The sequence below is a fragment of the Brotaphodocola sp. genome, from assembly GCF_050873065.1.
Taxonomy (GTDB): Bacteria; Bacillota; Clostridia; order Lachnospirales; family Lachnospiraceae; genus Brotaphodocola.
Genome location: NZ_JBNMIC010000001.1, coordinates 115,344 through 173,014, shown reverse-complemented (window position 1 = coordinate 173,014; position 57,671 = coordinate 115,344). Strand labels below are relative to the sequence as shown.

Below are 57,671 nucleotides of genomic sequence, written 5' to 3'. Positions count from 1 at the left end.
CTCTGCAAACCGGATATCCAGTACCGGGCCGGTTACCTGCACTACCTTGCCAATATGTTTCTCACTCATATAAGAATCTCCTTGTTATCCTCACGATTCCTCCGCGCCCGCAACAATCTCCGTAATCTCCTGCGTGATGCTGGCCTGACGCGCCCGGTTGTAATAAAGGTTCAGCTGTTCGATCATCTCTCCCGCATTCTTCGTCGCTGCATCCATTGCCGTTCTGCGGGCTGCAAGCTCACTTGCCACCGACTCGCACATTGCACCATAGATCAGCGCCGCAAGGTACTCCGGAACAATCGCGTCAAACACGGTCTCACTGTCCGGCTCATAGAGAATCAGAGAGCGGACATTCTTCGGATCCGCCTCCTTCTCGCTGAAATCCTTCAACGGCAGAAGTGCCGTTGTCTGCGGTTTCTGGGAAAGCATCGACACAAAACTCGTATAACACAGAGCTACATGTCCGTACTTTCCGGCACGGTATCCCTCACAGATCCGCTTTGCCATCTCAAAACAGTCCCCGATCGAAATATCTGCGGCCTCGGCAAATTCCTCTGTCATCAGACCTGCATTACGGCGGCGGAAGTACTCCACCGTCTTCTTTCCGATCGGCATCACCTCATACTCTTTTCCGGCTACCTGCTCTTCCACGAGCTTGAACAGATTGGAATTGTAGCCTCCTGCGAGACCGCGGTCACCCGCGATCACGACGTAACACCATTTGTCGCTTTTGCTTTCTCTGGTGTAAGGAGACATGAAATCTGTATTTCCAGATGCAATCTGTCCAAGGGTATCCCGAAGCATCTCAAAACAGGGCTTGCTGACCTGGGCACGTTCCTTTGCTTTGCGCAGTTTGGAGGATGCCACCAGTTCCATCGCTTTGGTAATCTGCATGGTGCTTTGTATGCTCTTCATACGCAGCTTTACCGCTTTCATATTTGCAGCCATGAGTTTCCTCCTTCATTCAGCCCTATCTTGCTTTCAAAAACTTCTCCGTGTAATCCTTCAGTGCCGTCTTGAGTTTCTCCTCGGTCTCTGCATCCAGAGTTCCCTTTGCACGGATGTTGTCCATTGCAGCCGCACCGTTCGCATCGGTGTCGAGGAAGTCATACAGACCCATCTCGTACTCGTGAACGTCCTCAACTGCAACTGCGGAGAGCACTCCGTTTACAACAGCGTACAGGATTGCAACCTGCTTCTCAACCGGAACCGGCATGCTGCGGCCCTGTTTGAGCACTTCCACGATTCTCTCACCCTGTGCCAGACGAGCCTTCGTATCCGCATCCAGATCAGAACCGAACTGTGCGAAACTCTGAAGCTCACGGTACTGGGAATAAACCAGTTTCAGGGTACCGGCAACCTTCTTCATCGCCTTGATCTGAGCGTTACCACCTACTCGGGAAACAGAAATACCCGGGTTTACTGCCGGCATGATTCCGGAGTGGAACAGCTCAGTCTCAAGGAAGATCTGACCATCGGTAATAGAAATTACGTTTGTCGGAATGTATGCTGATACATCACCTGCCTGGGTCTCAATGATCGGCAGAGCCGTCATCGAACCGCCGCCCTTCTCAGCGGACAGCTTTGCTGCACGCTCAAGCAGACGGGAGTGCAGATAGAAAACGTCTCCCGGATATGCCTCACGGCCCGGCGGACGACGAATCAGCAGAGAAAGTGCACGGTAAGCGACCGCGTGCTTGCTCAGATCATCGTAGACGATCAGCACATGTTTTCCCTTGTTCATAAAATACTCACCCATCGCACATCCAGAGTACGGTGCGATGTACTGAAGCGGGCTGGACTCAGAAGCGGTAGCGGCAACGACAATCGTGTAGTCCATTGCTCCGCTCTCCTGAAGCTGAGATACCAGTCCTGCTACGGTAGAACGCTTCTGTCCAATTGCAACATAGATACAGATTACGTCCTTGCCCTTCTGGTTGATGATCGTATCCACTGCGATCGTCGTCTTACCAGTCTGACGGTCTCCAATGATCAGCTCTCGCTGTCCACGACCGATCGGAATCATGGAGTCGATTGCCTTGATTCCAGTCTGCAGCGGCTCCTTAACCGGCTGTCTGTCACAGATTCCCGGTGCCGGAGATTCTACTGCACGATACTCCGATGTCTCGATTGGGCCAGCTCCGTCGATCGGCTGTCCGATTGCATTTACGACACGTCCAATCATTGCCTCTCCGACCGGAACAGAAACCACTTTGCCAGTACGCTTTACCGTCTGACCCTCGCTGATTCCCTGATCCGAACCGAAAAGTACGACGGAAACACTTGTCTCCTCCAGGTTCTGTGCCATTCCAAATGTGCCGTCCTCAAACTCCAGAAGCTCACCGGACATACAGCCCGCCAGTCCGCTGACTCTGGAGATTCCATCTCCGACTGTCAGTACGGTGCCGGTCTCGCTCTGCTCGATCGCGTTCTGATAGTGTTTGATCTGGCTACGGATGACCCTGGAAATTTCTTCCGGTTTTAATTGCATGTTTACACCCGTCCTTTATACGTTTAGTTTATTCGGTAATTTGCTTGCGCAGGTTGTCCAGACGATTCTCAAGCGTTCCGTCCAGAGCAATTCCCTCCAGTTCCACGCGAATACCGCCCAGAACCTGCGGTTCCTGCTTTTCTTTCATGATGACCGTCTTGCCACTGATCTTTTCAAGGCGCGCCTTCAGAGCTTCTCTCTGCTCCTCCTTCAGCGCAACTGCCGTGACAACGAGTGCCTCGGCAATGTTGTGGTCCTCATTGTAGCGGCGTCTGAATTCCCGGCTGCATCCGGAAAAACTGCGGACAATGCCCTCCCCGCACAGAATTTTGAAAAAATTCAGCAGATAAGGATGCACCTGCTCGCCAAACGCCTCATCAATCAGAGAAAGTCGTTCTGCCTTTGCGACAGACGGCTCAGAAAGCAGTGTCAGATACTCCGGATTCTCCTTGAGGACTTCCGAAACCATCTCCACCTGTTCCATCAAAGTCTCTGTCAGCTTTTCTTCGGCAGCCAGATCGTACAGGCTGTCTCCGTAAAGCCTGCCTGTATCCATCATGATGCCTCTCCTACATTCTTAATAAACTCGTTAATCAGTTTCTCGTGGTCATCTTCGCTGACCTCGCGCTCAATTACCTTTCCTGCAATATCCATGGCAATTGAACCAATCTCATTTTTCAGATCTCCAACTGCCTTCTTGCGCTCCTGAGCAATGTCTGCCTCAGCCTTCGCCTTGATGCCGGCTGCCTGAGCCTGTGCATCCTGAAGGATTGCGTCCGCCTTTGTCTGAGCAGATTTCTGAGCGTCCTTGAGAATCTCGCTTGCTTCCGCCTTCGCCTGAGCCATATTCTGCTCATACTCGGCTTTCATCGCTTCCGCCTCTTCCTTGGACTTTCTCGCATCCGTCAGCTGAGCATCCGCCATCTCTTTTCTCTTCTCGAGCATGGCATTGATCGGCTTAAACAGAAAACGCTTGATCAGGTACATCTGAATAAAGAGGTTGCAGATCTGTGCAATAAAGGTCCATGGTGCAATTCCCACCAAATCCTGTACTTCGCGCATGTTCTCCCTCCTGTTTTGTTGCTGCTTGCGCATTGTCCGGATCTCTCATCCGGACACATTGATCCGGATCCTTAAATCCGCATCGTCCATGAATCAATCATTCATGAATTAGCCAAGGTAGTTCATGAACATACCCGGAGCTACGAAGATCAGAAGCAGACCGGTAACGAAACCGTAAATACCGGTGGTCTCTGCGATTGCACAACCAAGAAGCATCGTGCTGGTTACATCACCCTTGCACTCCGGCTGACGGCCGATTGCCTCGAGCGCCTTAGAAACTGCATTACCTTCACCAATACCAGGTCCGATACCGGCAATCAGAGCACTTCCGGCGCCGATTGCACAACCTGCCAGTGCGATACCACGTGCGAGTAACTGAAAATCTGTCATAGTAATTTCCTCCTGAAAATAAAATTTATCTGCCTCATCCCTCCGCCGCATTGGCGATGTACATGATCGTCAGCATACTGAAAATGAATGCCTGCATGGCTCCGGAGAACCAGTCAAAGTATACAGACAAAATTGCGGGAATACCGACATCGAGAATCGGAATGCTTCCCAGAATCTGTCCCAGGGCACCCGGAAGCCATCCGAGAAGTGCGCTGGATGCAAGTGCCAGAGCTGCATAGATCAGACCGTTGATTACCACACCCGACAAGATATTGCCGAAGTGACGGCATGCCATGCTGACCGGTGTTGCGAGCTCTGAAAGAATGTTGAACGGAGTCATGACCGCAATCGGGGTCGTGAATCCCTTCAGGTATCCCAAGAATCCGCCAGCTTTGATCTTATTGGCCGTAATCATAATGAATACGACTATCGCCCACGCTGCCTCTGTGGACAGATCTGCGGTCGGGCTTCTCAGTCCCGTCAAACTGATCAGGTTCGATACCACACTCGTCGTAAAGAGCGCAGCTACAAACGGAATCAGCTTGTCAAACTTTCTACTTCCGGTATTGTTGCGGACAAAGTTATTTGCCTGCTCAACCAGAAACTCCGCGAGTGCCTGTCGTTTGGAGATATTCTCCACCTTCAGGTCGCGGGTCAGCCAGATGCACAGTCCCGTAATCAGGGCCATCACGATCCAGCTGACTACAAGAGTCTCTGTGATCTGAATGTCTCCGAGAATCGGAATCCCTGTCGGAATTGTGAAATAGACGGCTGCACCTGTCACATCAAAATTCATCCTTTTTTCCTCCTTTCCTTTTCATGTACGCTCTCGCTCCCCGCTCCCCCTGATTGAAAACGAAGTTTTTGAACTTACATTTTATTTATTGTTTTTCATGGTTCCAAAAATCCCACGGGCCTTAATAACTGCACCCGGGACAAAGAGCGGAATAATTCCCGCTACTCCGTTAATGAAAGGTACTGTCACTGCGAGAATGATCCAGACAAACTGAATCATCGTGCGATAATGGTAACTGGTTTTCATCCTGCGATACGCCAGATCCTGATCTTCCGTATCTGCAATCTTCTGTACCGTGAGCCCCATGAAAAAGAAATTTCCCACAGCCACCGCACTTCCGATCACAGCACCCACAATCACCTTGTAGTCAAACGGAACTGAATCCGGAATCACCAGATGTAAGCCAAAAAACACAAGAATCATCACGACAGCTGCCACTGCCGTTCCCGTCCCAATCCGGGCGGTTTCCTTTTTTACTGCGTCTTGAACTTGAACCACCGGAATCCTCCTTCTACTCACATTTTCTGTCTGATTTCTTGTTTGATTTCCAGTTCATTTTCATTTCTATCTTACTTAGTCTATTTCTATTCCATTATTCCCTGCTGTTTCTTATCTTCTCACAACTTCTTCAAGTCCATGCAGATCTCTTCGCATTCTTATATCTGCCATTTCCTTGATTATGCCGGTTTCTCAGTATGCTTGTCAATGATGCCGGTTATAAGATGGGCATCTTTTTTCTTTTTTTCGATCTGTTTCCTTCATAACGGACTGATAGATCTTATATGCTGTCGCAAAAGAACCACCGAGGCCAAAGAAAAATCCGGGCAGATAAATCCAGCTCCCGACATGAAATCTCGTATTCAGCCAATAGCTTCCCAAAAGGCACAGGAGAAGTGGCATCATCAGGGAGAGTCCCATCTGACTCAGCATGGATAATTGCCGGAAAACGGAATTCCAGTGTTTCATTGTTCTCTTCCTCCTCGAACTGCAAAGCCCTCATTCCTCGATTTCACTATTTTTATTATCCTTTCAGCTTCACATTTTCTATGCAAACCTGCCCAAATTCTCATTTTCTCGTTAAATATTAGTCAAAAAATGATTCCCAATTGTTCTGCAAAGAAAACGCTAAAAAAAATACATTTTTCCTGTTTTTGTCACTTTTTTATATTGTTTCCCAAAAAACCGTCCTGTTTTCCTGTCATTATTACACAACATAAATTTTATTATAACCGATCTCAACGGTTTTGACAACACATTAACACAAGTTTAATATTGTTCATAAACGGTTAATTTTTATCAATTTGCAAGGTTTTGTAAGCGTTTACATCCGTTTATTGATAGAATTTTGTGGAATCTGTCTGAAAACCATTTTCCCACATTTACTTTATTACTTTAAAGTGACTTATTTTGCCCCTGATCCTGCACGTTATTTTCTCTTTTGCCAGAAGCCCCTCTCTTCTAAAACAGATAGAATGTACTTTGCAAAATTCTCTTTTTTGTTTTCCACTGTGCCTCAAAACCTCACGAAACCAGAGTTCATAACCAAGGCGCAGTTGCTTCGACAACCATTTTCCCCTGCGTCGAATGCGCATACTTGCGGAGCATTGTTATATGATAAGACACAATTCCTTATCATACAACAAAAAAAACCTCTACCCACAGTCCTCTCGAACTGTGAATAGAGGTTTTCTATATCATCTGATTTGCTTCAGAATGGATATGGGGGTTAATTACTTAACCAGACCCTTCCAATCGGTTACAGAACCGTCTTTAGCCTTCAGAGACTTGTTGTTGGTGTATACCTTAGCGTTGTAGTCGCTTACGTAGAAGTACCAGTCGTTGCCATCCTTAGCAGCGGTCTTGTTCTTCTGAACGTTACCAGCGGTGTTAACCAGGTACAGATCCTTGTCATCAAGAACAGTGTAGCTTACAGACTCCTTATCGGTGTTGGTGTAAGTTCCGGTGATAGCATCGCCTCTGAAGTCAGCGGACTCAACCTTCTCTACAGCTACGCCGTCAGCGTTGATGTCCTTAGAGCCCTTCTCGTTAGCGGTAACCTTAACCAGCTGGTACTTGTCATCTGCATCAGCCTTAACCTTGCAACCGAACATGTAGATGTACTTGTTATCATCGATACCAGATACACCCTTACCTTTGCCCTCGGTACCACCGGTCTTGCTGAAGTAGAAGTTGTAAGAAGAACCATCCAGGGAGATAGTGGTAGAACCAGTCTTCAGAGCACCATCGCTATCAGCGTTGTTGCCGAAGTAGTACAGGCTAACACCATCAGCTGCCCAAGAATCCTGACCATCGTACTTGCCATCCAGGATATCGTCAACATCATCAGCACCGATATCATCATCGATTACCTTCTGAATGTTACCGTTGTTGTCCACCTGCAGGATGCACAGACCGGTCAGCATTGCAGCACCCTTCTTGCCGTCATCCGGACGGAAGCCGTAGTACTTACCTTTGATCTTCTTGATTGCGCCAACGTACAGCTCGCCATCGCTATCTGCATAGTACCACTTCTCAGACTCATCATCTGCGTTGGTCTTTGCGAAAGTAGCATCACCGTAGTTCTTGAAGGTGTTGTCGGTACCATCGGTCATAGGAGCTACAACCTTGAACCAACCCTTGGTTGCACGAGCACCGTCCTCCGGGCTGTTGAAGTACTGCCAGTTAGCAGCTGAGGAAGCAGATGCCTCTGCGCCGCTTGCCAGACCCCAGGTGTAAACCATAACACCACGGTTATCGAAACGATAGTGCTTACCGTTGATCTTCTTATCCTCTACGGATGCTCTCTTCTCACCGTTGGACTTGAAGTTGAACCAGTAATCGTAATCGTCATCCTCGTCCTCATCGTAAACGTTGACTTTCTGCCAACCAGTCTTCAGAGAACCATCCTCCCAGGAACCCAGGTAGTAAGTAGCCTCTTCCCAGTCGCTGTCCTCGGTCTTCAGGGATGCATCATCCTTGTTGATCCAACCATACAGCATCTTACCATCCTCATCGAATGCGTACTTCTTGCCGTCGATGGTCTTGAACTTTACAGAGCTGGTGTTATCAGAAGCCTTGTAAGCCTTACCAGAGTTCTGCATGTAGTAGTAACGATACTCAGCCGGATCATCATCATCATCCTGATCCTCGTTTACTACCTTAACCCATGTATTCTTTACCATAACGCCGTTTGCATCTACATAGTAGGTGTCGTCGTCATCCTCAACCAGCTTATCGGTTGCCATAGCGCCGTTCTCCTCGCTATCCAGCCAGTACCAGTTGTCTCCGGACTTCTTCCACTCATCCTCTACTCTGTTGCCATCTTTATCATAGTAATACCACTGTCCATCTTCCTCAACCCAGCCAGTAGCTGCGAAAGAGGTCATGGAAGCGCCGATAGCAAGCATTGCTGCTGCAGATGCAACTGCAACGATCTTAGTCTGCTTCTTCATAATGAATGCACTCTCCTTTTTCTTTCTGAAATGCTCTTAAAATTCCTATTAAAATCGCATCACGAAGTGATTATACTTCCGATAAGGTAAATTACCGGAGGTGGTCTTGGCAGGGAAAAATCTGTTCCGGTTTGTAAAAGATCTGGTTTACAAAAGATTTGGTCTGCACAAGATGGAAACTGGAATACAATAATGAAAACCGGAATACGATTCGGAATGATTTTTCTGATGGAGCAGGAAATTCACCGGGGACGGCTTGTCATGCCTGTCAAAATGTGATAAAATATAGGAACGTTGCGACAGAGAAGTCGGAAAATCCCGGGTGTGAGTCTGCATCCGGGATTTATCGTTTGTGCTGTGACACCGAAGTTTATGAGAAAAGGAATGATGTACGATGGGGCTGAACCCAAACGAGTGACAATTTTTATTGTCAAGCATTATGGCGTGATTTACCGACTGCAAGGCTCAGGGAGTCGCGTCCTATGACGCTTTCATAGGCTTTGAGAAAGAGAAAGCAGATAAGACTATAAGACTTACAGCCAGATGTAAGACAAAATAAGATGGCTGTGACAAAAGAGCGAAAAGCAGGAGGAGCAGATTATGTTAAATTACAAGAGATATAAGAGAGTACCGGTTGTTAATTACCCGGAGAGACAGTGGCCGAACAAGGAGATCGAGAAGGCACCGGTATGGTGCAGCGTTGACCTGCGTGATGGAAACCAGGCGCTGATCGAACCGATGGTTGTTGAGGAGAAGATCGAGTTCTTCAATATGCTCGTAAAACTGGGATTTAAGGAGATCGAGATCGGTTTCCCGGCAGCTTCCCAGATTGAGTATGATTTCCTGCGTCAGCTTGTTGATCGTAAGATGATTCCGGATGATGTTCGTGTGCAGGTTCTGGTACAGTGCCGTGAGCACCTGATCAAGAGAACCTTTGAGGCAATTCAGGGAATCAAGAAGGTAGTTGTCCATATTTACAACTCTACCTCTACTTTACAGCGTGACGTGGTATTCCACAAGAACAGAGAGGAGATCAAGCAGATCGCAATCGACGGAACGAACATGGTCAAGAAGTATGCGAAGGACTATGACGGAGATCTGATGCTTGAGTATTCCCCGGAGAGCTTTACAGGAACGGAGCTGGATTACGCACTTGAGGTATGTACCGCTGTTCAGGATACCTGGGGTCAGGCAACTCCTGAGAAGCCGATCATCTTCAACCTGCCGTCTACCGTTGAGATGAACACTCCGAACGTTTACGCAGACCAGATCGAGTGGATGGATCGTCACTTCAAGGATCGTGACAGCGTGATCCTGAGTGTACATCCGCATAATGACCGCGGAACCGGCGTGGCAGCTACCGAGCTGGCACTGCTTGCAGGCGCAGACCGTGTAGAGGGAACTCTGTTCGGAAACGGTGAGCGTACCGGTAATGTGGATATTCTGACTCTGGCTTACAACATGTTCTCTCAGGGAATCAATCCGGAGTTAAATATCGAAAACATCCGTGAAATCGCAGAAGTTTATGAGCGCTGCACGAAGATGAGCATCGATCCGAGACATCCGTATGCAGGTAAACTCGTATTTACCGCATTCTCCGGTTCTCATCAGGATGCAATCAACAAGGGTATGCAGGCTCTGCATGAGCGCGGAGGCGAGATCTGGGAGGTTCCGTATCTGCCGATCGATCCGTCCGATATTGGTCGTCAGTACGAGCCGATCGTTCGTATCAACAGCCAGTCCGGAAAGGGTGGCGTAGCCTTCGTTATGGATACGTTCTACGGATTCAAACTGCCGAAGGGCATGCACAAGGAGTTTGCAGATGTGATCCAGAAGATCTCCGAGAAGCAGGGTGAGGTTGCTCCGGAGCAGATCATGGATGAGTTCAAGAAGAACTACCTTGATAAGAAAGAGCCGATGCACTTCCGCAAGTGCCAGATCACCGATACAGAGGTGGAGAATGGCGAGTATGCAACCCTTGTAAAGGTTACTTACACGAATCATGGTATTGAGAAGACATTCGAGGGTATCGGAAACGGCCCGATCGATGCAGTTCAGAGAGGTCTCGAGAAGGAACTTGGCATTCAGATGAAGGTTCTTGACTACAACGAGCACGCACTGACTTCTGGTTCCGGTGCACAGGCAGCTTCCTACATCCATCTGATGGATCAGGTAAGCGGACGTGTGACCTACGGTGTCGGCATCAGCTCCAATATCACCCGCGCTTCGATCCGTGGTATTTTCAGCGCAGTGAACCGCCTGTACTTCTCATAAATAAATTCTTTTATTTGCCATTGCATTGTCGTAAGTTTTCGCCCACTACTTTCAGGTGGTGGGTAAAACGGCACGAAGCGGTAATGCAGGATGCAGAAAGATCACAGATTTAGAGATAAAATTAGAGATAAAAAAGAAACACCGGAAAAGAAGAAATTCTTCTCTCCGGTGTTTCTTTTTTTGTGGATTTTTTATGGATCCGTAAAACAGTGGCTGCTGTAAACTTTTACGGCTGAGGACCGCCGGTCTGACCCGGAGTCAGGCTTGTTCCGCCGTTTGCACTCGAACTGGTCGTCGTGCTCGTGCTGTCTGTTGTGGAGGTGGAAGTAGCGGCCGGAGTGGTGCTTGAGCCAGAGGTCTTTCCTGCGCCAACGGTAATCGTCGTGCCGGTGGAGGTATTCTGTTTTAAGTTTCCGCTTCCAGATACGCCCGGGCCGCTGTTGCTGTCATTGTTGCTTGAAGAGCTGCCGGCCGGAGTAGTAGTTGTGCTTCCGGAAGTGTTGCTGCCGTTGTTATTGCCAGAGTTTGCAGTTCCGTGGGAAACGTTCTGGGCAGCGGTTCCATCATAAGCGTTTGTGACAGATACGGTCGTGGTGCAGATTCCGTTTGCACCGAACTCATAAGTTGTGCCGTCGATCTTCTTGGACTCACCTGCAACCATGCGTCCGTCAGCTTTCGGATCAAAGTAGTAGTAGTTACCGCTCAGGATAACCCATCCGGTCTGACGATGTCCGGAGGTGTTGAAGAAGTAGTAGTAGCCGCTGATGTCCTTGCTTCCGATCGACATGCGTCCGTTTGCCGGATCCATATAATATTTGTTGGTTCCGTCAGACAGCCAGCCGGTCAGCATGCGTCCGTCGGTATGGAAATAGAAATAGTAACCATCTACCTGCTGCCATCCGGTCTTCATCTTTCCGTCTGCGCCGAAGAGGTACCAGCTTCCGTTGACTTCCTGTGCCTTATTGACCGCGCATTTTCCGGAATCCGGGGCAAAGTAATACCAGCCGCCGTCCATCTGCTGCCATCCGGTAACCATCACGCCGTTGCTGCCGAAATAGTAGTAATCTTCACCGATGTTGAGCCAGCCTTTATGCATGGTGCCGTCGGTCAGAATGTAGTAGTATTTGCCATTGTCGTTGACGAGACCATTTCCCATCACGCCGTCTGACTGGAAATAATACCAGGTGTTATTGATCTGTTTCCAGCCGGTTGTCATCGCACCGGTGGTGGGATCCAGATAATAGTAGCCATTTGCGAGGTTCAGCCAGCCTTTGTGCTGGGAGCCGTCTGCATCATAATATACATAGGCATTGCCGGACTGTGCCCAGCCGGTAGCCGCGTATGCTGCAAAGCCGGAGCCGAGTGTCATGGCACTCATCATTCCAGCGACTGCGGCTGCGGTAAAGAGCCGTTTGTTCTTCATGATAAACCCATCTCCTTTATATTATTTTTTATTCTTCTTTGCTCGTAATGATTATAGCACAACAAAAAAAAGAAAAGCTAACAAATTTATTACGAACTACGAAAAAATTGTTTCAATTTATGCGTTTTATGCGTTGCTTATGCATTGCACAAACGGAAAATGATTTATATGGAGCAAACGGTATCGAGAAGCTCCTTTACTTTGCGGTAGTATGCCTTTGCGTAGCGGTACTGGATGATCGTGTACTCTCCGAATTCTTCTCCGAGAGCGGCTTTGTAGACAGCCCAGAGACTCCACAGAAATCCGCCGAGAGCGACGTAAGAGTAGACGACGAGGCGCTCGGTATTGTCGGCTCTTCTTCCAAGGTAGATCTCCATCAGTTTTTCCAGATCCTCTTCTTTGTAATAGGAGTAGATTGCTGCCATGGACAGATCAATCAGCGGATCGCACATTCCGGCATACTCCCAGTCGATCAGGCGCACAGAGCCGTCTGCGAGAATCAGGAAGTTATCGGCATTTGCATCGATGTGGGACAGGACTTTCGGTCGGTTCATCATATCGAGATGATCGAGGAGTTCCATCATCTGGGCGCGTACATTCTGATAGTCCTCAAATGGAATTCCGCCGTGCTGGAGGCAGAGGCGCTCGTAAAACAGGATCCGCTCCCGGATGTCGAAGGAGTGGTCGACACTCAGACCGGACTCGTGGAGCTGGCGGAGAACTTTCATGCAGGCGCGGATATCATCCCAGTTGAAGGCTTCCGAGTTGCGGGCTCCGTCGTAATATCTGGAAATCTTGTAACCGGTCTCCCCGCTGATGTAGATCAGGCGGTCAGAGATTCCGAGCGGCTGAATGGTCTTGTAAACTTCCGCCTCCTCTCTGCGGTTGATTAGAAGTCCGGTTCCCGGTCCCGGAATTCGGCAGATGTAGGATTTTCCGTCGATCTGGAAGAGGAAAGATTTGTTCGTCATTCCGGATTTCAGGCAGCGCAGATCATGGATCTCTGATTCCGGTACCTCAAATACCTTTGCGATCAGCTCAAGAGCTTCATTGTTTGAGCGGGTCTGATAGCGCGAATCGAATCGGCGGAGTTCCTCAAGATTCTCAAACTCGTAAATCTGGTTGGCAGGCTGACGGTTGATATCGATCTCGAACCGGTCAAAGTGATGGATCAGGACGTTCTCCCAATAGAACTGTTCGGTTCCCGGGGTCTCGTATTCTTTTTCAAGTGCCGGGAGAAATTCAGCAGAGAATTCCCGGGAGAAGTAAACTGGTCCGTACATCACCCATGCATTTTCGCCCCCGACTGTCACATCGGTGATTCGTCCTTTCTTATTATAGGAAAGAACCCACTCAGAAGTTTTGCCCTCCATATAGGTCGAAGCATACCAGGCGCCGCACTCATACTGATGGAACATATTTTCGCGAAGCCAGTTGTCGGAAGAAAGAATATACATGTTTTTTCCGTACAGAGCTTTGCGTGCATGGTAGATCGTCGCCAGCGTGTTCTTGCAGGAATATTCCGGGTTGTAGAGCAGAGTGACATTGTACTTGTCGATCAGGTACTCGAACTTTTCTTTCAGGTAGCCGACAGCGATTGTGATGTTCTCGACTCCGGCCTCCCGGAGCTGTCGGATCTGGCGCTCAATCATGCGCTCTCCGAAGACTTCAAGGAGTCCCTTCGGTGTCTCGAAGGTCAGCGGAACAAAGCGGGAGCCAAAACCGGCGGCGAGAATCAGGGCACCGTCCACTTTGAACTGATTCAAAAAAGCTTCGCCCTCACCGGTCAGTTCATAAGTTCCTGCGATGCTCTTTCCGGCTGCGATATAGTGAAGATTCATGCATTCCTTAATTAAAGTGTTTACCGTTCCGAGAGAGAGTTCCATTTTCTGTGCGAGGTCTCTCTGGCTGCTGTGTGGGTTTTCTTTTAAGTAGCGACAAATGAGTCCGATCCGGTTCATAAAAAATCCTCCATCTTATTTAGAGTCCGTGTGTTGTCTGTGCACGTATGTCCTTGTGTGCACGACAGATTCACTGCGAGCGTTCAAAAATATTCAAAAACATATAACTAATGAACAGTATAGCGCGATGAATTCAAAAAAGCTATACAAAAACAGGATTGTACTGATATTAATACAATTTTCGTGAAAAATTCGATTTCCGTAAGATTTTCGTAAGAAAACGCTTAGGGTTTTGTTATAGCATTTCCGGAAAAAGTGTATTATACTGTGAACTGTGATGGAGAGGTGGTTAGTTTCCCGGTAATATCCATAGTTGTTCATTTGTTACATAAATGTGAAAAATGTAAAAAACTATTGATAATTTACCTTACAAGAAGTATAATCACTTCGTGATGCAATTTTTAAAGGAATTTTAAGAGCATTTCAGAAAGAAAAAGGAGAGTGCATTCATTATGAAGAAGCAGACTAAGATTGTTGCCGTTGCATCTGCAGCAGCAATGCTCGCTATCGGCGCTTCCATGACCTCTTTCGCAGCTACCGGCTGGGTTGAGGAAGATGGACAGTGGTATTACTACGATAAGGACGGCAATCGCGTAGAGGACGAGTGGAAGAAATCCGGAGACAACTGGTACTGGCTGGATAGCGAAGAGAACGGCGCTATGGCAACCGACAAGATTGTCGAGGATGACGACGATACCTACTATGTAGATGCAAACGGCGTTATGGTAAAGAACACCTGGGTTAAGGTTGTAAACGAGGATCAGGACGAGGATGACCCGGCTGAGTATCGTTATTACTACATGCAGAACTCCGGTAAGGCTTACAAGGCTTCCAGCAATGGTAGCAAGGTAAACTTCAAGACCATCGACGGAAAGCGTTATGCATTCGATGAGGATGGTAAGATGCTCTACGGCTGGATCGACGAGGATGATGCAACCTTAAAGAGCGATGATTCCGACTGGGAGACCGCAACCTACTACCTGGGTTCCTGGGAAGATGGTTCTTTAAAGACCGGTTGGCAGAAGATCACCGTTTACGATGACGACACCGAGAAGGAAGATGACTACGATTACTGGTTCAACTTCCAGTCCAACGGTAAAAAGCGCGTAAACAAAGAGGATAAGAAGATCAACGGTAAGCACTACGCTTTCGATGAGCGCGGTGTCATGGTTTACGAGTGGGCTCTTGCAAGCAACGGTCAGGCAAGCGCTGCAAGCATCGCAAACTGGAAATACTTCAACAGCCCGGAGGACGGTGCTCGTGCAACCAAGGGTTGGTTCAAGGTAGTTGCTCCGCAGGATGGCGTTGATAACACCTTCAAGGATTACAACGATCAGACCTTCGCAAAGGGCGATTCCAACGATGAAAATGAGAGATGGTACTACGCTGACGGCGACGGCGAGCTGTATGCCGGCAAGATCAAAAAGATCAAGGGCAAGTACTACGGCTTCTATCCGGAAAACACTGATAAGGCAGGTTCCATGCTGACCGGTCTGTGTGCCCTGATCGTAGAGGATGGCGAGATCAAAGAAGTAATCGAGCGCGATATGGATGCAGACGATCTGGATGACTGCATGGATGGCGACGGTGATTATGCAAAGATGTACGGCAACCCGAACGCATCCCTGTACTACTTCGGTGACAACGAGGATACCGACGGTGCAATGAAGACCGGTACCACCACGATCAACCTGGATGGCAATTCCTACAACTTCTCCTTCAGCAAGGCTGGTGGTGAGGAGAGCAAGGGTAAAGGTCTCACCGGTATCGACGATGACAAGTACATCTATAAGTTCGGTCTGAAGATGAAGGCTGACAGCGATGACAAGTACAAAGTCGTATACGCAACCGGCGACACCGGCGATGACGATGCAATCGTTGAGGAGATCGACGATGCAGCTCTGAGAAACCTGGCAACCCGCGTAGACGGCAAGAACAAGGACAACGATACGATCAAGGTTCTGGGTACTCTTGACAAGGAATACTATCTGGTTAACTCCAGCGGTTCCATCATCAAGAACAAGACCGCTGCCAAGGATGGCAATGACTGGTACTACTATGTAAACAACAAGCAGATTATGATGTATACCAACAACAAGACCTTCTCTGTTGACAGTGGCGATTCCGCTATCACGGATGATGCTGGTAACAACATTAAAGATAACTGGAAGAACGGTATCACAAACGGTAATAAGGTTGTTCTTGATGACGTTATCGACAGAGATTAATCAAAATTCTTTTCTGATCCAAGCAGATAAAGATATACATGATAAGGGCATCTGAATCTGAAATATCAAAAACGTGAATCACAAAAGGTGTACTGTACACAACAGTGCACCTTTTTTCATAGCTGTACAGTGAACAAATCTCTCATATTTGTTTATTTTTCTGTACATTTAGGAAAAGTCTGTCTTTATTTTTTGATTTGTATATATTTTTTCAATAATTACTTTCTTTTCTTTCTACTTTCTTTATGCCCGCTTAACAGTTATGACATATTTGATTTTTACCATAAATTTTATTGCAGTCAAACAAGGATATAAAATTTTTATCAATCATACTTTTTGGGGGGAAAGAGAATGTATCAGAAATGTATTATGAAAAATGAAATTGAGGAGGTAGACTCATACGAAATCTATCTGAAATCACGCAATTTGTCTCAGAGCACCATCACATCTTATCTGTTTGCTCACAAGCAATTTTTTGAGCACTATTCTACTTTAACGGTCCAAAACCTGCGCGATTACAAGGTCTTTCTGATGGATCACTACAAACCACAGACTGTAAATTTACGAATCCGCGCCATCAACTGTTACCTCGAATATCTTCACAGAGAAAACTGGAAATTATCTTCCGTCCGCACGCAACAGAAACCTTTTCTCGAAAATGTGATCAGCGAGGCGGATTATCTCTACTTCAAGAATTGCCTGAAACAGGATGGCAATTTCTATTGGTATTTCGTCGTTCGTTTTCTCGCCGCCACCGGCGCAAGAATCAGTGAACTTCTGCAGATCAAAGCAGAACATGTACGTATCGGCTACCTCGATCTCTATTCCAAAGGTGGAAAACTGCGCCGAATTTATATTCCATCTGCCCTTCAGAGAGAAACTCTCGACTGGATGAAAACCAGCAACCATACAAGTGGTTTTCTTTTCATAAATAAATACGGTAAAAAAATGACGTCTCGCGGTATCGCTGGACAGCTCAAACATTATGCCATCCAATATGGCTTAAACCCCAACGTCATCTATCCCCATTCGTTCCGCCACCGCTTTGCAAAGAGTTTTCTCGATCGATACAACGATCTCTCCATGCTTGCAGATCTCATGGGACATGAAAGTATTGAGACAACCCGCATTTATTTAAGAAAGACCAGCACTGAGCAGCAGACAATCGTCAATCAGGTCGTTGACTGGTAACTCTGTCCTCTGTTGTCATTAAAACTTGCAGGAATTGTCAATTTACAAACATGCAGGAACCCGATATAATAGCAAACGTCCGGTTTTACCTAATTTTTTCACAGATTTGCCTAAAAGAACTTTATGTGATGAAATTTGTGTGATAAATCATCCTCACTGCAAAACGAAGTGGAAAGCCGGACTACAAAAATCTCAAGAAAGGAACGATTTCTCATTGATGATACACCTAATTGAAACCGTTTACTCATTTTTATGGGGAGATCTGTTTACAATTCCGCTGCACGGCAGCTCGATCGGAATCTCCCTGATGCTTTTACTTCTGATTCCTGCCGGAATCTACTTCACAATTCGCACCCGTCTTCTCCCAATCCGCCTGTTTCCGGACATGATACGCGCTCTTCGTGAGAAAAAGGAGCATACCGACAGCCTCTCCTCGCTCCAGACGCTGATCATCTCCACTGCCACCCGCGTCGGCATGGGAAATCTCGTCGGTGTTGTCGCTGCCGTCTCCCTCGGCGGGGCCGGTGCAGTCTTCTGGATGTGGATAACTGCTCTGATCGGCTCCTCGACCGCATTTGTCGAGGCAGTCCTCGCCCAGAAATACAAGGAGCCTGATCCTCTCTACGGCGGTTACCACGGCGGACCTGCCTACTACATCCACCATTTTGTGGAAGAGAAAACCGGCAGAGCAAAATCCCACTCCGTGATCGCCTGTCTGTTTGCAATCTCCGGTCTGATCTGCTGGTGCGGCATCAGCCAGGTCATCAGCAATTCCGTGAGCTCCGCATTTGAGAATGCCTTTCAGATTCCACCGCTCACGACGACTGTCATTCTGGTTGTTTTGTCCGCGGTCATCGTACTTCAGAAAAATGCCACAGTCAAGCTCCTCGACATCCTCGTTCCGATTATGGCGGGCGGATTTTTTGTACTCACGCTCTTTATCATCGCCCGCAACCTGACGCTTCTTCCCTCAGTCTTCTCACGCATCTTTTCGGAAGCATTTGGGCTTCGTCAGGCAGTATCCGGCGGCTTCGGTGCCGTATTGATGAATGGAGTCAAGCGCGGTCTTTTCTCGAACGAGGCAGGTTCCGGTTCCGCTCCTTGCGCTGCTGCCGCCGCACAGGGAAATGACCCGGTACGCACAGGACTTACACAGGCGCTCGGCGTCCTGATCGACACAATCGTGATCTGCAGCTGTACCGCAATGATTATGCTTCTCGCACCGGAGGAACTGACTGCCGGATTAACCGGAATGGATCTGCTCCAGACTGCGATGCAGTACCACCTCGGAAATACCGGAGTGATCTTCATCGCGCTGACGCTCGCACTGTTCAGTTTTTCGACATTTATCGGAATCCTGTTCTACGCGCGCTCCAACGTCTCCTACCTGTTTGGAAACCGCTGGTGCTTCCAGACCGCCTACAAAGTGCTCGCACTGATCATGCTCTTCATCGGCGGACTTCAAAAATATACGGTTGTCTGGGATCTCGGCGATGTCGGCATCGGTCTGATGACGCTCTTTAACATCGCAATCCTATATCCGATGTCAAGAGAGGCCCTGACACTGTTGAGACAGTACGAAAGCAACAGTAAAATAACGCAATAATGCAAAGAACCTCTCGATCCTCTGAGAATTCATCTTCTCAAAGAACCGAGAGGTTCTTATTTTTTCTTTATCCACATTCCGGCAATTATGAAACTGCCATGAGGATTTCTCCCATTTTCAGCCTACAGCAGATGACCCTGCGCTTTCATCACATCGATCACCTGATCCACATATTTCTCGCAGAGTTCCTCGCTTGAAGCCTCAACCATGACGCGGACAACCGGCTCGGTACCGGACTGGCGAAGCAGGATGCGTCCGTCACTTCCGAGTGCATCGGCAACCTTTGCGACCTCCTCCTGTACCTTCGGATCATCCTGTGCCTGCTGTTTATCATGCACACGCACGTTCTTGAGTACCTGCGGGAAGATCTCAACCTCAGAGGCAAGACGGCCAAGCGTCTCCTTCTTCTCAAGAATGACTTCCATGACTTTCAGCGAAGTCAGAATGCCATCTCCGGTTGTCGCATGCTTGCTGAAAATAATGTGGCCGGACTGCTCTCCGCCGAGGCAGTTGCCGTACTGAGCCATATTTTCGTAGACATACTTGTCTCCGACTTTCGTCTTCTCATAGGAAATTCCCTCGCGGTCAAATGCCTTGTAGAGACCAAAGTTTGACATCACCGTCGTCACAACCGTATTGTGGAAGAGAGAACCGTTCTCCTTCATGTACTTTCCACAGATGTACAGGATCAGATCGCCGTTGATCTCATTTCCGTTCTCATCCACGGCGATACAGCGGTCTGCATCTCCATCGTAAGCAAATCCCACGTCGCATCCGGTCTTCTTCACATACTCCTGAAGCACATGGATGTGTGTTGAACCGCAGTCCGTATTGATATTTACTCCGTTCGGCGTATTGTTGATCACATAAGTCTCCGCGCCGAGTGCATCAAAGACATTCTTTGCAATCGCAGATGCGCTTCCGTTTGAGCAGTCGAGTGCGACTTTCTTGCCCTTGAAGGAACGGGTCGCAATCGAGATCAGGTAACCGATATAGCGGTTGCGTCCTGCCGCATAATCGACGGTGCGACCGATATTCTCGCGCAGTGCAAACGGGATCTCGCCTGCCTCTCCATCGAGATATGCCTCGATCTTCTCGATAACTTGTTCCTCAAGCTTCTCGCCGCGTCCGTTGATGACTTTGATTCCATTGTCATAGAATGGATTGTGGCTTGCAGAAATCATGATTCCGCAGTCAAATCCTTCCGTGCGTACAACATAGGAGACACTCGGGGTCGTCGTCACATGAAGCAGATAAGCGTCTGCTCCGGAAGCCGTCAGACCGGAAGCCAGAGCATACTCAAACATGTAGCTGCTGCGTCTCGTGTCCTTTCCGATCACAACTCTGCATCGTCCCTCCGGATTCTCCGGGGTCTTCTTTGCAGTCTGTCCATAGTACCAGCCAAGGAAACGTCCTACCTGATAAGCGTGTTCAACCGTCAGATTGACATTTGCCTCACCGCGAAATCCATCTGTTCCAAAATATTTTCCCATAAATTCTGTCCTGCTCTTTCCGTTCTCAGACACGGATTCTTGCTCCGTGCCCGATCCCACTCCTTCATTCAATCCTTACTTCGTACTTGATTAATACTCGATCTCTTTCAGGAAACGTCCAAGAGCATCCTGCCATGTCGGGAGTGGCTCAAATCCATTTTCTGTCAGTTTTGCCTTGCTCATGCGGCTGTTTGCCGGGCGCACTGCCTTGACCGGAAACTGATCGCTAGAAACCGGCGTCACCTTCACCTCGTCCATACCTGCCTGACGGAAGATCTCACAGGCAAACTCATACCAGCTGCAAAATCCCTCATTTGTCGCATGGTAACGTCCGTAACGGTCTGTCTGGATCATGTCGACGAGAAGTCTTGCCAGATCGTAGGTGTAAGTCGGAGAGCCGACCTGATCGTCGACAACACTGACTGCCCCGCGCTCCTTGCCGAGACGAAGCATTGTCTTGATAAAGTTCTTTCCCGCAACACCGAACACCCACGCAATGCGGACGGTGAAGAACTTCTCCACAAGTTCCTCAACAGCAAGCTCACCCTCGTACTTTGTCTGGCCGTATACGTTTAACGGACTGCGGGAATCATCCGGTTCCCACGGGCGGGTGCCCTGACCATCAAACACATAGTCCGTGCTGATATACATTAACTTCGCTCCGGTCGCCTGACATGCAAGTGCAACATTGCGGGTTCCCTCTCCATTGATTTTCCGGCAAAGATCCACATTGTCTTCTGCTGCATCTACCGCAGTATATGCAGCGCAGTGGATCACTGCGTCTGCCTTCGACTCGGAAATCACGCGCATACATGCCTCTCGGTCTGTAATATCCATCTCCTGAACATCCACACCAATGCTCTCGATTCCGCGCTTTTCCAGTTCATTCATCAGGTCGGTGCCGAGCTGTCCCTTTGCACCTGTGACCAATACCTTCATGTCACTGCCTCCGTTTTTCATCAAGATCTCTGATCTGCTCTATTTACAGTCTGTCTCCGTACATCTTCTCGAAATAGTTGCTGTACTCACCGCTGATGATGTGCTCCCACCACTCCTTGTTGTCGAGATACCACTGGATCGTCTGCTTCATTCCGGTGTCGAAGTTGTACTCCGGCTTCCAGCCAAGCTCCGTCTCGAGTTTCTTCGGATCAATTGCATAACGGCGGTCATGGCCCGGACGGTCTTTTACATACTTGATCAGGCTCTCCGGCTTGTCTAATGCGCGCAGAACCGTCTTTACAACCTCAAGGTTTGTGCGCTCGTTGTGTCCGCCGATGTTGTATACACAACCGTCAGCGCCCTTGCGGACGATCAGATCGATTGCCTGGCAGTGATCCTTTACATGGAGCCAGTCGCGGACATTTGCACCGTTTCCGTATACCGGAAGCTCCTCATCTGCAAGCGCACGGCTGATCATCAGCGGAATCAGCTTCTCCGGGAACTGGTACGGGCCGTAGTTGTTGGAACAACGGGAGATCGATACCGGGATTCCGAACGTGCGGTGGTATGCCATTACGAACAGATCTGCACTTGCCTTGGAAGAAGAGTACGGGCTGGAAGTGTGAAGCGGGGTATCCTCGGTGAAGAAGAGATCCGGGCGGTCAAGCGGAAGATCACCGTACACCTCATCGGTGGAAACCTGATGGAAACGCTTGATTCCGAACTCACGGCTGGCATCGAGAAGCGTTGTGGTTCCCATTACATTCGTGCGTACAAAGATGTCCGGATCGGTGATGGAACGGTCTACATGGCTCTCAGCAGCGAAGTTGATGACTACATCCGGTTTCTCTTTTTCAAACAGATCAAAGATGAACTTGCGGTCTGCGATGTCTCCACGAACAAACTTGTAATTCGGCTTATTCTCAACCGGCTTCAGGGTCTCTAAATTTCCTGCGTAAGTCAGAGCGTCGAGATTGATGATCTGATCCTCCGGATACTTTTCTACCATATAGTGAACAAAATTTCCGCCAATAAATCCGGCTCCACCTGTTACGATGATTTTCATAATAACTGCCCTCTCTTTTCTTTTTTGTGACTGCCCTTTCACCGGCAGCCATCGTTATAACCCAGAACAGACGTCCTCCCTATCTGACAATAGGAAAAGAAAACGCTCTGAATTTTTGTATAATCTTAGATGTTGTGAATCTTGTCGATGTACTTTCCGTCCAGAACATCCTTGAGGTAGCGGCCGTACTGATTCTTCTTCAGAACCTCATATGCCTCCATAACTTCCTCACGGCTGATCCAGCCATTTAAGTAAGCGATCTCCTCCAGACATGCAATCTTGCGGTGCTGGTGAGTCTCGATCGTCTTTACGAAATTCGTCGCCTCGACAAGAGACTCATGGGTTCCGGTATCCAGCCAGGTGAATCCCTGTCCGAGAAGAATCACATCGAGATCTCCGTTTTCCAGATAAATCCGGTTCAGATCCGTGATCTCAAGCTCTCCGCGGGCAGACGGCTTTAAGTTCTTTGCGTACTCCACAACGCGATTGTCGTAGAAATACAGACCTGTTACACAGTAGTTGGACTTCGGATGCTCCGGCTTCTCCTCAATCGATACAGCCTTTCCGGAAGCATCAAACTCCACGATACCGAAACGCTCCGGATCGTCGACATAGTAACCAAATACGGTTGCTCCGCCCTCTTTCTCCGCACGATCTGCCGCTGCGCGCAGTCTCTTCTTGAGTCCCTGACCGTGGAAGATATTGTCGCCGAGAATCATTGCAACAGAATCTCCGCCGATGAAATCTGCACCGATAATGAATGCCTGTGCAAGTCCGTCCGGTGACGGCTGTACCGCATACTGAAGATTCACGCCAAACTGATGTCCATCACCGAGCAGCGCCTCAAAACGCGGCGTGTCATCCGGTGTCGAGATGATCAGAATGTCACGGATTCCCGCATTCATCAGAACGGACAGCGGATAATAAATCATCGGTTTATCATAAATGGGAAGCAACTGTTTTGATGTTACCTTTGTCAGCGGATACAGACGTGTGCCTGAACCACCTGCCAGAATAATACCCTTCATAAGCAATCTCCTTTAATTTTGCTACCAGCCGCCATACTCGCAGACCACACGCTAAAATGCCATGCATCCATCATATCCTGCGCATGCTTTACACATCTTACCTATATATTCTGCGCAAATCTGCCAAATTGCAACTGGAATGTTACACATTTTTATTTATTTGTAATATACCATACAAACCCTGTGAATTCAACGCAGGAATTCATTCCCGTTTACGCGTTTCTCAAACAGTAACGGAGTTTATCCCGTGTACAGTCACGATTTTCCACCTGTAAACAGGATCTCCCCATTCTCATCTGTCTCGAGCGCATAGAGAATCGTGCGGGAATCCGGTCTGTCATAACTGCACGTCACAAACGCAAAAACTGACGCGACAGACTCCTTTGGAATTTCCGCAAACCTGCACGGAGCGAGACGCTCTCTGACCCACTCGTCAAACTCCTCCTGACCGGCAAACTGCATCTGGCGGATCTCCTCGCCCTCATCCTCATTTCTGATCGAGTAGCAGGCAACCGCTCTCAGATAAATCGTTCTCTGCGGAGTGTAAAGTACAAACCGGTCATGCTCCATGAAAAAATCTTCCTTCCGGAAACGCTCAAGGTTTCCGAACATCGTTCCATCTTTCATGTGATGTCCGTAAATCAGGTTGTTGCGCCCGCGAAAATCCGGCTGACTCTCCGCGTCGAGAAAAATCGCCCCGTACACACTCTTCTTTCCGTCAAAAGACGTCTTCAGATATACCTCATTATCTTTCGCCTGAACAATCGGATATTCTAAATCTGTCCCGCTCTTTTGCGCACCTGCGATGCTCAGCCAGGCGACGGTATCCGGGTTCTGCTTCTTAAGTGCAGAAAAATCAATCGGAGAAACATACCCTTCCCCCTGCCCGGATTCTTCATCACTCAAATCCTGTGCCTGATTTTCCTGCTGACCATTTGCTCCACTCTCTCCTGACTCCCCGCGAAAAGCAATCGCAGAGAGCTGCCTGTCGAGGCGGTACTGCACAAATGCCGGATACCATTCCCGGACAAGCACAGCCCCGCTCCCAAGCATTGCAAGCACCAGAAAAGCCAGCAGCAGCTTGTATGGCTGATTATGCTTCCTCATTCATCTTTGCCAGTTTTGCAGCCTGATCTGCCGCGATGCAGGCATCAATGATTTCCTGAATGTCACCGTTCATAATCTTATCCAACTTGTACAATGTCAGGTTGATTCTGTGGTCGGTCACACGGCCCTGCGGGAAGTTGTAAGTACGGATCTTCTCCGAACGGTCACCTGTTCCGATCTGGCTGCGGCGCTCTGCTGCCTCTGCATTTGCCTTCTTCTCCATCTCGATGTCATACAGCTTGGAACGAAGCAGACGGAATGCCTTCTCCTTATTCTGAAGCTGGGATTTCTCTGTCTGGCTGTAAATTACGATACCGGTCGGGATATGGGTCAGACGAACTGCTGAGTCGGTTGTATTGACGCACTGTCCACCGTTTCCGGATGCACGCATAACATCGATACGGCAATCATTCATATCGATCTGTACATCGACATCCTCTGCCTCCGGCATAACTGCAACCGTCGCTGTGGAAGTGTGGATACGTCCGCCAGACTCAGTCTCCGGAACACGCTGTACACGATGAACACCACTCTCGTACTTCATCTTGGAGTAAGCACCCTTTCCGGTGATCATTGCCACAACTTCCTTGAATCCGCCGATTCCGTTCTCATTCAGGCTGATGATTTCAACCTTCCACTTCTGGCTCTCTGCATAGTTCACATACATTCTGTAAAGCTCGGATGCAAACAGAGCAGCCTCATCTCCGCCTGCACCTGCACGGATCTCAAGGATGATGTTCTTGTCATCATTCGGATCCTTCGGGAGAAGCAGAATCTTTAACTCACGCTCTAACTCCTCAACGCGCTTTCTGGCATCGGAGAGCTCCTCCTTCACCATCTCACGCATCTCCTCATCCTTCTCCTCCTCGAGAAGCATCAGGCTGTCCTCAATATCCTGCTTTGCCTTCTTATACTCCTGATAAGCCTCAACAAGCGGAGCCAGATCAGCCTGCTCCTTCATCAGTTTGCGGAAACGAGTCTGATTCTCGGTGACATTCGGCTCATTTAACTCCTGCATAACCTCTTCATAGTGAATCAGAATATCTTCTAACTTATCGAACATGAAATCCTCCTATTTTTTTATAAAACTTACAGTTGCAACTAAAATCAGTAAACACCCAATATAGCTCTGAATGGATGTACGGACATCGCCTTAAATTTCAGGGAACAGGCTCCGTAGCGGGAAAGTACAGGCAAACCCGTGTGAGACGTCGGTGTTTAGGTCGTGTATTTTACGACCTTATGCACCGCTACGTCGAACCCGGAGTGGAAACGCGTTTGCATGACTTTACCCGCCATCGGAGCCGTAACGTAACAGCACTTAATCAATAGCAAGATAGCAAAGCAAACTCCGCTACCCAACAAATCTTCCACACACCACCCGGTCATTTCCGGCGAGATCCTTGTGAACCTCAACCTCTGTAAATCCCTGCTTGCGCAAAAGTTCACTGACTGCCTCTCCCTGATCGTATCCGATCTCAAGATAAACCGCAGCCCCCGGTGCGAGAACGCTTCCCGCCTCTTTCGCAATCCTGCGGTAAAAGAGCAGTCCATCCTCAGTTCCGTCAAGCGCCATCATCGGCTCATGGTCGCGAACCTCCGGCTCCAGTCCTGCAATGACCTTTGTCGGAATGTAGGGCGGATTCGACACCAGAATATCAAACGCTTCTGTCCCATCCGGAATCGCATCAAACAGATCCCCGTGAAAACTGTCGATTCTTGTCCCCGTTTTCTTCGCAAGATTCTCCGCATTCTTTCGCGTAACCCCCAGCGCCTCCTCCGAGAGATCCGCCTCCGCCACATAGCAAAAACCGCCAAGCACCGCAAGGCTGATTCCGATACAGCCGGAACCTGCACACAGGTCGAGCACTCTCTTTTGCGTATTTTTCTCCCGCTCAAGCACCAGCTCCACAAGCGTCTCCGTGTCCTGTCTCGGGATCAGCACATGCTCATTCACGAAAAATTCCATTCCCATGAATTCCTGACTTCCAAGAATCTGCTGGAGCGGAACGCGTTTCGCCCTGCTCCCAATCCATTCCCGGTACTTTTCTTCTCTTGCCTTCGTCGCCTCATCCTCTGATAACGCCTGCATGCGATTCAACAGAAAATGCGTCATATCAAGCTCAAACGCTTCCAGCAGCAACAGCTTCGCATCATTTCCCGCATCCGGGCTTCCGGCACGCTCAAGACACTCTGTCCCCTGTGTCAAAAGTTCAAAAAGCGTCATTCCTGCACCGCCTTCTCATCTTCCAAAATCACCGTATCCGGAAAATTCTCGCGCAGATACGTCTTCCAGTCAAATACTGCCTCAACCGCCTGGATCGCAACCTCAATCATCCCGTCATCCGGCTCACTCGTCGTCAGGCTCTGCATCCACATACCCGGCTTGCTGAACAGATTGACAAGACAGTTGTCACTGCGCCCCGCAAGGCGGAGAAACTCGTAGGATACTCCCGCAATCACCGGAATCAGAAGAATGCGGCTTACCATGCGGAGCCATACATTGTCTACACGGATCACCATAAAGAACAGAATGCTGATCAGCATGACAATGATCAGGAAGCTCGTTCCACAACGCTTGTGGAAACGGGAACTCTCCCGCACATGGTCAACCGTCAGCGTCATTCCGTGTTCAATGCAGTTGATGCACTTGTGTTCCGCACCGTGATACTGGAATGTTCTGCTGATATCCTCCATCCTCGAGATCACCTTGATGTACGCCACGAACACGGCGATTCGGATCACACCCTCAAGAATCGCCATCAAAGTGTCCGAGTGGATCACTTTTCGGCACGCGTTCGCAATCAGCATCGGCACAATCATAAAAATGACGATCGCGAAGAGAAAGGAGATCGCCATCACAAATCCCATCAACGCCTTCTCTGTCTTCTCCCCGAACGTCTTGTCCAGCCAGAGTTCAAGCTTGGATGGCTCAGAATTCGCATCCTCCTCGTCATCCTCGAAAAAACTTGCGGAATAGCTCAGACTCCTCATGCCGAGGATCATCGAATCCGCAAAGCTGAAGACACCGCGCACAAACGGGAGCGAGAAGAACTTCACCTTCTCCGTCAGGCTCACATACGTGTCCTTTTTCACCTCGATCACGCCGTCGGGCCTGCGCACCGCTGTCGCGTAATCGTCTTTATTTTTCATCATAATTCCTTCAATGACGGCCTGGCCGCCGATACCGGAATATTTCATTCATTAATCTCCTTGCAAATCTCTGTCACTAATCTGCCACTAAAAAAGTCCACGCTAAAATTTGCTCCCACCGCTCTCCCATACAGAATCTTCCCTTCAGAAAATCCCAGCCTGTGTGCAGAAACAAATATTTTCCATGAAACAAAAACAAGGTTGAGACAAAGTGTCTCCACTTCCGTCTCAACCTTGTTTGGCTTACGTTATGCTTATGCCTGAACGCCGTACTTCTTGTTGAACTTATCGATACGACCACGAGCAGCAGCAGCCTTCTGCTGACCAGTGTAGAAAGAGTGGCACTTGGAGCAAACCTCTACGTGGATCTCGCTCTTGGTAGAACCGGTTACGAACTCGTTACCGCAGTTGCAGGTAACCTTTGCCTGATAATATGCCGGATGGATTCCTTCTCTCATGATTTTCACCTCTTCACTTTCTCAATTCTATACTATTGTGATCATCTAACCGCTCCTTGAACAGTTAAAATCACGTCACGCCTATAAACAGCTTTGTTATTATATCACACAAACATTTCGTTGACAAGTAGCTTTCATCAATAAAACCGCATTTTCTTAGCATTTTCCACGAATTCCCTGTTTGTCTTCGTGCGCGCAAACAGATCGAGAATCTTTTCCACGGACTCCTCCGGCTTCATCGTATTTGTCGCCTTGCGGATGATGTCCACCGCCTCTGCCTCTTCCTTCGTCAAGAGCAGATCATCCCGGCGCGTACCGGATTTGAGAATATCGATCGCCGGGAAAATTCTCTTCTCCGAGAGTTTCCGGTCGAGCACAAGCTCCATATTTCCGGTTCCCTTAAACTCCTCGTAAATGACATCGTCCATACGGCTTCCGGTGTCGACAAGTGCCGTCGCAAGAATCGTCAGGCTTCCGCCCTCGCGCATATTGCGGGCCGCACCGAAGAAGCGTTTCGGCATGTGCAGGGCTGTCGGGTCAAGACCTCCGGAGAGGGTACGTCCGCTCGGCGGAACAACGAGGTTGTAGGCACGCGCGAGACGCGTGATGCTGTCGAGAAGAATGATGACATCTCTTCCATGCTCAACGAGACGCTTTGCTCTCTCGATCACCATCTCCGATACACGCTTATGGCGCTCCGGAAGCTCATCAAACGTCGAGTAGATGACTTCAACCTCCGGTCCCACAACGGATTCCTTGATATCCGTCACCTCCTCCGGACGCTCATCGATCAGCAGAATGATCACATGCATATCCGGGTGATTCGTCGTGACTGCCTGCGCCACCTGTTTGAGCAGGGTTGTCTTTCCGGCTTTCGGCGGAGATACGATCATACCTCTCTGGCCTTTTCCGACCGGAGCTAAAAGATCGAGAATTCTCATCGCCGTGCTGCTCTTTCCCGGAGTTTCCATGTGGAGACGCTGATTCGGGAACACCGGAGTCAGACTCTCGAAATTCGGGCGCTTCTCGATCACACTGATCGGATATCCATTGACATTGCGGATGTAGAGCAGAGCCGCAAATTTCTCTGCTGCCGTCTTCACTCTCTGGTTTCCGGAAATAATGTCTCCGGTCTTCAGATTGAAGCGCCGGATCTGGGACGGAGCGACATAGACATCATTCTCTCCCGGAAGGAAATTGTCACAGCGGATAAAACCAAAGCCGTCCGGCATAACCTCAAGGATTCCCTGCGCTTCCTTTCCGCTGTCAAGCTCTGCAACTTCCTGAGCCGTCAGCGTCTCCGGCTGGCGCATCATCGGGCGCGCCTGACGCATCTCGCGGCCATAGCGCAGCTCTGCTCCGTCCTGCTCCTCGATCGGATTTCCCTCTGATGAACTGCGGTTGTTATCATTGTAATAGCGGTTATCCGAGAAATTCTCGCGGCTGTCCCTGTTGTCCCGGTTATCACGCATCACATAGGTATCACGACTGTATTTATTTTCTCTCGTCTCCGATGAATTGTCACGTCCTGCATAAGAATTGTCGCGGGTATAATTCTCGCGGTTGTAGTTATTTCTGGTGTAACGGTTCTCCCCGTTATTGTCCCGGGAATTTCTGGTGTAACGGTTCTCTCGGTTATTGTCCCGGGAATTTTCACGATTGTTTTCCCGGTTATTCTCACGGCCGTTCTCGCGATTATCTCTGTTATCCCGGTTATCTCTGCTTTCCCGGCTCTCTCTTCGCTCACGTCCGTCGGCAGTCTCCCGCACTGCGCGGCCCATGCGTCCCGGCTCCTGCTGACCCGCAGGCTCCGATCCATCACGATTCTCACGGCTCTCCTGCGCCCCGGCTCCTGCATTCTCTGTCACTGCCGGAGCCGCAGATGCCTTCGATGATGTCGCACTGATTGCGTTCAGAGTTGCTCTCGGTGCAACTGCCGTCTTAATAATCTCTTCCTGTTCTGCAATTTTGCAAAGTGTATCAATAATCTCTGCCTTGCGCATCGTGGTGCAGCCCTTAATGCCCTGCGCTTTCGCCATCTCTTTCAGCTGAGGCAATGATAAAGTCTGTAATTTTTCTCGCATACAATCTCTCCAGTCCTTTTCCTTGCTGTTATGTGTTCTTTGTGATATTCAGATTTTTAATATGGAATTTCTATTTCCGATTTTATTTCTCTTTATTTGTATTTTTAATTTTATCCAAAAATAGTTGGGTATCAAAACAGATATAAGAAAACTCTGATCACGGATCACGAACTTGCGGAGGACCTTCCGCGGTCCCCCTGTCGTCCTCTCCATTATAAAACGAATTTTCAAAAAAAGAAAGTCTTTTTTATTGCTTCAGAAATTCCATGTGTTCCCGGATCTGACGCTCATAGCCATTGTCCGATGGGCGGTAAAAGGTCTGACCCTCCATTCCATCCGGCAGATACTGCTGTTTCACGTAATGGTTTGGATAATCGTGCGCGTACTTATATCCCTCTCCGTGCCCGAGTTTCTCTGCGCCCTTGTAATGTCTGTCCTTCAAATGGACCGGAACCGGCATCGCACGCTGGTTCTTCACCGCCTCCATCGCCTCATCCACCGCACAGATCGCAGAATTGCTCTTCGGAGCCGTCGCAACATAGAGCGCCGCCTGAGAGAGCACAATTCTCGCCTCCGGCATTCCAAGGCGCTCCACCGCCTGAGCTGCGCTGACTGCGACTGTGAGCGCCTGCGGATCCGCATTTCCGACGTCCTCCGCCGCACAGATCATGATTCTGCGCGCAATGAACTTGATATCCTCCCCTGCATAGAGCATGCGCGCGAGATAATACACAGCCGCATCCGGATCCGATCCCCTCATGCTTTTGATAAACGCGGAGATCGTGTCATAGTGATTGTCCCCGTCCTTATCATAATTGACGGCGCGCTTCTGGATGCACTCCTGCGCCACCGCAAGCGTGAGGTGAATCAGCCCGTCCGCCGGATCACGTTCTGTTGTCAGGACACCGAGTTCCACTGCATTCAGCGCCGCTCTCGCATCCCCGCCCGAGATATCCGCAAGAAAATCTGCCGCATCCTCATCGATGACGGCGCGGTAACTTCCCATTCCCTTCTGAACATCTCTGACTGCACGATAAATCAGCTCTTTGACATCCTCTTTCTCGAGTGACCTAAGCTCAAAAATGCGCGAGCGAGAGAGGAGTGCCCCGTTGACCTCAAAGTACGGATTTTCCGTCGTCGCACCAATCAGGATCAGGGTTCCGTCCTCCACATACGGGAGAAGGTAATCCTGCTGGCTCTTATTAAAGCGGTGAATCTCGTCCACAAAAAGGATCGTCCTGCGGCCGTACATGCCGAGCGCATCCTTCGCCTCGCGGACGACATCCTCCATATCCTTCTTTCCTGCGACCGTCGCATTGATCTGTTTGAATTCTGCCTTCGTCGTATTGGCAATGACCTTCGCGAGCGTCGTCTTTCCGGTGCCGGGCGGACCATAAAAAATCAGGGATCCCAGCTGATCCGCCTTGATCGCACGATAGAGCAGTTTATCTTTTCCAATAATGTGTCTCTGCCCCACTACCTCCTCGAGTGTCGTCGGCCGCATTCTCGACGCCAGCGGAGACTCCTTCTCCTGCGTCGAGCTTCTCATATAGTCAAATAAATCCATTTCCATGCCCCTTTTTTAGTCAATCAGCAATTCATCCACTGTCACAAACATGTAGCCCTCTGCACCAAGCTGATCCGCCAGCTCCAGAGCCGCCTCTACCGACTCCGGAAAAATATCGTGCATCAGAATAATATCCCCGTTCCTGACCTGTTTCTTTACCCGCCTCACAATTTTTTCCACATTTCTCAGCTTCCAGTCGAGAGAATCCACATTCCAGAATACCGTCGTCAGATCACAGCGCTCCGCAAGCTTCTCATTCCAGTCCCCGTAGGGCGGCCTGAGAAATTCCGGCTCCTCCCCGGTGATCGCTTCAATCATCTCCTGCGCTTTCTCCACGGACTCTGCAACTGCCTCCTCACCCTCATGCGTCATCTGGACATGGCGGTACCCATGATTGGCAATCAGGTGTCCCTCCTCCTTCATCCGCACCACAAGAGCTTCTTTCCCCGGAATATTTTCCCCCATCAGAAAAAATGTCGCATGAATTCCGCGCTGTTTCAGGCCATCTAGCAGCACCTTTGTGCATTCCGCACTCGGTCCGTCATCAAATGTCAGTGCCAGAAGTTTCTGAACGCTTTTTATTCCCTGCTCTTGTCCTTCCTCCGGCTCTGGCTCTGCAGGTTTCATCACACTTCCCGCCTGCAAAGCCCCGTCTGCAAATCTCCCCGTCTGAACCACCGCACCCAGAGTGCCAAACAGCAATCCATCAAACAGAATCAGAGCAAACAGCAGTCTCTTCGCCCCTCTCATTCTCACCGGCTTTGCACCCTCGATTTTTCGAATTCTCTATAACGTATGCACGGGTTTCTTTCCTATGAGATTCTTTCCTGTGAAATAAACAAAACTAAAAAAAGAAGACCATGCATCGAATAATCGCTCATCCGGTGCACAGTCCTCCCAGCTTTTGCAGAAATCTCTGATTAAGCTACAACGTGTACGTTTACAGCCTGCAGACCACGATTGCCCTCAGCGGTATCGAAGGTAACCTTCTGTCCATCTTCCAGAGTCTTGTAGCCATCAGCTACGATACCGGAGAAATGTACGAATACTTCCTCACCGGACTCATCGTTGGTGATGAAACCATATCCCTTCGTTGCGTTGAACCACTTAACGGTACCCTTATTCATAGTACTGCCTCCTATATAGATAAATATTTGTATTTCTCATGAAACAAAAAAATCACATATTTTTGTGAATCATGAAATGCACTTCATGACTTACAAAAATATGTGAATCAAAAGCTCATATCAAAATACGAGTTCAGTTTAACACCCAGCAAGGTTTCTGTCAAGCAGTTTTGGAAAGAATCCCCGCCTATGACTGAGATAAAAACGGACTGCGGAATAAATCCGCAGCCCGTCTGTGATATCATCACGAGTCTTAAGATTCTCTGAATTACTTCAGGGTGATCTTAGCGCCCTCAGCCTCAAGCTTAGCCTTGATATCCTCAGCCTCTTCCTTAGAAGCGCCCTCTTTCAGAACCTTCGGTGCGCCGTCAACGACGTCCTTAGCTTCCTTCAGGCCCAGACCGGTTACTTCACGAACAACCTTGATAACCTTAACCTTGTTAGCGCCAACCTCGGTCAGCTCTACGTCGAACTCGGTCTTCTCCTCAGCTGCTGCCTCACCAGCACCTGCTGCTGCTACAACAACACCTGCTGCTGCAGATACGCCGAACTCTTCCTCACAAGCCTTTACCAGGTCGTTCAGCTCTAATACGGATAACTCTTTGATAGCGTCGATAAACTCTGCGGTGGTTAACTTTGCCATTTTATTTTCCTCCATTAATTTTAATTGGGTTTTGTTAAATTTCGTCAGCGTGCTATGCACACTGCCTCAGTTGAAGCATTAATTCTCGAATTAAGCCTCTGCCTGCTTCTCTGCGATCTGATTCAGGACGCGAGCCAGGTTTGTGATCGGAGACTGGATGCTGCCAAGCAGCTTGCCCAGCAGAACCTCTCTGGACGGGATGGTTGCGATAACCTGCATTCCCTTTGCATCGTAGTAAGTACCCTCTACAACGCCGCCCTTGATTTCCAGCTTGTCAGCCTTCTTTGCGAACTCAGCCAGAACTCTTGCCGGAGCAGTTGCATCGTCCTTAGATACTGCGATTGCGGTCGGTCCCTCAAGGTTGGGATCCAGAGCTGCGAACTCAGTGCCTTCTGCAGCGCGCTTGATCAGGGTATTCTTGTATACCTTGTAAGAAACGCCGGCCTGTCTCAGGGCTTTACGAAGCTCAGTATCCTGAGCAACAGTCAGTCCACGATAGTCAACCACTACTGCGGATGCAGCACCGTTCAGCAATTCAGAGATCTCAGCCACTACCGGCTGCTTTAACTCTACCTTTGCCATGAATGTCTTCCTCCTATAATATTTTGGAGACTGCACGGAAAAAGCCTCTCCGTCAAGACAGAGAGGCTCTACAAATTCAATCAAAAACTTGTACGTTCCTCGGCAGGCGTTTTCACCTTATGCCTTACGGCACCTGCTGTCTTCGGCAGTCAATACTTGTGTATGATAACATACTATATCTGGATTGTCAATCTTTTTTTACTGCTATTACTGAACCAGCTTTACAACATTCAGCTTAACGCCCGGGCCCATGGTAGAGGTCAGGGTTGCGCTCTTGATGTATGCGCCCTTCAGAGTAGCCGGCTTAGCCTTGTTGATTGCATCCATAAGCGTCTGGAAGTTGTCCGCTAACTGCTCCTCTGTGAAAGAAGCCTTACCCACCGGCACGTGGATAATATTGGTCTTATCAAGTCTGTACTCAATCTTACCAGCTTTGATCTCGTTGATAGCCTTGGTTACGTCCATAGTAACGGTACCAGCCTTCGGGTTCGGCATTAAGCCCTTCGGTCCAAGTACACGACCCAGACGACCAACAACGCCCATCATATCCGGAGTAGCTACAACAACGTCAAAGTCCAGCCATCCCTCGTTCTGGATCTTCGGAATAAGTTCCTCAGCTCCAACGTAATCTGCACCAGCTGCCTGAGCCTCATCAGCCTTAACACCCTTAGCGAATACAAGGATTCTGGTAACTTTACCGGTTCCGTGCGGCAGAACTACTGCACCACGGATCTGCTGATCTGCGTGACGTCCGTCACATCCGGTTCTGAAGTGAGCCTCAACGGTCTCATCAAATTTTGCAGATGCATTCTTCTTTACAAGTGCAATCGCATCTGCTGCATCATAAAATACGGAACGGTCTACTGCTTTTGCTGCTTCCGCGTATCTTTTTCCATGTTTCATTATAAATAACCTCCTAGTGGTATTGTCGGGGATTTCCCTCCCACGTTTCTAATTCGACTTACTCCTCAACAGTGATACCCATACTTCTTGCAGTACCTGCGATCATGCTCATTGCTGCCTCGAGGCTTGCTGCGTTTAAGTCAGGCATCTTGGTCTCTGCGATCTTCTGCAGATCTTCCTTGGAGATGGTAGCTACCTTCGTCTTGTTCGGGGTTGCGGAACCGGATTTGATCTTGCAGGCTTTCTTTAACAGAACTGCAGCCGGCGGAGTCTTGGTGATGAAGCTGAAGCTTCTATCTGCATAAACCGTGATAACAACCGGGATGATCAGATCGCCCTTGTCTGCGGTTCTTGCGTTGAACTCCTTGGTAAACTGCACGATGTTAACGCCGTGCTGACCCAGTGCAGGACCTACTGGCGGAGCCGGAGTAGCCTTGCCTGCCGGAATCTGTAATTTGATGTAGCCAGTTACTTTCTTTGCCATGATAATGACCTCCTAATATTGTGGTATTGTCGGGGATTTCCCTCCCACCAGCCGGCACGATGCCAGCCTAGTTTGCTGTTACATTTTCTTCACTTCTGTGAAGTTCAGTTCAACCGGAGTTTCCCGGCCGAACATTTCGACGCTGATCGTAAGGGTTTTCTTGCTCTCATTGATTGACTTGATCGCACCGATCGTATCCTTCCAAGCGCCGGCGGTCACTGCCACCATATCGCCGATCTCGAAGTCTACTGCCAGCTCCGTCTTTGTGAATCCGAGACTCTCCATCTCTTCCTCGCTTAACGGTACCGGCTTGGAGCCCGGTCCTACAAAACCGGTTACGCCGCGGGTATTGCGGACTACATACCATGTATCATCGTTCATGATCATGTGAATCAGCACATATCCTGGAAACATTTTCTTGTCTGCCAGTTTCTCCACGCCATTTTTCAGCTCTGCTACTTCCAGCATCGGGACGGACACTTCCAGGATCTGATCCTGGAGGTTACGGTTCTCGATCGTCTTCTCAATGTCAACTTTTACCTTGTTCTCGTAGCCTGAATAGGTATGAACTACATACCACTTTGCTTCTGACATCTTATCACCCTCGCCTTAGTTAAATAATGAAGCTGAGGCCCCATTTGATGATGAAATCAAGGATTGCGATAATCGCGCCCAGCACAATGCTGATCGCAGTCACCGAAATCGTCTGTTTCACAACCGTCTCCTGGTCGGGCCATACGATCTTCTTGAACTCAGCTTTAAAACCCTTGAAAAAACTCTTAACGGGAGCCTTTTCAGTTCCTGCAGCCTCTCCCATAATTCACACTCCTTATTTGGTCTCTTTGTGCAAAGTATGAGTCTTGCAGAATCTACAATACTTCTTAGTTTCCATGCGGTCCGGATGGGTCTTCTTATCCTTCGTCATGTTGTAGTTACGTTGTTTGCAAACCGTACATGCCAGTGTAATCTTTGTGCGCACGACTTCCACCTCCACTTAAATTTTCGTTGTTTTTCAGTCTCTTTTTGCCATGCTCTCCTCCTCGCCGGATTCCGGCAAAATTTGAGCATAAAAAAAAGACCTAAGCTCTTCCATTCGCCACATTACTATATCACACGAAAAGTGATTCGTCAATATTTATTTTATCAGGCTTTTTCCGGGTTTTTGTTTGAAGTTTTATTATTTGTATTTTATTATTTGGATTTTATTATTTGTATTTTTTATTTATATTTTTCGTTTATACTTTTCGATTATATTTTCCTTTTCTATTTTTTCTTTCCCGGAACTGCAAGACCGAGGTGAACGAGAATCGCCCAGAGATACGGAGCGCCAAAACAGTTGAGTGCCTTCGGTCCAAAAATCTCATGGTTCTGATCCGCAAGAATCCTCGAAAATGCTCCGCAGACGGTCGCGCGGGTGATTGATTTTGATCTGCGATCGACAAACATCTCCCCGCCCCGAATCTGGTAGGTAAACGCAAGATGCTTCGCCGTAAAAAACGTCTCCCCCTGATGATCCACAAGCCACTCCCAAAATTCAAAATCTGTTTTCGGAATCTGATTTTCATTGCTGTTCTTTGGCTTTTCTTCGTTCATCTATCCATCCCGCCTTTCCCATTTTCATTCTGTTATCCTAATTTTTGTCCTATTTTTATCCATAAAACCTTTATCTTTCAAATTTCTCCGTTACCGCTACCGTAGTATTCTACGGAATTTTTAGTGCAGAAAGATTCTCACACAGTATAGCGCACTTTATCGCCCTATACAATTATTTTATATATATATAGGAATTCTACAATTTGCGCATGTTATACGGGCTCTGTTCGCGGGACAAGTCATGCAAACTCTCTCTCGCTCCGGGTTCAACGTAGCAGTGCATAAGGTCGCAAAATACGCGACCTAAGCACTGACGTTTCACACGGGTTTGCCTGAACTTTCCCGACGACAGAGCCCTCCCCATCTTCCCTACCATTTACTAGACCGATCTTTTTATCTTTGTGGACTACCCCAACTTAAAATTATTTTGCTTTCCTTCACACTTCATTTTCCCCGCAACCTTCTCGCTACCTTCCTTTTCCAATACAGACCGCGAGAAAATAAATGCGCTTCACCCCTGCCTTTTTCAAGATCCGGCTGCACGCCTCAATGGTGCTTCCTGTCGTATAAATATCGTCAATAATAATCACAGACTCTGGAATTTTGTCCGAAACGGACGAATGGAGGTCGAATGCCTCCTGAAGATTTTTCAATCGCTGAGATGGACCGAGGTCTCTCTGCGGAAGTGTTTTCTTTTTTCGGATCAGAAGTTTCGTATCAACTGGAATCCCCCAGTAGTCCGATAGCCGTTCTGCGAGTTCTTCTGCCTGATTAAAGCCACGCTCTCGCCTTCTCGACGAATGAATCGGAACCGGAACAAGTGCCTTAGCGCCCCAGACCCGCACTCTCTTCGCAAATCGAAGATTCATCGCCTGTGCATAAAAATCGAGATACTCACGGCGATTCTTATACTTGATCGACGCCATTGACCGGCGTGCCGTCTCATTGTAATTCAAGAGTGACGCACCCGAATCAAACGTTTTTGGACGACGCATGCAGTCCGGACAGTATTCCCCCTGCCGGTCCGAAATTTCTTTTCCGCATTTCTTGCAACAAGGCTCGCGCACCGGAGAGAGGCTGCGAAGACACGCCGGACAGATTTTTTCACCGGGCGGCTCCACAATCTCTGCGCAGACGGGACAGCGCCTCGGAAAGAGCAGGCCAAGAAGCGTTTCTGCCTGACCGCTCCTCAACCATTTTTTCACATTTATCATATTTATTACGCCTCCTATTTTGCCACGCCTCCCGTCTATCATATTTATTCCAGTTCCGTCTCCATGACTTCCCGGATTCTCTGTTTCAGACCGGTGTAGCGCTGCTGCTCCGTGTCGTTATTGACCATCGCCTGAAACGTCTCCGGAATTCCGACAAGGCAGACGCATTTTCTCGCCCTCGTGACTGCTGTGTAGATCAGATTTCTCGTCATCAGCATTCTCGGACCGGAATGCACCGGAATAATCACAGCCGGATACTCACTTCCCTGCGACTTGTGAATCGTGATCGCATACGCCAGTTCCAATTCCTCAAGCTGTTTAAACGAATACTCCACCATCTTCCGCTCATCAAATTCCACTGCGACGGTCTCCGCGAAACGATTGATCTCCCGGATGATGCCAATATCCCCGTTGAAGACTCCGGTCCCGGACTCCACCGGAACTCCGCGCGGGCTGCGGATCTCCCACTCAATCTGGTAATTGTTCTTGATCTGCATGACCTTGTCCCCGACGCGGTAGATCGTTCCTCCGGCCTCTTTCTCCGCCTTTCCCTCTGCTTTCGGGTTCAGATATTCCTGAAGAATCGTGTTGAGTCTCTCCACGCCGAGAGCCCCGCGGCGCATCGGAGTCATAATCTGGATGTCAAACGGCTCCGCCTGGACATAGTTCGGCAGTTTCTCCCGGATCAGCGTGATCATCGCGCTGATGATCGCATCCGGATTTTCCCTGCGGATAAATAGAAAATCCCTGCTCCGTTTCCCGAGCGGAATCTGCGCACCGTCATTGATGCGGTGGGCATTCACAATGATATCGCTCTCCGCCGCCTGACGGAAGATTCGCGACAGTTTTACTACATTGAAAGCACCGGAAGCGATCATATCCCTCAGGACATTTCCCGGACCGACACTCGGCAGCTGGTTGACATCCCCGACAAGAATCAGTCTCGTACCCGGATTGATCGCCCGCAAAAGCGCATGCATCAGATAGACATCCACCATCGAAGTCTCATCGATGATGATCGCATCCGCATCAAGGGGATTTTCCTCATTGCGCTCAAAATGCATCCCCGTCGTCCCACCGTTTTCATCCGGGACCCCGTTGAGTTCGAGAAGGCGATGGATCGTCTTCGCCTCATATCCCGTCGCCTCAGTCATTCTCTTTGCCGCGCGCCCCGTCGGCGCCGCGAGCAGAATTTCCATCTCCTCTTCCTCGAAATACCGGATGATTGTGTTGATCGTCGTCGTCTTTCCGGTTCCCGGTCCGCCGGTGATAATCAGCAGTCCACTGTTGACCGCCTCAATCACCGCCTGGATCTGAAGCTCGTCCGGCTCAATGTGTTCCTGGGCACAGATCGCCTTCAGACGCTTTCGGATCGCACCCTCCGGCTCCTTGCCGCGAATATTCAGATCGTGCAGCATTCTCGCCGAGTTCAGTTCCGTGTAGTAATACTGGGATGCATAGACGTGGCACGAGTCCTGTCCATCTCCCATCTCTCCACCCTCATTGATTTTCACGACGATCTTCTTCTCCATCTGAAGATCCATCAGATGCTTTTCCATCGCCCCGATCTCCACATGGAGCAGTTCCGAAGCTCCTTTGAGAAGTTCCTCTTTCGGAAGGTAAGTATGGCCGCTCGCAACAGACTGTTGAAGGGTGTAGAGCAGGCCGCTGCGGATTCGGAAATCGGAATCCGTGAAAATGCCGGACTGACGCGCAATCTCATCCGCCATCTTAAATCCGATTCCCTGAATATCATCCGCAAGCCGATAAGGGTTCTCCCGGATGATTCCATAGAGTCTCGCGCCGTATTCCCGGTAAATCCTCAGCGACAGATTCATCGAAATGCCGTAATCCTGGAGGAACATCATCGCCTCCCGCATCTCTTTCTTCTCCTCCATCTGCTCAGAAATGGAAATCGCCATCTTCTCGCTGACGCCCTTTACCTCCGCAAGCCGCTCAGGCTCTTCCTCGATAATGCGAAAAGTATCTGCCTTAAAGCGCTTCACGATTCTCGCCGCAAGCGCACTGCCGACTCCCTTGATCGCACCCGATCCCAAATACCGCTCCATCGATGCCGTGTCCTCCGGCGCCTTGAGTTCATAGTGCTCCACCTGAATCTGATCGCCATAAACAGGGTGCGCCACCTCGCGTCCGGATGCCTCTATGTAATCTCCCTCGCCGATATAGGGAAAGGTCCCGACCAGAATGTAATCTTCCCCGTCAGCAAAAACACTTAAAATCGAGTAGCCGTTATCCTCATTGCGAAATTTGATTTTTTCCACATAACCCTTTACTGTTGCCATAAATTCTCCGTCCTGCACGATTCCCTTTTTCCAAGATACCATAAACGAAAATCCCGCATCCATCATACGGATACGGGATCTCCGGTTCAAACATCAGGTTCCAGTCAAGCCTCTGAATTAATATTCCTGCGGTTTGGAGTCACCATGCTGAAATTCAATAAATTTTCCAGTTCCGATTGCCACTGCCGTCAGCGGATCTTCCGCAACAACGGTGGTAATTCCGGTCTTCTCCTCGATCAGCTGATCCAGTCCATTGAGCAGAGAACCACCGCCGGTCATCACAATGCCGCGGTCAAAGATATCTGCTGCAAGTTCCGGCGGAGTGCGCTCGAGTACGTTGTGAACGGCATCCACGATCTGGATTGCCGGCTCGCGAAGAGCCTCTAAAGTCTCCTCGGAAGTAACCACAATCGTCTTCGGAAGTCCTGTCACAAGGTTTCTTCCTCTCACTTCCATCGTCAGAACCTCCGGACGGCGGTAAGCCGATCCGATGTTGATCTTGATCTCCTCTGCGGTTCTCTCACCGATCAGAAGATTGTGTTTCTTTCTCATGTAGCGGACAAGCGCCTCATCAAAATCATCACCTGCGATCTTGATTGAAGTGCTTACTACCGTTCCACCCAGAGAAATCACAGCGATGTCCGCAGTACCGCCTCCGATATCTACGATCATATTTCCACATGCCTTGGAAATATCAATTCCGGCACCGATCGCAGCTGCAACCGGCTCCTCGATGATGGACACCTCGCGTGCGCCTGCCTGATAAGTTGCATCCTCTACCGCCTTGCGCTCCACCTCGGTTGCTCCGCTCGGAATGCAGACAGCAATGCGCGGTTTGCGCAGGGTGCGCTTGCCGACAGCCTTATTGATGAAGTACTTCAGCATCTTCTCCGTCACGGTATAATCAGAAATAACGCCCTGGCGCAGCGGACGTACCGCAATGATGTTGCCCGGAGTTCTTCCGATCATCAGACGTGCCTCTTCACCGATTGCCATGATTTTATTGCTGTCCCGGTCAATCGCAACAACTGACGGCTCTTTGAGAACAACGCCTTTTCCTCTTATATATACCAAAATGCTCGCCGTACCTAAATCGATACCGATGTCATTAGACACTAACATCTCTTTTCCTCCTGTTTGCTTCCTCACAAATCCTATTCGCACAAATATTCCAGATTAATCTCTCTTATTATATACAATCATGCCCCTTTTTGAAAGGGTTTTTTTATTTTTTATTATGTTTATACATTTTTTATCGTGCCGACACATTTTAGTCACAATTCTTTTTTATACTCTAAGTACATTATCCGAAAGGGTAATGGAACCTTTGTTTCAAGTGCATACTTGAAATTACAAAGCTTTTTCATACTCATACCTGCCAGGGGCGATCCTGGCAGGCCCCCCTAAAAACCATTTTCTTTTATTTGTATACCTACCATTCCCAAATCTGCCGGGTGGACGAGCGAAACGTTCACTCGGCAGACTTTTTTTGCTCTTTTACCAGATATTCACTGTTTCGCAGATTTTCCATCTGATTTCTCATTTGATTTTCCAATTAATTTTCCAAATTTATTCGATCTGATTTCTAATTTTTCTCTCTGTATTCTCTCCCTCAGCCGGACGAAAGCTCCGCTTATAGCGAATACCCCCGCATTTAAAAATAAGTATCCCCGCAAGCAGGCCATAAAACTGTACGCACTATATTTCAGACTCTTTCGTCTGCTGATGTCACGCATTTGGGCACGACAAAATCTCCGGAATCTCGCTTTCATACAAAACTACTCGCTCATCCAGATCGGGACATGGCGCATCCGCACGGAACGCTGAGTCCGAAACGCCTCATCCGTATCGTATGTCACACCAGCCTCTGCGGTGTGTAACTTCAGAAAAATTCTTATCGTTTTACAACTAAGGTACTGAACCGTTATGAACACTCAGATTTTTTGATTTTCAGATAGCCGGTCTCCGGCCACGATTTTACACAGACTGATTTCTTAAATAATTAAATCTAAATCTCTTTACTGCAAAAACTCACTCAAATACATCTTACCCATCTATTCTTTTGCCATGCCTGATCAGGGATTTTTCTAATCTCCCGATCTTTTTCCGCATGCAAAACACACTGCTCCCAAACTGCTTCAAACTTTTATTCTTTTATAAAAAATAAAATCATGAAACTCCCAATTATGAATGATAACGGATTCAGACAATCTCTGACGTTCAGATCCTCAAGATTTTCGGATACGCAACAGATATGATAGCACAGGCGGGAGCAGATTGCAACCGTTTTTCTCCGGAAGAATCTGCTCCCGCCCCTCAAATTGTTACTGTTCACGCGCCCTGCAAACAGTAACGGATTTTGCCGATGCTTCGCATTTCAGATCGGCAAAATCTGCCGTCACCACTGTATCATACGGCATTTTCAGTTCAGAAAATGCCTACCCGTGTACAGTAACCTCAAATTATCCTCTCAGACAGAACTCACTGCAGTCCACCACGCGGGTCGCAAGTCCCTCATAGAACTCCGGCTCGTGGCAGATCAGAAGAATGCTTCCCTTGTATGCCTTAAGGGCACGCTTGAGTTCTTCTTTTGCCTCCACATCGAGATGGTTTGTCGGCTCATCGAGAAGCAGAACATTCGTCTCGCGGTTCATCAGCTTGCACAGACGCACCTTCGCCTGCTCACCACCGCTGAGCACTCGCACCTGGCTCTCGATATGCTTTGTCGTCAGGCCGCATTTTGCTAACGCAGAGCGCACCTGATACTGGGTGTAAGACGGAAACTCTTTCCAGATCTCCTCGATACAGGTTGTCGTGTTGCCCGGAGCCATCTCCTGCTCAAAATATCCCGTATAGAGATAATCGCCAAGCTCCACACTTCCCGAAAGAGACGGAATCAGTCCCAGAATGCTCTTTAAGAGCGTCGTCTTTCCGATTCCGTTTGCTCCGCGCAGAACAACTTTCTCTCCCCGCTCCATCATCAGGTTCACCGGCTTTGTGAGTGGTTCCTCGTAGCCGATCACGAGATCCTTCGTCTCAAAAATCAGCTTGCCGGAAGTTCTCGCCTCCAAAAACTGAAATTCTGGCTTCGGCTTCTCCTTCGCCAGCTCAATGACTTCCATCTTGTCAAGTTTCTTCTGACGGGACATCGCCATATTTCGCGTGGAGACGCGCGCCTTGTTTCTCGCAACGAAATCTTCAAGCTCTGCAATCTCCTGCTGCTGGCGCTTGTAAGCAGCCTCAAGCTGTGCCTTCTTCGCCGCATAGACTTCCTCAAAATGATGGTAATCTCCGACATAGCGGTCCAGTTTCTGATTCTCCATGTGATAAACAAGGTTGATGACGCTGTTCATAAACGGGACATCATGGGAGATCAGAATAAAGGCATTCTCATACTCCTGAAGATAACGTTTGAGCCATTCAATATGCTGTTCATCGAGATAGTTGGTCGGCTCGTCGAGGAGAAGAATATCCGGCTTCTCAAGCAGCAGTTTGCCGAGAAGGACCTTGGTTCTCTGACCACCTGAAAGCTCAGACACATCCTTGTCCAGCCCGATCTCAATCAGACCGAGGGCACGCGCAACTTCCTCCACCTTACTGTCAATGATGTAGAAATCATGCGCCATCAAAAGATCCTGAATCGTTCCGAGCTCTTCCATCATCTCATTCATCTCGTCTTCCGATGCACTTCCCATGCGGTCACAGATCTCATTCATCTGCGTTTCCATCTCAAACAGGTAGGAAAATGCACTCTTTAAGACATCGCGGATCGTCATTCCCTTTTCCAGAACCGTGTGCTGATCAAGATAGCCTGCACGAACGTGCTTTGCCCACTCAACCTTTCCCTCATCCGGCTGAAGTTTTCCGGTGATGATGCTCATAAAAGTGGATTTTCCCTCTCCATTTGCACCGACAAGTCCGATGTGCTCTCCCTTTAAAAGCCGGAAAGAAACATCCTGAAAGATTGCGCGGTCTCCAAATCCGTGACTAAGATGCTCAACATTTAAAATACTCAAATTTTTTTCTCCTTTATTCTTTTTATATCTCCAGGAAATCTTTTTGAATGAGATTTCCATTTTACAGAAACAGTCCGTCTTTTTTATCTGACTTCTGTCTCATTTTTACAGACAAAAAACCGGCACGCCCCGCACATTCCTCCATCACCCAGCATATTCTGATTCCAACACGGTTTTCAGGAGGAAACTGGTATGGTCCTTCCGCTCACCTATCTGAAATCCGGCGAAGAAGGACGTGTAGTCTGGATCGCCAGCGATCTGCCCATGCGCCGGCGCCTTGCAGATCAGGGCATCATTCCCGGAGCCTCCCTGATCTGCATTTTAAAACCGACCCGCCGCGGAATGGGCGCCTATCGCATCCACGGCTCCGTCATCGCCCTGCGAAGAGAGACGGTCGGTGAAATCTTTGTGGAATTATAAAGCTTATTTCAGTCCCAGCTGCTCCATCTCCGCTTCCACAGAATCCTCACAGGAGCGCATTGCCTCAATCGTATCGGCAAAGAGCTGGTCGAGCTCCCAGCCCAGGCGCTCTGCACCGGTCCGGATGACATCGCGGGAGCATCCTGCTGCAAACTTCTTGTCCTTGAATTTCTTTTTCAGACTGGAGACCTCCATGTCCTTCGTGCTCTTTGACGGACGCATTTTTGCCGCTGCACCGATCAGACCGGTCAGCTCATCCGCTGCAAACAGCACCTTCTCCATCTCATGCTTCGGCTCCACATCGCAGCAGATTCCATATCCGTGAGAACAGATCGAGGTAATCATGTCTTCCCCAACTCCTGCCTCTCTCAGAAGTTCCGGCGCCTTGACGCAATGCTGTTCTGGATACTGCTCAAAGTCTACATCATGGAGCAGTCCGGTAATTCCCCAGTACTCCGCCTCATCGCCGTAACCGAGTTTCTCTGCATACCACCTCATCACGCCCTCAACGGTCAGACCATGCAGAATATGAAATGGTTCCTTGTTGTATTTCTGAAGAAGCGCGAGAGCCTCTTCCCGTGTCAATTTTGATACTCTTTCCATCACAAATCGCCTCCAAAGATTTCGTATGTCTGATTCAGTATACACCAAAATTTCCTTTTTCCAAACAGTTTTCACAGATTTCTCGGATTTCTTGACATTTCTTTTGCCGGTTGAATTCTTCTCTCTTTTATGGTACAATAAAAAATGTTCCGAATGCAGATATAGTTCATCGGTAGAACATCAGCTTCCCAAGCTGAGGAGGCGGGTTCGATTCCCGTTATCTGCTTCATATGCCAGAAGAACCCTTATTTTACAAGGGTTCTTTTTTTGTCTGGAACTAAAATGGAACTATTTTTTCCTATTCTTTCAAGTAATAAATCTCTTCGTCTTTAAAATCTTTATATGCTCTTAGCATTTCCTTAACGATATTTTAACAGATTATTTTTATGTTTTCTTTATATTGTGTGTAAATTGTGTTAAGAAGTACCAAAATCTCTTTTATTTTTTCTTTTTTCATGTACAATAGGAACCAGATCGAACAGAGAGACTTCTACATACGAAATCATCCATCCGATGACCCGGTCTTTTCTGCTCGACAGATGATTGACAGGAGGCGCGACATGATTGGACTGTGGGCTATTTTAATTCTTTATGGTATCATCGGTGGTCTTTCGACTGTTTCTATGGTGATCGGAATTCCTGCAATCATCGCGTGGAAAATCTATCGCAAGATTGTCCACCATATTCCACTTAGCTGTTAGCAAATATGTGGCCATCCCACCACGTATTTTTATTTGATAACAGACTCTTTCCCAAATGAAAAAGCAGCGGCTCCGCTTTCCCGGCGGAGTCCGCTGCTTTTTCACATTTACACGCTTTATTATGATTTTGTCCATCTTCAATTACTTGGTAAATTCGATGGACGTGTCTTATATCCCCATAGCTGAAGCTAGGGGTTTTACAACACATTCAGATTTCTCCAAATCTTACAGCGCCTGGCGGATCTTCTCTGCGATCTCCTCGTACTCAGCATCGGTCAGAGTAACCTTGCCCGGATTCATCTCAAACACACCGCCCCACTCATACTGGTCTTTGTACTTCGGAACCAGATGCATATGCAGATGGCAGCCGGTATCTCCGTATGCGCCGTAGTTTACCTTCTCCGGATGGAATACCTTATGAATAGCACGGGAAGCCTTTGCAACGTCTGCAAAGAATGCATTTCTCTCCTCATCCGTCAGCTCGATCATCTCACTGATGTGCTTGTCATGAGCCAGAATCAGACGGCCCGGATGGCTCTGCTCCTTAAATACATACAGAAAACCTGTGTCCATCTTGCAAACCGGATATGCAAACTTTGCAACCAGTTCTCCCTGCATACAATATGCGCAATTTACGTCTTTCATGTCATTTCCTTCCTTTTCTTGTTTTTTGATCTCGTTCAAACTGACACTCACGGAGCGTATCACACAGAACAGACTTGTCACATCCTTTAAAATGGAGGCATCCACTCTGAGTTACATCCTGTCTCTATTTTACTCTGATCTGTCTTTTCCCGCAACCTATTTTTCATTGCTGTTTGCGCAACGCATGAACCTAACGAGTATTGGCTCCGAGGGCAAGAAAGATCACGCAAACCCGTTTGAACCGTCGGTGCTTAGGTTGCGTCTTTTGCAACCTTATGCACCGCTACGCTTCAATCCGGAGCGAGAGCGTGTTTGCGGGACTTATCTTGCCCGAAGAGCCATTCGAGAGCCATTCGAGAGCCATTCGAGATCGAGGAATGATATGATACCCCTTAAAGACCCGCTTCTATGTGATTTTCACCGTCTCTTCCAGGACTTCACGCAGCGAATCGCCACTGCGATCAGGGCTCCGGCAAACAGAAACTGCAGGACAATGCTGATGATCATCCAATTTGCCGTCACCAGATTTGCCCCGTGATTTCCAAACCAGTTCGTCACAGTCGCAGTCTGCTGCTCCCGCCCCGTCAGGCGCGCAATCGTCAACAGAAACGTGGAGAGCGGATTGATCAGCATCAGATAAAGGCAGTTGCCTGAGCTTGCAGCCCCCGCACTTCTCCCCATCGAGGTGAGATAACTGTCCACATTCATTCCGTTTAAGTAATAGACAAACTGGTTGATACCGTATGTTCCGACGACAGCCAGAGCGGTCAGTGCATAGGAGACTGCCGTCGCCAGAGTCGAGCGCCCGAAAATTGCGGAACAGCTGATCCCGAGACTTCCCACAAAGAGTGCCGATGCAAAGTAGCAGATCAAAAGAAGCCCGATGTCTTTTAACGTCACTCCTCCGTAGACAAAGACGAGCGCCACAATCGGAAAGCTCGAGACAATCATCAGAAAAACCGTACTCAGCGCCGCTGCCAGTTTTCCAAGCACAATCTCCGACGGTTTCATCTTTGTCGTCAGCATGAGTTCCAGTGTCTGCCGCTCTCTCTCCCCGCTGATACATCCCGAAGTGATTGCCGGCATGATAAAAATGAGCATCATAAATTCCAGAACCGCGACAAACAGATATAGATCAAGAAAGCTGGAGTACTGGACCTCCGCCGTCATCCGAACCTGCGCTAAGTTCGAGTACATATTGAGCAGTGCCACAAGCGCCAGAATCCCGTTAAATACCAGCAGCATCAGCGCAAGCTTAAAACTTCTGGCACTGACCATAATCTCACGTTTATAGACCGGATTCGTCTTCATAAGAGAGCACCACCCTTTCCTTCTGGTGATTTGTGATCTGCATAAACAATGCCTCCAGACTTCCCGCCTCGCGCACAAATCCCCGGATTTTCACGCCCGCCTCGACAAGCCGGCGAAGGAGCTCGCATTCCTGATCGGCATCCCCATCAAATCCTGCGACGATCTCCTGATCCCGCACGCTGATTGTCCGCACAAGCACTTCCTCCTTGAGCAGCTGCATCGCAGCCGGAAGATTTTCCTGAACGGTGATGATTAAGGGCCGGGATGTGTGGATCTGATTCATGATCTGATCCATCGTTCCGCTTAAGACAAGTTTTCCGGAATCTATGATTCCGATATCCGTGCAGAGTTCAGAAAGATCCGAAAGCAGGTGAGAGCTGATCAGAATCGTCTTTCCCTGCTCGTGAAGTTCCTGGACCGTATCCCGAAATTCCAGTCTCGTCCTCGGATCGAGTCCCGCTGTCGGCTCATCCATAATCAAAAACTGCGGATCATGAATCAGCGCCCTCGCCAGACACAGACGCTGCTTCATTCCTCGCGAGAGGCTGTCGACAAAGAATTCTTTCTTGTCGCCAAGTCCCACCTGCTCGAGCAGAATCTCCGACCGCTTTCTCGCCTTCAGCCCCTCCATTCCATAGCAGGAAGCAAAAAATTCCATATATTCCGAGACTTTCAGATTGTCATACACTCCAAAATGGTCCGGCACATATCCGAATTTTTCTTTCACCCGCTCCGGCTCCTTCAGCGCATCGACACCGTCAATCTCAACCTCTCCCGCATCCGGCAGAAGAAGTCCGCTCATAATGCGGATGGTCGTCGTCTTTCCTGCTCCGTTCGGACCGACAAAACCGTAGAGCGCGCCATCCTTGATCTCCATATTCATCTCATCGAGAACACGGTAATTTCCGAATCGTTTTTTCAGATTTCGTATTTTCAACATCCCTGATCACCGCTCCTTTCCCGCAACCATCGGCATCGGAAGCTGAACCGAGCTGTATCCGCCCGATCCGTCATAGACATAGCGCACCGTGATTGTGTTTGCCGGTGACAGATACGGTTTTAGCTGATCGACTTTCATCGTCTGTCCGTCGAGATCAACCAGATCATAATTTCCGCTTCCGTAATTATAAAAATAAATTCCTCCGGAAAATGCCTCGCTGTATCCGCCCCCATCTTTGAGGAAAACCTCCGAGATCGGCTCAAGTGTCAGGCTCTCCACCTCAATGTCTCCGCCGAGCTGGTATTCCAGTGTCAGCGGCTCCGAAGCGCCCATCGTGTTTGTCCGATCCTCATACGTTCCGCTGACCACAGTCGGAGCCTTCATCAGCGCCGAGCGATAAATCATCGGATCGCTTGAGGAATTGACTGCCAGCGAAGCGGTCAGAAGCGTCAGCCCGTAAGTATCCTCAGACGGAGTTTTTAAGAACGCCGACTCCTCTTTCTCCGTGCTGAATGCGAGAACCCTTGCATCCGCCGTGTACCCATTCAGGTAATTGTCCAGATAAAATTTCAGAAGATTCGACCGCTCAAGTGCAAGCAGATATTCATTGTTCTTGATATCTGCCGCCGCAAACTCACTCTCTCCCGATATCTGGTCCGCCACGATGTAGGACTCCCCGAGCGGAAATCTCAGAAGTTCAAGATCGTTCAGCTTCTTCGTCTCCCCGGCCTTCATCGGACCGATCTTCACCATCGTTCCATAGAGCATCAGTGTCGTGTTCTCCAAAGCAAACGGGAAATGGTTCGTAATGCTTCCGCTGAGTTTTCCCTCAAAGTACCGGATTTCTCCCGTGATTCCAACCTGATCGGTATTCTCCTGTTTGCGCTCAAGCTGAAAATATCGGGGAGCGAACGCCGCAATGTTCTGCCCCTGAATTCTCGTCTCATCCTCAAAATGTTTCATCACGATCTGACTCGGCGTTGTGCTCGAGAAATCTGACTGATCCGATGTGCCGTAAAGGGAGCTGCGCGTGATCGGAAGAATCGAGTAGTTCGGATTGAGTTCCACCGTGTACGGCCGGTTGTAAGGATTGCGGATATTGACATAGGTGATGTCCGTCACATAGTCCGCTGTGACATCCCTGATCGATGCATATGTATAGAATGTCGAGCGAAAACGCGTCCGGCTTCCAAGCAGGTAAATGATTCCGACAAACAAAAACGAGAGTGCCACGACTCCTCTGCGGTAATATCCCTGCAGCTCCCGGTTCCGCAGAAACAGATACATTCCCGGTCCGAGAATTCCCAGATAGATGACAACGACACAGACATAGAGTGCCAGATTCGGCAGCTTATTCACATCGCCCGTATTGATCAGGCTCTGCATCGCCCAGAATTTCGAGGAATTTCCGCTGTAAACCAGCTCGGAGAGCTGATTGATACGGCTGTCCCCGAGAAGACTCGTAAAGAGATGATCCACATACGAGGGATGTTCCTCACAGAATGACTGGATATCTCCCAGATCAAAGGAGGCAACCGCAATGATTCCCTGCTCTTTCGCCGCTGCCGTCAGAAGAGAAAGCCCGTTGCTTGAGAGGATGACATTGCCCCCATGAAGGGAGAAATCCACACAGGAGAGTGCTAACATTCCCTCTCCCGGATCCTCAAGCGCAAATCCTTCCCCCAGATTGATATGGCGGAGACTCGGCGTCCCGTAGGAATCGTCGAGAAGCTCCGGCGCAAAACGCCCCAGCGTGTCATCCACCCTCGCCCCGGTTCCGAGAATCAGAAGTCCTCCGTCGTGTACCCAGTCCATGATCGCCGCCGTCTGCCGCTCCGAGAGTTTTCTCAGCTTGTAGTCATTGACGATCAGCACATCGAGAAGATTTAAGCCCACATCATCCTCCGGAAATTCCTCCCCGGACAGATCAAACGTCCTTGTGCGAAGCGTGCTGTAACGGATTCCGACTCCATTGAAGTAGTCGAGCTCCTCCGGATGATCGGACAGAATTCCGATAAACATCTCCGGCACATCGCGGTTGACATTGAGCTTCACCGTCTTTGTCAGGATCTCTGTTCCATCCTCATTAAGAAGCGTCACATAAAGGCGGCTCGCCCCGGTTCCAACCGGAATATAGTAAGTCTCCTCACACGTTCCCGCTCCCTCCGCCTCAATCTCATAGTCATAGCGGTAGACCGTCCCGTCCGACTCCGCTGATTTTACCTGAAGCGTTCCGGTAAGCTTTGTGTCTCTCTCATTGCCAATCTTGACCGCAAGCGGAAGATAGCGGCCTCCCTTTGCCGTATTGTCATACCCGTAGGCAATCTCCATCGAGATTCCGTCATTCTCCGCCTGTGTATTTTCTGCCTGCATATTCTCTGTCTGCGGATCTCCCGTTTGCAGATTTTCCGCCCGGCTGCTCTCTGTCCGGGAACTCCCTGTCCCGCCATCAGTCGCCCCTGTCTCTGTAAAGGACGGCACAAGCGTCTCCGCCTCCATCCCGTAACAAAGTTTCCGGCTTCCAACGATTCCGATCGCAAAACCACAAAGGAGGAAGACAACCACCGCCGTGGTCATCTTCCTTCTCCCCGATTTTACTGATTTCGAATTTATTTGAATGTTGTTCTCCGTTTTCTTTTCTGATTTCCAGATCCGAAGGTCCAACCCCTCTCACCTCTTTCTAACCTGTCTGCCTCTGCGTGCCTTTTGCTCCCTGCATTTTTTCCATCCGACTTTTCTGCCTGATTACCCGGGATTACCCGAAATGTTCCCGATTCACATCAAAGTTCACCTGAAGCATCACGGTGAACACGGTTCCGTCGAGGTCACTCTTCACATTGATCGTTCCGCCGTGCATATCCACAATATTTTTTACAATCGCAAGTCCAAGGCCGGTTCCGCCTGTGTGCGTGGACCGTGACTGCTCCACCCGGTAAAACTTTTCAAAAATCAGCGGAAGTTCCTCCGCCGGAATCACATATCCGTAGTTTGTCACCGAAATCTGGACCGTCTCCTCCTGTGCGGTGATCTTGACAATAATCCGTTTTCCCTCTGCACCGTACTTGATCGCATTGTTGATCAGATTGTCAAAAAGTCTCGCAAGCAGATTTCCGTCCGCCGTGATAATCTTTGCCGGAACATTGCTCTGAAGCTCATAGGAAAGCCCCTTGTCCGCAAAATTCGGATAAAATTCCTCGAGAAGCTGTCCCAAGAGCTTCACAATATCCACCTGGGACACATGCATCGCGATTTTTCCGTAATTCATCTTTGTGAAACCGAATAAGTCCTCAATCAGCTTTTCCAACCGTCTCGACTTACTGTATGCAATATCAATATACTTTTTCTGCATCTCCGGCGGGAGCTGTACCTTTCCCGACAGCAGCTCGAGATAACCGATGATCGACGTCAGCGGTGTGCGCAGATCGTGGGCAACGTTTGTGATCAGCTCATTTTTCGTCCGCTCCGACTCCCGCTCCTTGTCCATGAGCTTGCGGATCTCCTCGACCATCTTGTTCAAATTCTCCGCCATCGACGAGAACTCATCGTCCCCGACGACGTCCACAGTCGTATTCAAATCTCCCGCCGCAATGCTGTCCATCGCATCGGAAATCTTTCCCACATACCGGACGGAACGGTCCTGAAGCATCAGAAACGTGACGGAAAACACGAGAATTCCAATCAGCAGATAGCCCAGCACAATGATCACATCCGACTCTCCGATCATGTCGAGCAGGGCATTCTCCCACTCCGATTTTTTCGCATATCCTGCCAGCATCGTCAGATTTGTCACGAGAAACATCTCCACAAGACAGGCGAGAATCGTGCTGTATACAATATTCGCAATCATCCTCGTCTGATAGCGATGCGAGAAATCCTGTCGGCTGTTCTTTTTATTTTTCAATTTTGTATCCTACCCCCCAGACGGTGGTGATAATTTTATCCTGACGTTCATCTTCCTTCATCTTGCCGCGCAGACGACGGATATGTACCATGACGGTGTTGTTTGCCTCATACACCTTCTCATTCCAGACCTTTTCAAAAATCTCATCCGTGCTGAACACCTTGCCCGGATTTGATGCCAGAAGATACAGAATATCAAACTCGATCGGCGTCAGCTTGACTTCCTCGCCGTACACTGTCACCTTGTGGTTATCCTTGTTGATCGTCAGCCCGCGGATGCTGATCTCATTCTTGACCGTCTCATGCACGGTGCTGTTCGGATTGAACTGCGTGTAGCGGCGAAGCTGGGACTTGACTCTCGCAGTCAGCTCGAGCGGATTAAACGGTTTCACCACATAGTCGTCCGCACCAGTTCCAAGTCCCAGAATCTTGTCGAGATCCGTGGATTTTGCACTCAGCATGATGATCGGGATGTTATTCGTCTCTCGGATCTTCTTGCACATCTCAAGTCCATTCATGCCCGGCATCATAATGTCGAGAAGGCAGAGCTGAATATCCTCCTTCTCGAGAATCTCCAGTCCCTCCTGCGCATTGTTTGCCTTAAACACTTTGTAACCATCGCTGACCAGATAAATCTCCACAAGGTCTGCGATCTCCTGCTCATCATCTACTACCAGAATGCTGGTTTCTGCCATCTCTAGTTTCCTCCCCATACAACCGAATCCCTTCGGCTATTTTCGTCTATAAATTCTATTCTTTTATTCTCTTTATTCTGTTTGGTCCGCACAGTTTCCACACCGTTTCGTTTGCACACGGTATGAATCTGCTGAACACTTACAGTTTAGCATAAAAGACCTGCCTGTGCCTTACTTTTTTCTAACAAAAAGGGGAAGATTTTCCATCTTCCCCTGAATGTACTAAAATGTATGTCACTTATGCCTCTGCCGGAACGAACACTCTCGTATTGTGAATATCCTCTCCTGCGCTCTGTGCCTTTGCAGCGGCAACTGCCTCCTCACAGAACTGGCTCTGCGCCATCACAAGCGTCTTTCCTCTCTTGTCAACCTTCTCGTAAGTTCCGTCCGGCTGCAGGATATGTGCCTTCACATTATCCTCAAGCTGAACCTTGAGAATGTGAATCACCCGCTCTTTGAGCTTCGGATCCTCCACCGGGAACATGATCTCGACACGCTTGTCGAGGTTTCTCGGCATCCAGTCTGCACTTCCCATATAGACCTCTGAGGAACCGTCATTTTCAAAGTAAAAGATTCTCGCATGCTCAAGGAAATTTCCGACGATCGAATGTACACTGATGTTCTCGGAAAGTCCCGGGACTCCTGCACGCAGACAGCAGATTCCGCGCACGACAAGCTCCACTTTCACACCGGCGCAGGATGCCTCATAGAGGTTCGCGATGATCTCCTTGTCGCAGAGCGAATTCATCTTCGCCATGATGTGCGCAGAGCGGCCCTGACGCGCATGTTCGGTCTCTCTTCGGATCATCTTGATAAACCGGCTGCGCAGCCACAGCGGTGCGAGAGACAGCTTGTTCCATGTCGGCGGCTCAGAATATCCGGACAGCATGTTGAAGACCGCAGTCGCATCCTCCCCGTACTGAGGCGCACAGGTCATAAGTCCGCAGTCCGTGTAGAGTTTTGCCGTGGAATCGTTGTAGTTTCCGGTTCCGAGATGTACGTAGCGGCGGATGCCATCCTCCTCTCTTCTCACGACGAGAGTGATCTTGCAGTGCGTCTTTAAGCCGACAAGGCCGTAGATAACATGACAGCCCGCCTTCTCGAGCATCTTCGCCCAGTTGATGTTGTTCTCCTCATCAAAACGCGCTTTCAGTTCGACGAGAACAGAGACCTGCTTGCCGTTGTCTGCCGCCTCCGCAAGTGCCGCAACGATCGGCGAATGTCCGCTGACACGGTAAAGCGTCTGCTTGATTGCGAGCACATTCGGGTCTTTTGCCGCAGATCGCACAAAGTTCACAACCGGATCAAACGTCTCATAAGGATGGTGAAGAAGAATATCGCCCTTGCGGATATTTGCAAAGATGTCGTCATCGTTCATCAGCTCCGGAACCGGCTGAGGCGTGTAGGACGGGGACTTTAAGGACTCAAATCCAGCCATTCCATACATTTTCATCAGGAAAGTCAGATCGAGAGGTCCGTTGATCTCGTAGATGTCTTCCTCCTCGACAGAAAGCTCCCGTTTGAGAATCTTTAACAGACGGCGGTCAACTTTCTCCTCAACCTCAAGGCGGATCACCTCGCCCCACTGGCGCTTTTTCAGCTGTTTCTGAATCTCCACAAGAAGATCCTCTGCCTCCTCCTCATCGAGGGTAAAGTCCGCATTTCTCATGATTCGGAACGGATGCGCACTCACAATGTTGTAATTCAGGAACAGATCCTTCATGTTGCGCTCAATGATCTCCTCGAGAAGAATCACACGGCGTTCCCCATTCTCGCCCTCCGGCAGTTCCACAATACGCGGAAGCACAGACGGGACCTGAACCATCGCAAATTCCAGATCTTTCTCCTTCTCATCGCCCTTTTTCTGCACGAGAGCCGCAATATTTAAAGACTTGTTGCGAATCAGCGGGAACGGGCGGGAGGAATCCACTGCCATCGGGGTCAGAACCGGATAGACATTCTCATGGAAGAAGCGGTCGACGAACTCGCCATCCTTCTCATCGAGATCCTCGTATTCCCAGATTACATCGAGTCCCTGCTGTTTCAGTGACGGAAGCAGGGATCTGCTGTATGTCGAGTACTGGAGATTCACAAGTTCATGTGTCTTCTCCCCGATCTTTGCGAGCTGTTCCTCCGGTCTGAGTCCCGCAATATCCGGCTTCTTGTAGCGCGCATGCACCTGATCCTTCAGAGATGCCACACGGACCATAAAAAATTCATCCAGGTTTGAAGCGGTAATGCTCAAAAATTTCAGTCTCTCAAACAGCGGAATTGACTTGTCTCTCGCCTCATTCAGAATACGGAAATCAAATTCCAGCCAGCTTAACTCACGGTTCACATAATTTTTCGGATCCGTGTAGTCCTGTTCTGCGATCTCTGCCCTGACACTCTTGTCTGTCTTTTCTGCTTTTTCTGTTTTTTCGGTTTTCACCAGTTTTTCGGTTTTTGCGGTCTTCTCTGTCTTTGCGGTTTTCTCCGCTTTCACACTCTTCTCCGCTTTCTCTGTCTTGTCTACCTTATCTGTCTTGTTTGCCATCTTCATCTCTTATACCTTCTTTTTCTGACGGAGCACCGGACGTACTCCAAAAATTTCCTCGAAGAAATCCCCCTTCTCCGCAATGGAAATCGCCTCAAGTGTCACATCCCCGCTGTAATCCGTCGAGATCACAAGCTGATTTTCTCTCACATTCAATTTGCAGTCCGCCAGTTTGTTCAGATGACTGCGGTCCATCGAATTTGCAAGGCGAAGGATCGCGGTCAGCTTTGCAATCATCAGCGTCAGATTCTCCGGATTCACCAGACGGCTGTCTCTCGACGGCTTCGCGGAAACTTCCACCTCATTGTAGCGGAATTTCTGATCGTGATACTTGACCACATTCGCGACGATCTCTCTCTCCACATGGGACAGACCGATGATCTCCGTCGACATGATGATGTTGTATGCACAGTCGAGCGCATCCCTCATCGTCACGAACTTTCCGCACGCATGCAGATTGACGGCAATCTGAAGGAGAAGGCGCTCTCTCGACTTCATTCCATGATAGCGCTTGAGCGTGTCAAACAGCTTCAGCGCCGCATCCTCAACAGCCTGAATGTGCGACATCTGGCATTTATACCGCCGTGCAATGTTTCTCGCCGCCACGATGATATCGTTCGAAAAATCATGGTTGAATTTCAGAAGTTTCTTATCCTCAGCGTACTCTGCCGCCATGCCGTCAACCATGCGGATTCCCGGCACCCAGATCATCTGCGCGCTCGTGATATCAAGCATTCTCTTGTAGATCGCGGCAGTCGGGAACAGCATCTGAGCGTACTCTCCGTTCACATCAAAGGCATCCTCAAGCTGGTTCTTCGTCATCGACGCCAGTTTTGCATAGAAGCGGTCAAACTCCTCCGCCGTCAGCTGTTCTTTCCGCTTTCCCGCCTCCGTCTTGTAATAAAGAGTCAGGATCGGCTCTCCGATTGCAATCACGTTCTTGAATTCCCTGTCCTTCAAGTACATTTTCCGAAACGTCATCAGCTCATTATCCACAAGCTCCGTGACAAGGGAATGTTCCACCTGTGCACTCACCCGGGCATTTGCAAGAAATTCTTTCAGGCGAAGCACACCGAGGGGAAGGCTCTGGGTTGTGACAAGCGCATCCTTGTCAAACAGGGAAACCTGCATGCTTCCGAAACCGACATCCACAATCGCCGTTCCCTGCTGAATAATCTTCTGGAACTCCGTCTCCTTCGCCGCAATCGCCTTGTAGCTGATGAAACGCTGTTCAGAGTTGCTGATAATCTTGACTTCAATGCCTGTCCGCACACGGATCTGCTCGA

General features: G+C 49.1%; 52 protein-coding genes, 1 tRNA gene and 1 other annotated feature (2 of these 54 cut by a window edge). Of the genes, 7 read left to right on the top strand and 46 right to left on the bottom strand.

Annotation, left to right across the window (positions count from 1 at the left end):
* The 10 genes from atpD to ACR0QE_RS00730 form a co-directional block, all read right to left on the bottom strand.
* Window positions 1–69, bottom strand: partial view of a F0F1 ATP synthase subunit beta gene (gene atpD / locus ACR0QE_RS00775; protein ID WP_432626476.1) — the beginning only. The gene continues 1,332 nt to the left of window position 1, outside the view; the window shows 69 of its 1,401 coding nt (coding positions 1–69); its start codon is at window positions 67–69; its stop codon lies beyond the left edge, outside the window.
* Window positions 70–90: 21 nt separating this feature from the next.
* Window positions 91–948 (bottom strand): ATP synthase F1 subunit gamma, encoded by an 858-nt coding sequence (gene atpG / locus ACR0QE_RS00770; protein ID WP_432626475.1) that lies wholly within the window; start codon window positions 946–948, stop codon window positions 91–93.
* 22 nt (window positions 949–970) lie between these two features.
* Window positions 971–2,491, bottom strand: a complete 1,521-nt coding sequence (gene atpA / locus ACR0QE_RS00765; protein ID WP_432626474.1) for a F0F1 ATP synthase subunit alpha — start codon at window positions 2,489–2,491, stop codon at window positions 971–973.
* Between the two features lie 28 nt (window positions 2,492–2,519).
* Window positions 2,520–3,050, bottom strand: a complete 531-nt coding sequence (atpH, locus tag ACR0QE_RS00760; RefSeq protein ID WP_432626473.1) for an ATP synthase F1 subunit delta — start codon at window positions 3,048–3,050, stop codon at window positions 2,520–2,522.
* Window positions 3,047–3,553, bottom strand: a complete 507-nt coding sequence (gene atpF, locus ACR0QE_RS00755) for a F0F1 ATP synthase subunit B (RefSeq protein ID WP_432626472.1) — start codon at window positions 3,551–3,553, stop codon at window positions 3,047–3,049. The genes atpH and atpF overlap by 4 nt, the downstream gene beginning before the upstream one ends.
* Window positions 3,554–3,661: 108 nt before the next feature.
* Window positions 3,662–3,943: an ATP synthase F0 subunit C gene (atpE, locus tag ACR0QE_RS00750; RefSeq protein WP_177977098.1), complete on the bottom strand. Its 282-nt coding sequence runs from the start codon at window positions 3,941–3,943 to the stop codon at window positions 3,662–3,664.
* A gap of 34 nt (window positions 3,944–3,977) precedes the next feature.
* Window positions 3,978–4,739: a F0F1 ATP synthase subunit A gene (locus tag ACR0QE_RS00745; RefSeq protein WP_432626471.1), complete on the bottom strand. Its 762-nt coding sequence runs from the start codon at window positions 4,737–4,739 to the stop codon at window positions 3,978–3,980.
* Window positions 4,740–4,820: 81 nt separating this feature from the next.
* A complete protein-coding gene (locus tag ACR0QE_RS00740; RefSeq protein ID WP_432626470.1) occupies window positions 4,821–5,237 on the bottom strand; it encodes an ATP synthase subunit I in 417 nt (138 codons plus the stop codon).
* A 204-nt stretch (window positions 5,238–5,441) separates the two neighbouring features.
* The gene (locus tag ACR0QE_RS00735; protein ID WP_432626469.1) at window positions 5,442–5,705 is read right to left on the bottom strand and encodes an AtpZ/AtpI family protein; all 264 of its coding nucleotides are present in this window, start codon (window positions 5,703–5,705) and stop codon (window positions 5,442–5,444) included.
* A gap of 764 nt (window positions 5,706–6,469) precedes the next feature.
* Entirely contained in the window at window positions 6,470–8,191 is a 1,722-nt protein-coding gene (locus tag ACR0QE_RS00730; protein ID WP_432626468.1) for a cell wall-binding protein, read from the bottom strand.
* A 600-nt stretch (window positions 8,192–8,791) separates the two neighbouring features.
* On the opposite strand from ACR0QE_RS00730, the gene leuA reads away from it, so the two are divergent.
* On the top strand, window positions 8,792–10,465 hold the full coding sequence (gene leuA / locus ACR0QE_RS00725) for a 2-isopropylmalate synthase (RefSeq protein WP_432626467.1): 1,674 nt from the start codon (window positions 8,792–8,794) through the stop codon (window positions 10,463–10,465).
* A gap of 226 nt (window positions 10,466–10,691) precedes the next feature.
* On the opposite strand, the gene ACR0QE_RS00720 is transcribed toward leuA, so the two are convergent.
* A complete protein-coding gene (locus tag ACR0QE_RS00720; protein WP_432626466.1) occupies window positions 10,692–11,888 on the bottom strand; it encodes a cell wall-binding protein in 1,197 nt (398 codons plus the stop codon).
* 164 nt (window positions 11,889–12,052) lie between these two features.
* Window positions 12,053–13,849: a phosphotransferase gene (locus tag ACR0QE_RS00715; protein ID WP_432626465.1), complete on the bottom strand. Its 1,797-nt coding sequence runs from the start codon at window positions 13,847–13,849 to the stop codon at window positions 12,053–12,055.
* Window positions 13,850–14,301: 452 nt separating this feature from the next.
* On the opposite strand from ACR0QE_RS00715, the gene ACR0QE_RS00710 reads away from it, so the two are divergent.
* The 3 genes from ACR0QE_RS00710 (at window position 14,302) to ACR0QE_RS00700 (ending at window position 18,874) form a co-directional block, all read left to right on the top strand.
* Window positions 14,302–16,077 carry a hypothetical protein gene (locus ACR0QE_RS00710; RefSeq protein WP_432626464.1) on the top strand — a complete coding sequence of 592 codons (1,776 nt, stop codon included), beginning with the start codon at window positions 14,302–14,304 and terminating at the stop codon, window positions 16,075–16,077.
* 369 nt (window positions 16,078–16,446) lie between these two features.
* Entirely contained in the window at window positions 16,447–17,268 is an 822-nt protein-coding gene (locus ACR0QE_RS00705; protein ID WP_432626463.1) for a tyrosine-type recombinase/integrase, read from the top strand.
* A gap of 214 nt (window positions 17,269–17,482) precedes the next feature.
* Window positions 17,483–18,874 carry an alanine/glycine:cation symporter family protein gene (locus tag ACR0QE_RS00700; protein ID WP_432626462.1) on the top strand — a complete coding sequence of 464 codons (1,392 nt, stop codon included), beginning with the start codon at window positions 17,483–17,485 and terminating at the stop codon, window positions 18,872–18,874.
* 122 nt (window positions 18,875–18,996) lie between these two features.
* On the opposite strand, the gene glmM is transcribed toward ACR0QE_RS00700, so the two are convergent.
* From glmM to ACR0QE_RS00575, 25 genes are all read right to left on the bottom strand, one after another.
* Window positions 18,997–20,367 carry a phosphoglucosamine mutase gene (gene glmM, locus ACR0QE_RS00695; protein WP_432626461.1) on the bottom strand — a complete coding sequence of 457 codons (1,371 nt, stop codon included), beginning with the start codon at window positions 20,365–20,367 and terminating at the stop codon, window positions 18,997–18,999.
* A 90-nt stretch (window positions 20,368–20,457) separates the two neighbouring features.
* Window positions 20,458–21,306 carry a dTDP-4-dehydrorhamnose reductase gene (rfbD, locus tag ACR0QE_RS00690; RefSeq protein WP_432626460.1) on the bottom strand — a complete coding sequence of 283 codons (849 nt, stop codon included), beginning with the start codon at window positions 21,304–21,306 and terminating at the stop codon, window positions 20,458–20,460.
* A 43-nt stretch (window positions 21,307–21,349) separates the two neighbouring features.
* Window positions 21,350–22,372, bottom strand: a complete 1,023-nt coding sequence (gene rfbB, locus ACR0QE_RS00685) for a dTDP-glucose 4,6-dehydratase (RefSeq protein ID WP_432626459.1) — start codon at window positions 22,370–22,372, stop codon at window positions 21,350–21,352.
* A gap of 125 nt (window positions 22,373–22,497) precedes the next feature.
* Window positions 22,498–23,400 carry a glucose-1-phosphate thymidylyltransferase RfbA gene (gene rfbA / locus ACR0QE_RS00680; RefSeq protein ID WP_432626458.1) on the bottom strand — a complete coding sequence of 301 codons (903 nt, stop codon included), beginning with the start codon at window positions 23,398–23,400 and terminating at the stop codon, window positions 22,498–22,500.
* 255 nt (window positions 23,401–23,655) lie between these two features.
* Window positions 23,656–24,507, bottom strand: coding sequence for a class B sortase (locus ACR0QE_RS00675; RefSeq protein ID WP_432626457.1), 852 nt, complete (start codon window positions 24,505–24,507; stop codon window positions 23,656–23,658).
* A complete protein-coding gene (gene prfA / locus ACR0QE_RS00670; RefSeq protein ID WP_432626456.1) occupies window positions 24,494–25,570 on the bottom strand; it encodes a peptide chain release factor 1 in 1,077 nt (358 codons plus the stop codon). The genes ACR0QE_RS00675 and prfA overlap by 14 nt, the downstream gene beginning before the upstream one ends.
* 291 nt (window positions 25,571–25,861) lie before the next feature.
* Window positions 25,862–26,734, bottom strand: a complete 873-nt coding sequence (prmC, locus tag ACR0QE_RS00665; RefSeq protein WP_432626455.1) for a peptide chain release factor N(5)-glutamine methyltransferase — start codon at window positions 26,732–26,734, stop codon at window positions 25,862–25,864.
* On the bottom strand, window positions 26,731–27,708 hold the full coding sequence (locus ACR0QE_RS00660; protein ID WP_432626454.1) for a DUF1385 domain-containing protein: 978 nt from the start codon (window positions 27,706–27,708) through the stop codon (window positions 26,731–26,733). Before ACR0QE_RS00660 ends, prmC begins: the two co-directional genes overlap by 4 nt.
* A 206-nt stretch (window positions 27,709–27,914) precedes the next feature.
* Entirely contained in the window at window positions 27,915–28,118 is a 204-nt protein-coding gene (gene rpmE, locus ACR0QE_RS00655) for a 50S ribosomal protein L31 (protein ID WP_177978537.1), read from the bottom strand.
* Window positions 28,119–28,255: 137 nt separating this feature from the next.
* A complete protein-coding gene (gene rho / locus ACR0QE_RS00650; RefSeq protein ID WP_432626453.1) occupies window positions 28,256–30,202 on the bottom strand; it encodes a transcription termination factor Rho in 1,947 nt (648 codons plus the stop codon).
* 247 nt (window positions 30,203–30,449) lie between these two features.
* Window positions 30,450–31,769 carry an AAA family ATPase gene (locus ACR0QE_RS00645; protein ID WP_432626452.1) on the bottom strand — a complete coding sequence of 440 codons (1,320 nt, stop codon included), beginning with the start codon at window positions 31,767–31,769 and terminating at the stop codon, window positions 30,450–30,452.
* 15 nt (window positions 31,770–31,784) lie between these two features.
* Entirely contained in the window at window positions 31,785–32,525 is a 741-nt protein-coding gene (locus tag ACR0QE_RS00640; RefSeq protein WP_432626451.1) for a polysaccharide deacetylase family protein, read from the bottom strand.
* A gap of 164 nt (window positions 32,526–32,689) precedes the next feature.
* Complete coding sequence (locus ACR0QE_RS00635) at window positions 32,690–32,896, bottom strand: cold-shock protein (RefSeq protein ID WP_177978529.1); 207 nt, start codon at window positions 32,894–32,896, stop codon at window positions 32,690–32,692.
* Between the two features lie 268 nt (window positions 32,897–33,164).
* On the bottom strand, window positions 33,165–33,539 hold the full coding sequence (gene rplL, locus ACR0QE_RS00630; RefSeq protein ID WP_432626450.1) for a 50S ribosomal protein L7/L12: 375 nt from the start codon (window positions 33,537–33,539) through the stop codon (window positions 33,165–33,167).
* Window positions 33,540–33,629: 90 nt separating this feature from the next.
* Window positions 33,630–34,121, bottom strand: a complete 492-nt coding sequence (gene rplJ, locus ACR0QE_RS00625) for a 50S ribosomal protein L10 (protein ID WP_432626449.1) — start codon at window positions 34,119–34,121, stop codon at window positions 33,630–33,632.
* Between the two features lie 28 nt (window positions 34,122–34,149).
* Window positions 34,150–34,285: a sequence feature (ribosomal protein L10 leader region), on the bottom strand.
* Window positions 34,286–34,328: 43 nt separating this feature from the next.
* The gene (gene rplA / locus ACR0QE_RS00620) at window positions 34,329–35,024 is read right to left on the bottom strand and encodes a 50S ribosomal protein L1 (protein WP_432626448.1); all 696 of its coding nucleotides are present in this window, start codon (window positions 35,022–35,024) and stop codon (window positions 34,329–34,331) included.
* Between the two features lie 58 nt (window positions 35,025–35,082).
* A complete protein-coding gene (gene rplK / locus ACR0QE_RS00615) occupies window positions 35,083–35,508 on the bottom strand; it encodes a 50S ribosomal protein L11 (protein WP_177978521.1) in 426 nt (141 codons plus the stop codon).
* Window positions 35,509–35,586: 78 nt separating this feature from the next.
* Window positions 35,587–36,102 (bottom strand): transcription termination/antitermination protein NusG, encoded by a 516-nt coding sequence (gene nusG / locus ACR0QE_RS00610; RefSeq protein ID WP_432626447.1) that lies wholly within the window; start codon window positions 36,100–36,102, stop codon window positions 35,587–35,589.
* A 19-nt stretch (window positions 36,103–36,121) separates the two neighbouring features.
* On the bottom strand, window positions 36,122–36,325 hold the full coding sequence (secE, locus tag ACR0QE_RS00605) for a preprotein translocase subunit SecE (RefSeq protein WP_432626446.1): 204 nt from the start codon (window positions 36,323–36,325) through the stop codon (window positions 36,122–36,124).
* Window positions 36,326–36,337: 12 nt separating this feature from the next.
* Window positions 36,338–36,487 carry a 50S ribosomal protein L33 gene (gene rpmG / locus ACR0QE_RS00600; protein WP_177978515.1) on the bottom strand — a complete coding sequence of 50 codons (150 nt, stop codon included), beginning with the start codon at window positions 36,485–36,487 and terminating at the stop codon, window positions 36,338–36,340.
* Window positions 36,488–36,771: 284 nt separating this feature from the next.
* Window positions 36,772–37,101 carry a hypothetical protein gene (locus tag ACR0QE_RS00595; protein ID WP_432626445.1) on the bottom strand — a complete coding sequence of 110 codons (330 nt, stop codon included), beginning with the start codon at window positions 37,099–37,101 and terminating at the stop codon, window positions 36,772–36,774.
* A gap of 467 nt (window positions 37,102–37,568) precedes the next feature.
* Complete coding sequence (locus tag ACR0QE_RS00590) at window positions 37,569–38,315, bottom strand: ComF family protein (RefSeq protein WP_432626444.1); 747 nt, start codon at window positions 38,313–38,315, stop codon at window positions 37,569–37,571.
* A 44-nt stretch (window positions 38,316–38,359) separates the two neighbouring features.
* Window positions 38,360–40,618, bottom strand: coding sequence for an SF1B family DNA helicase RecD2 (gene recD2, locus ACR0QE_RS00585; RefSeq protein ID WP_432626443.1), 2,259 nt, complete (start codon window positions 40,616–40,618; stop codon window positions 38,360–38,362).
* A 117-nt stretch (window positions 40,619–40,735) separates the two neighbouring features.
* Window positions 40,736–41,740: a rod shape-determining protein gene (locus ACR0QE_RS00580; protein WP_177978509.1), complete on the bottom strand. Its 1,005-nt coding sequence runs from the start codon at window positions 41,738–41,740 to the stop codon at window positions 40,736–40,738.
* Between the two features lie 1,340 nt (window positions 41,741–43,080).
* Window positions 43,081–44,634, bottom strand: a complete 1,554-nt coding sequence (locus ACR0QE_RS00575) for an ABC-F family ATP-binding cassette domain-containing protein (RefSeq protein ID WP_432626442.1) — start codon at window positions 44,632–44,634, stop codon at window positions 43,081–43,083.
* A gap of 192 nt (window positions 44,635–44,826) precedes the next feature.
* Between ACR0QE_RS00575 and ACR0QE_RS00570 the strand changes: the two genes are divergently transcribed.
* Window positions 44,827–45,054: a FeoA family protein gene (locus tag ACR0QE_RS00570; protein WP_432626441.1), complete on the top strand. Its 228-nt coding sequence runs from the start codon at window positions 44,827–44,829 to the stop codon at window positions 45,052–45,054.
* A 3-nt stretch (window positions 45,055–45,057) separates the two neighbouring features.
* Here ACR0QE_RS00570 and ACR0QE_RS00565 read toward each other — a convergent pair whose 3' ends face one another.
* Window positions 45,058–45,657, bottom strand: coding sequence for a hydrolase (locus ACR0QE_RS00565; RefSeq protein ID WP_432626440.1), 600 nt, complete (start codon window positions 45,655–45,657; stop codon window positions 45,058–45,060).
* 155 nt (window positions 45,658–45,812) lie between these two features.
* Between ACR0QE_RS00565 and ACR0QE_RS00560 the strand changes: the two genes are divergently transcribed.
* Window positions 45,813–45,883: transfer RNA gene (locus tag ACR0QE_RS00560), tRNA-Gly, on the top strand.
* Between the two features lie 334 nt (window positions 45,884–46,217).
* Entirely contained in the window at window positions 46,218–46,358 is a 141-nt protein-coding gene (locus ACR0QE_RS00555; RefSeq protein WP_432626439.1) for a hypothetical protein, read from the top strand.
* A gap of 225 nt (window positions 46,359–46,583) precedes the next feature.
* Here ACR0QE_RS00555 and ACR0QE_RS00550 read toward each other — a convergent pair whose 3' ends face one another.
* The 8 genes from ACR0QE_RS00550 to ACR0QE_RS00515 form a co-directional block, all read right to left on the bottom strand.
* Window positions 46,584–47,003, bottom strand: coding sequence for an HIT family protein (locus ACR0QE_RS00550; RefSeq protein WP_432626438.1), 420 nt, complete (start codon window positions 47,001–47,003; stop codon window positions 46,584–46,586).
* A gap of 417 nt (window positions 47,004–47,420) precedes the next feature.
* Window positions 47,421–48,314, bottom strand: a complete 894-nt coding sequence (locus ACR0QE_RS00545; protein ID WP_432626437.1) for an ABC transporter permease — start codon at window positions 48,312–48,314, stop codon at window positions 47,421–47,423.
* Complete coding sequence (locus ACR0QE_RS00540) at window positions 48,292–49,254, bottom strand: ABC transporter ATP-binding protein (RefSeq protein ID WP_432626436.1); 963 nt, start codon at window positions 49,252–49,254, stop codon at window positions 48,292–48,294. The genes ACR0QE_RS00545 and ACR0QE_RS00540 overlap by 23 nt, the downstream gene beginning before the upstream one ends.
* Window positions 49,255–49,260: 6 nt before the next feature.
* Window positions 49,261–51,831 carry a hypothetical protein gene (locus ACR0QE_RS00535; protein ID WP_432626435.1) on the bottom strand — a complete coding sequence of 857 codons (2,571 nt, stop codon included), beginning with the start codon at window positions 51,829–51,831 and terminating at the stop codon, window positions 49,261–49,263.
* Window positions 51,832–52,009: 178 nt separating this feature from the next.
* Window positions 52,010–53,101, bottom strand: a complete 1,092-nt coding sequence (locus ACR0QE_RS00530; protein ID WP_432626504.1) for a sensor histidine kinase — start codon at window positions 53,099–53,101, stop codon at window positions 52,010–52,012.
* A 43-nt stretch (window positions 53,102–53,144) separates the two neighbouring features.
* Window positions 53,145–53,849, bottom strand: coding sequence for a response regulator transcription factor (locus ACR0QE_RS00525; RefSeq protein WP_432626434.1), 705 nt, complete (start codon window positions 53,847–53,849; stop codon window positions 53,145–53,147).
* A gap of 238 nt (window positions 53,850–54,087) precedes the next feature.
* Entirely contained in the window at window positions 54,088–56,385 is a 2,298-nt protein-coding gene (locus ACR0QE_RS00520) for an RNA degradosome polyphosphate kinase (RefSeq protein WP_432626433.1), read from the bottom strand.
* 9 nt (window positions 56,386–56,394) lie between these two features.
* A protein-coding gene (locus tag ACR0QE_RS00515; RefSeq protein ID WP_432626432.1) for an exopolyphosphatase crosses the window boundary here: on the bottom strand, window positions 56,395–57,671 show its 3' portion. 283 nt of this gene lie beyond the right edge of the window; the window shows 1,277 of its 1,560 coding nt (coding positions 284–1,560); its start codon lies off the right edge, out of view; the stop codon is at window positions 56,395–56,397.

What these genes read in the sequence shown, in the direction of transcription:
- atpG (WP_432626475.1), bottom strand. Translation starts at nt 948, where the DNA reads ATGGCTGCAAATATGAAAGCGGTAAAGCTGCGTATGAAGAGCATACAA.
- atpA (WP_432626474.1), bottom strand. Translation starts at nt 2,491, where the DNA reads ATGCAATTAAAACCGGAAGAAATTTCCAGGGTCATCCGTAGCCAGATC.
- atpH (WP_432626473.1), bottom strand. Translation starts at nt 3,050, where the DNA reads ATGATGGATACAGGCAGGCTTTACGGAGACAGCCTGTACGATCTGGCT.
- atpF (WP_432626472.1), bottom strand. Translation starts at nt 3,553, where the DNA reads ATGCGCGAAGTACAGGATTTGGTGGGAATTGCACCATGGACCTTTATT.
- atpE (WP_177977098.1), bottom strand. Translation starts at nt 3,943, where the DNA reads ATGACAGATTTTCAGTTACTCGCACGTGGTATCGCACTGGCAGGTTGT.
- ACR0QE_RS00745 (WP_432626471.1), bottom strand. Translation starts at nt 4,739, where the DNA reads ATGAATTTTGATGTGACAGGTGCAGCCGTCTATTTCACAATTCCGACA.
- ACR0QE_RS00735 (WP_432626469.1), bottom strand. Translation starts at nt 5,705, where the DNA reads ATGAAACACTGGAATTCCGTTTTCCGGCAATTATCCATGCTGAGTCAG.
- ACR0QE_RS00730 (WP_432626468.1), bottom strand. Translation starts at nt 8,191, where the DNA reads ATGAAGAAGCAGACTAAGATCGTTGCAGTTGCATCTGCAGCAGCAATG.
- leuA (WP_432626467.1), top strand. Translation starts at nt 8,792, where the DNA reads ATGTTAAATTACAAGAGATATAAGAGAGTACCGGTTGTTAATTACCCG.
- ACR0QE_RS00720 (WP_432626466.1), bottom strand. Translation starts at nt 11,888, where the DNA reads ATGAAGAACAAACGGCTCTTTACCGCAGCCGCAGTCGCTGGAATGATG.
- ACR0QE_RS00715 (WP_432626465.1), bottom strand. Translation starts at nt 13,849, where the DNA reads ATGAACCGGATCGGACTCATTTGTCGCTACTTAAAAGAAAACCCACAC.
- ACR0QE_RS00710 (WP_432626464.1), top strand. Translation starts at nt 14,302, where the DNA reads ATGAAGAAGCAGACTAAGATTGTTGCCGTTGCATCTGCAGCAGCAATG.
- ACR0QE_RS00705 (WP_432626463.1), top strand. Translation starts at nt 16,447, where the DNA reads ATGAAAAATGAAATTGAGGAGGTAGACTCATACGAAATCTATCTGAAA.
- glmM (WP_432626461.1), bottom strand. Translation starts at nt 20,367, where the DNA reads ATGGGAAAATATTTTGGAACAGATGGATTTCGCGGTGAGGCAAATGTC.
- rfbD (WP_432626460.1), bottom strand. Translation starts at nt 21,306, where the DNA reads ATGAAGGTATTGGTCACAGGTGCAAAGGGACAGCTCGGCACCGACCTG.
- rfbB (WP_432626459.1), bottom strand. Translation starts at nt 22,372, where the DNA reads ATGAAAATCATCGTAACAGGTGGAGCCGGATTTATTGGCGGAAATTTT.
- rfbA (WP_432626458.1), bottom strand. Translation starts at nt 23,400, where the DNA reads ATGAAGGGTATTATTCTGGCAGGTGGTTCAGGCACACGTCTGTATCCG.
- ACR0QE_RS00675 (WP_432626457.1), bottom strand. Translation starts at nt 24,507, where the DNA reads ATGAGGAAGCATAATCAGCCATACAAGCTGCTGCTGGCTTTTCTGGTG.
- prfA (WP_432626456.1), bottom strand. Translation starts at nt 25,570, where the DNA reads ATGTTCGATAAGTTAGAAGATATTCTGATTCACTATGAAGAGGTTATG.
- prmC (WP_432626455.1), bottom strand. Translation starts at nt 26,734, where the DNA reads ATGACGCTTTTTGAACTTTTGACACAGGGGACAGAGTGTCTTGAGCGT.
- ACR0QE_RS00660 (WP_432626454.1), bottom strand. Translation starts at nt 27,708, where the DNA reads ATGAAATATTCCGGTATCGGCGGCCAGGCCGTCATTGAAGGAATTATG.
- rpmE (WP_177978537.1), bottom strand. Translation starts at nt 28,118, where the DNA reads ATGAGAGAAGGAATCCATCCGGCATATTATCAGGCAAAGGTTACCTGC.
- rho (WP_432626453.1), bottom strand. Translation starts at nt 30,202, where the DNA reads ATGCGAGAAAAATTACAGACTTTATCATTGCCTCAGCTGAAAGAGATG.
- ACR0QE_RS00645 (WP_432626452.1), bottom strand. Translation starts at nt 31,769, where the DNA reads ATGGATTTATTTGACTATATGAGAAGCTCGACGCAGGAGAAGGAGTCT.
- ACR0QE_RS00635 (WP_177978529.1), bottom strand. Translation starts at nt 32,896, where the DNA reads ATGAATAAGGGTACCGTTAAGTGGTTCAACGCAACGAAGGGATATGGT.
- rplL (WP_432626450.1), bottom strand. Translation starts at nt 33,539, where the DNA reads ATGGCAAAGTTAACCACCGCAGAGTTTATCGACGCTATCAAAGAGTTA.
- rplJ (WP_432626449.1), bottom strand. Translation starts at nt 34,121, where the DNA reads ATGGCAAAGGTAGAGTTAAAGCAGCCGGTAGTGGCTGAGATCTCTGAA.
- rplA (WP_432626448.1), bottom strand. Translation starts at nt 35,024, where the DNA reads ATGAAACATGGAAAAAGATACGCGGAAGCAGCAAAAGCAGTAGACCGT.
- rplK (WP_177978521.1), bottom strand. Translation starts at nt 35,508, where the DNA reads ATGGCAAAGAAAGTAACTGGCTACATCAAATTACAGATTCCGGCAGGC.
- nusG (WP_432626447.1), bottom strand. Translation starts at nt 36,102, where the DNA reads ATGTCAGAAGCAAAGTGGTATGTAGTTCATACCTATTCAGGCTACGAG.
- secE (WP_432626446.1), bottom strand. Translation starts at nt 36,325, where the DNA reads ATGGGAGAGGCTGCAGGAACTGAAAAGGCTCCCGTTAAGAGTTTTTTC.
- ACR0QE_RS00595 (WP_432626445.1), bottom strand. Translation starts at nt 37,101, where the DNA reads ATGAACGAAGAAAAGCCAAAGAACAGCAATGAAAATCAGATTCCGAAA.
- ACR0QE_RS00590 (WP_432626444.1), bottom strand. Translation starts at nt 38,315, where the DNA reads ATGATAAATGTGAAAAAATGGTTGAGGAGCGGTCAGGCAGAAACGCTT.
- recD2 (WP_432626443.1), bottom strand. Translation starts at nt 40,618, where the DNA reads ATGGCAACAGTAAAGGGTTATGTGGAAAAAATCAAATTTCGCAATGAG.
- ACR0QE_RS00580 (WP_177978509.1), bottom strand. Translation starts at nt 41,740, where the DNA reads ATGTTAGTGTCTAATGACATCGGTATCGATTTAGGTACGGCGAGCATT.
- ACR0QE_RS00570 (WP_432626441.1), top strand. Translation starts at nt 44,827, where the DNA reads ATGGTCCTTCCGCTCACCTATCTGAAATCCGGCGAAGAAGGACGTGTA.
- ACR0QE_RS00565 (WP_432626440.1), bottom strand. Translation starts at nt 45,657, where the DNA reads ATGGAAAGAGTATCAAAATTGACACGGGAAGAGGCTCTCGCGCTTCTT.
- ACR0QE_RS00555 (WP_432626439.1), top strand. Translation starts at nt 46,218, where the DNA reads ATGATTGGACTGTGGGCTATTTTAATTCTTTATGGTATCATCGGTGGT.
- ACR0QE_RS00550 (WP_432626438.1), bottom strand. Translation starts at nt 47,003, where the DNA reads ATGAAAGACGTAAATTGCGCATATTGTATGCAGGGAGAACTGGTTGCA.
- ACR0QE_RS00545 (WP_432626437.1), bottom strand. Translation starts at nt 48,314, where the DNA reads ATGAAGACGAATCCGGTCTATAAACGTGAGATTATGGTCAGTGCCAGA.
- ACR0QE_RS00540 (WP_432626436.1), bottom strand. Translation starts at nt 49,254, where the DNA reads ATGTTGAAAATACGAAATCTGAAAAAACGATTCGGAAATTACCGTGTT.
- ACR0QE_RS00535 (WP_432626435.1), bottom strand. Translation starts at nt 51,831, where the DNA reads ATGACCACGGCGGTGGTTGTCTTCCTCCTTTGTGGTTTTGCGATCGGA.
- ACR0QE_RS00530 (WP_432626504.1), bottom strand. Translation starts at nt 53,101, where the DNA reads ATGATTGCGAATATTGTATACAGCACGATTCTCGCCTGTCTTGTGGAG.
- ACR0QE_RS00525 (WP_432626434.1), bottom strand. Translation starts at nt 53,849, where the DNA reads ATGGCAGAAACCAGCATTCTGGTAGTAGATGATGAGCAGGAGATCGCA.
- ACR0QE_RS00520 (WP_432626433.1), bottom strand. Translation starts at nt 56,385, where the DNA reads ATGGCAAACAAGACAGATAAGGTAGACAAGACAGAGAAAGCGGAGAAG.